The sequence below is a fragment of the Bhargavaea cecembensis genome (assembly GCF_000826125.2).
Classification (GTDB): domain Bacteria; phylum Bacillota; class Bacilli; order Bacillales_A; family Planococcaceae; genus Bhargavaea; species Bhargavaea cecembensis_B.
In genome coordinates, this window is the sequence record NZ_LN651372.1 from 169,386 (window position 1) to 224,030 (window position 54,645).

Consider the following 54,645-nt stretch of genomic DNA (forward strand, 5'->3'; position numbering starts at 1 on the left):
CCCCCGCCGATCAAGCCGCCCGCCGGAACGGGACCCGCAGGAGCCGCCGGCGGAGCGATCGCGGATGCCCGATGACGCGGACCGGCTGCAGGCCGACCCATCCGGCAAGCGGCCCTTCGTAGACCGGCGAGAGCCGGGCGGATTCGGCGAAGTCACGGGCCTGCGCGCGCCATGCCGGCGTGTCCGTAATCCGGACGTCCGCACAGGCGAGCATTTCCACGACGAACTGAGAGCAGAAATATGCCCGCCGGCGGGGAATCTCCCGGTTCAGCAGGACGCCGATCAGCCCGAGGAAATTGTACGTATACCGATCCTGATCCTGCTCGATCTCCTTGATCCGTGCCCGGATCCGGTGCAGCTCCTCCTCCGTCACGCGGAACCGGAAGACGGCGCATTCCGCCTCCTTCAGCAGCCCCTCGCCCGGCCGCTCGCGGACGAAGCCGCCCGAGAGCGGGTTCCACTCCTGTATCCGGCCGAACGAGTACATCTCCCCGAGCTGTTCATCGAACGCGATCGACACGTGATTGAGCCGGCTCCGCGTAAAGCGCCGGATGATTTTTGACAGCACCGTTCCGGTATCCGTCAATACGATAAATACATCTTTCATGAAATCCACCCCGTCTTCCCGCCCGGCGTTCCGGCCGGCGGGCTTCTTCTCTCCATCATGAACCGGAATGCCCCTTTCCAAAACGGCCTCGGGCGGGAATCCGCCTCGGTCCCGGGACCGATTGTAATCCGGGACCCGTTTCTTCAATATACGGCGCCCGGGTGCGGAAGGGTTCAAGCGGATGACCCGGTTTTGAAAGAAATTTCCCGGGGGCCTTCCGGTCACGGCGATTCCGCTGGGGATCATGAACGCCTCAACCGTCTCATTGGAGCGCAACCTCATGTCCCCATCATACGCGCTGATTCTTAATCTTTTCCGCATGGAGAAGTGAAGATTTTCTGAAGACGGGATGAATCTTCCGGGGCGGTGCTTGCGTATGAATATCATCAGGACAGGGAGGGGTTCATTTATGCTCGTAACGACGACGAACACGCTGCAGGGCAAGACGGTTGAGACGTATCACGGAATTGTGGTCGGGGAAGCGATCATGGGGGCGAACATCGTGCGGGATCTCTTCGCGTCGGTGACCGACGTGATCGGCGGCCGCAGCTCGGCATATGAAAGCAAACTGGCGGAGGCCCGCGACATCGCCCTCCGGGAAATGGAAGACCGGGCGAAGCGGCTCGGTGCGAACGCGATCATCGGCGTCGACCTCGATTTTGAGACGATCCGCGAAGGCATGCTCATGTGCATTGCGACGGGCACGGCCGTGACGGCGCGCGACTGATGGCCTGGCAGCAGATTACAGCTTGACAACCTCAAAGCAGAACCCCTTCCGGCCGCTCCGGAAGGGGTTCATTTGATTTACGGCAGGCCTTCCGCTTTCGGGTCCGCCATGATCAGTTCGCACGTGCAGTTGTCGAATTCTTTGGCGAGCGCGGCGTTGGCTTCGCGCATGGCTGACTGTAGCGACGGTACCGAGAGGGTGTCGCGCCCGGTTCTGAAATACACGGCCACCCACATCCTCCGTCCCGTGCGGGTCACGTCATAAAACACGGACTCCAGTTCATGTCTTTCCAGCACGCGGTTGCACGCAGACTTGATGCGGTCCATCGTCTCTTTCTCCGGGGAAATGAGGATCACGTCTTTGATTGCCCGGAAGAGCATTTTCATCGCCTCCGGCAGCATGAACAGCACGATGAGCACGGAGACGATCTGGTCAAAGTACGGGGAAAGCCATTCCAACGGGGTCCCTTTCAAGAACGTTGATCCGAAGAAGGCTGCCCCCATTCCGACGCTGTACGCCACGTCCACTTTCCAGCCATAGACCTCCATGTTGATGATCGGCGATGACAGCGACCGGTTCATCCGGCGCATGATGATCAGGATGACGAGACTGGCCACGGCGACGATTCCCTGGAAAATCGAGATCTGGATGCCGGCCACTTCATTGCCGCCCGACAGCGCAACCTCCACGCTCTTCGCCGACAGGCCGAGTGTCACCGACAGGAGCATGAGACCTTTGGCGATGACCAGAATGGATTCCAACTGCGAAAATCCGAACGGAAGCTTTTCCGAGATCGGCCTGTGAAACAGCGGCATGAGAAACAGCATAAGCCCGACGACCAGCAATTCGGACGCATCATACGCCGCGTCCATCAGCACGGCCTGGGATCCCGAATAAATCGCCATTAAAAATTCGGCCAAGGCAAAAAGGCTGCCCGTCCAGAACGACAGCCACAAAATCCGTTTTTCGATCTTCACTTCTTTTAACACGGTAAACGTCCTCTCCCGCCCCGCTGTCACGGGACTTCCTCCTCCATTTTAATGAATCGGCGGGCGGTCCTCAACTTTGTGACCATCGTCCGGAAGAACTTCCCCATCCGAAGGTCCCGACGAACCGGCGACCGCGCAAAGGAACGCGATCCAGAACGGAGTGATGGAGAGCCAGAACAGGAGAGTGAGTTCAGTCCCCTCGCTGAACCGGTCGCTCGTGTCCACGACCGGGAAGAACAGGCCGAACAGGAAATAAATCAGCAGGAAATACGGGATCCACAGAAGGGACAGGACGAACCGGGACGGCCGCACGCCGAGCCAGCGCCGGATGAGCAGGAATCCGGCCGCGGACAGGACGGCGATCCACACGGAATTCAGGAAGAAGCTCGCGGTCACGAGCGTGTCCGGCTCCCAGTCCATGACGCGGAGGATCCGGTTGGCGTTGAGGTCGGCCAGTACTGGAACGGCGACCATGAGGGCAAAGAGGACGGCGAGGGCATTCAGGCGGAGGAAAATTCTCATGCCTCAGATCTTTTCCTCCGCTGCGCCGCCCGTCAGCCGCTCCACAATCTCCGCCACCGTGCCGCCTTCGCCGCGCCAGCCGTTTTCACCGCTCCAGAGCGACAGGAGGCCGGAGTCCCCCTGTTTTCCGGCTTCCGACCGGATCGGTTTCGTCAAGCCGTTCTGGAGCGGGTACGGGGCGATCGGCGCGCCGGCCATCTCCCGGGTGAACCGGTTGGCCAGTCCGCGGGCGCTTTTCCCGCTGAATGCCTTCGTGATGACGGTGTCCCCGTCAGCGGCGCCGAGGATCGCTTCTTTATGAAGCGAGTTCGCCCCGCTTTCTTCGGAGACGAGCAGCGCGGTGCCGACCTGGACGGCGGAGGCGCCGGCGTCCAGCGCAGCGCGGACTGTTTCCGCGTCCCAGATGCCGCCGGCCGCGATCAGCGGAACCGAGACGTCCGTTTCCGCCAGCAGATCGCCGAGCGACAGGAACCGGTCTTCCCCGTCGAACGCCCCGCGGTGGCCGCCGGCTTCCTTTCCCTGCAGGACGACCGCGTCCATCCCGGCCCGTTCTGCCTGGACCGCCTCTTCAGGCGTCGTCGCCGTGCCGATGAGGAAGCAGCCGGCGCCCTTCAGCCGGAGGACCGAGTGCTCATCCGGCAGGCCGAACGTGAACGACACGACCGGCACGTGCTCCTCGGCGAGCACCGCGACCTGTTCCCCGAACCCGCTTTCGCCGAGCGCCGGCAGTTCTTCCGGCAGTCCGAGCTCTTCCCGGTACGGCCGGAGCGCTCCGAACGCCGCTTTGATCACGTCCGGATCCCGCTCGGGGTTTTCCGGAACGAACAGGTTCACGCCGAACGGCCTTTCCGTCAGCTCCCGGATCTCCCGGACCGCCTTCCGCGTCACATCCGCCGTCATATATCCCGCGCCAAGCGACCCGAGGATCCCCGCCCCGCAGCACGCCGCGACGAACTTCGGCGGCGTCGATCCGGCCATCGGGGCCTGGATGATCGGATGTTGCAGATTGAATGCCTTCCACCAGTTGCTGTTCATTTTATCGCCTCCCGAATAGTGTGCGGCGCGTGAATCGAACGATTATGCATTTGAATCGAACGATTGCGCCTTTGAATCGAACGATTAAGCGTTCGAATCGAACGATTGCGCCGCCGAATCGAACGATTGCCAGACGACGGACGTTCTTTTACTTCCCAATCCCTACATACCCTGTCTTCTCCACGATCTCCTGCCCTTCCTCCGACAGCACCCAGTCGATGAACGGTTCGACATTCGGATTGGCCGTGCCGGCGGTGATTGCATAGAGCTCGCGGGTGAGCGGGTAGTCGCCGGAGCGGATCGTGTCGACCGCGGGCCTCACGCCGTCGACCGCGAGCAGCTTGATCTCATTGTTGCCGATCATCGATTCGGAATAATAACGGAACGTGTAGCCGATCGCCCCGCCGAAGTTCCGGTAGTCGGCGACGTCCTCGATCATGCCGCTCATGAGGTCTGCGGTATTCTCGGTCGGCGCAGCCATGATCGGCGTGTCGCCCATGAAGTCCTCGAGAGCGGTCTGGCTCCCGCTGTCGGGCGGCCGCTGATATGCGCGGATCTTCGTCCGCTTTCCGCCGGCTTCCTTCCAGTTCGTCAGTTCACCGGAATAAATGCCGCGCAGCTGATCCTGCGTCAGACCGTCCACCGGATTGTCCTCGTTCACGAAAAAGACGAATGCCTCCTTCCCGACCGGGGTGAGGACGAGTTCCTTCCCGGCTTCTTCCGCGCGTCGTCTTTGCGCTTCGGACGGGCCGAGTGCGAAGATGAGATCGGCTTCTCCGGCGATCAGCCTCCTGTACGCCTCTCCCGTGCGGTTCGACATCACTTCGCTTTCGTACGGATCGTATTCCCTCTCCGGATATACCGCCTCGGCGAACGACGCGTACACCGGATACAGCGCCGTCGCCCCGTCGATCACCGGCAGGTCTTCGGTGATCTTGAATGAAGCGGGCTGATCGAGACTGACCGTCTTCGTCCCGGAAAACGGCGCGTAATCAAACAGATCCACTTCCTGCGCCGAGACGACGGGCTTTGACTGCATATACCAAAGCGGAACCGAAGCGACGATCCCGGCGAGCAGAATCCCGGCCGGCACCCCGTAGAACACCTTCCGGCTCCTCACGTTGAAAATCGCCATGCCGATGATCGTGATGAACCCGATCAGCAACCCGAGGAACGCCGGCGCCCAGTGGATGAGCCCGCCGAACACGATGTACAGGATCGGCGTAATCGAGAAAATCAAAATAAAAACCGTGATACCGACGAGCGACAGCACCTTCCCCGCCACCTTCATAACCCCACCCCTTTCCCCTATTCTAATGGAGAGACGCCCGTACAGGGAAGACGGTTTCAAAATTGCGGAAATACTTCCGGATGTTTAGCGCGGGGCCGGAGCGGAAACACTAGATATAGACAATTTCTGAAAGGAGTGCGGACAAATGAATGAAAAGAAGCCTCCACACGAACGGATGACCGAGAAGAACAACGGCCTCTCCGACACACAGGAAGTGCTGTACCAGGACGACTTCAACCGGGCCGATAAGGCTGCGGAGGATGAACAGTCGAACAGCCAATCCTCCGAGAAAGACAGCAAGTGACATACCCGCCGCCCCGCAGCCGGACTGCGCGGGCGGTTTTTGGATGAGAGGAAGGATACCCATGAATGTACTCGTCATCGGCGCTAACGGGCAGATCGGCCGTCAAGTCGTCGGTCTGCTGAAGGAAAGCAAAAATCATACTCCCCGGGCGATGGTGCGGAGCGAAGAACAGGCGGGGCGCTTTGAACGAGATGGGGTGGAAACGATTGTTGCCGACCTGGAGGGGAGCGTCGAGCAGCTCACGCGTGCGATGGTCGGCATCGACGCCGTCGTGTTTGCAGCAGGTTCCGGCGGACATACCGGTCCGGACAAGACGCTCCTGATCGACCTGGACGGTGCAGTGAAATCAATGGAAGCCGCCGAAAAAGGCGGGATCGGCCGGTTCATCCTCATCAGCGCCCTCCAGGCCAATCACCGGGAAAATTGGAACGAGACCATCCGGCCGTACTACGTTGCGAAGCATTATGCGGACCGGGCACTCACCGAAAGCAGCCTGGACTACACGATCATCCGGCCGGGCGGACTCATGAACACACCCGGCACCGGCCGGGTGACCGCAGCCGAAAACCTTGAGGGCGGATCGATCTCCCGCGAAGACGTCGCCCGGACGATCGTCGCCGCCCTCGATGAGGACAAAACGATCCGCCGCGCATTCGACCTCGTTGCCGGAGATACTTCCATCGCAGAGGCCTTGGAGAAGATATAAAGCAGAAACGCCGCCGACCGGGAAGACCGGTCGGCGGCGTTTGTTCATTCTTCGATGATTTCCTGCACACGGCCGACCTGGCCGTCCTCGAGCCGCACTTTGATGCCGTGCGGATGGGTCGGAGAATTTGTGAGGAGATCCTTCACGATTCCCTCGGTCAGCTTCCCGGTCCGCTGGTCTTTCTTCAGGACGATGTTCACGCGCTGTCCGGGTTTCACGTCCGCGCGGGTTTTTCCGTTTTTCATTCGGGTTCAGCTCCTTTTTCCGGTGTTGCTTCTATGAGTGTCGACTTTGTGGCTGCGGGTGTCAACTTTCAGCAGGTGAGTGTTAATTCCTCGGTGTCGAGTGTCAACTTTCCGCATGCGGGTGTCAACTTCCCCGGTTCCCCGTCAACCCAAAAAACAAAAGCCGCTCCGCGATTGCAGAACGACTTGTTTGCGAGTGTTCCCTTCCCGCCCCAAAATAAACAGAATTATTATTTAAATGTCAATTTCCCGTCTACCAGGTCCCGCACGAACAGTTCGAGCCGGCGCTTCACTTCGTCTTCGGTGAGCGTGGTGACGCCGAAGGGGATCCAGCGGCGGGCGATGCCGTCGGTACCGCTCCCTGCGAGCCACCCGTAGACCGCGCGGAGGTCCCAGTAGCGGCTGTACGAGAATGCTTCGCCGGCAGATTCGCGGTACGTCTTCAAAAATCGGTCTGCGACTTCTTCGCCGTGGATGAGCGCGAGGGCGATGCGCATCCGGCCGATGTCGGTCTGGGGGATGCCGATGCCGGCGTGTTCCCAGTCGACGATGCCGCTCACATGGCCGTCGTCGAACAGGATATTCGCGGGTTCGCAGTCGCCGTGGATGAACCGGAGCGGGGCGTCTTCGGCTTCGCGCGCGAAGAGGTCCGCGGCGCGCTGCCAGATGTCCCGGTCGATCGCCCATTCCGGCACGACGGGATCCGCCGGGACGGGATCCGTCAGCCGGGCGCCGGCCGGGTCGGCCTTGTGCACCCGGCCCATGACGTCCGCAATCTCGTCCGCCCACAGGTCAAAGCTGAGCGGGTGGAGGAAAACCCCGCCGCCAATACGGCGCATGAGGAGGAGTGAACCGGGCTGTCCGTCCTCCTTCACGTCTGCCGCCGCAAGTTCCGGCGCGGGCAGCCCCCGGTCCGCGGCGAACTGGAGGGCATCCGCCTCGCCGGCCGCTTTTTCCGCATGGACCGACGCCTTCACGACAAACGGCTCCTTTTCTTCATTCGTGAATTCATAGACACGGTGACCATCGCCCGAGGGGATTTCCTTGAAGGACTTCAGCTTCACTTCACCGACCCGGCCGGCGATCCAGTCGACCGTCCCCTTCGGCAGGTCGATGTCCGGGATGAGCGTCTTGCGCCAGAACACGAGGCCGAGCAGCGCGCCCGCCAGGACGAGGAAAAATCCGGGCCAGTTGATGACGGCTGCGCTGAGGACGAGCGTCAGCACGGCGACGCCAAATTTCCTTTTCCAGACGAGCATGATGCCGAGCAGGATCATGAACACGCCGAAGATCGTCGGGAAGAGGAGCGAGTCGAGGCGGATCCAGATGCCGCGCGTCACTTCGACGAGCACCGGATCCCCCCGCCCGGGCAGGCAGAGCGCGCCGTACACCCGGAGCCAGTACATGTAATAGTAATAAACCGTGTAGATCCCGCCCGCGAGCACGAGCAGCCCGGGCAGGAAGTTGCGGATCGGCCGTGCAGCGGACATGGCCATCTCCTCCTCCATCACTTCTTATACTGGACATCCCCGTCCACGACGGTCATCAAAACATTCGTCTCCATGATCTCGTCTTCCGGCAGACGCTCAAGGTCCCGGTCCACGATCGTGAAGTCGGCGAAATGCCCCGGGGCGATCAGGCCGCGGCGGTCTTCCTGGCCGAGCACGCGCGCCGCTTCCGTCGTGTACAGCCGGATGGCGTCGAAGTTCGACAGCTTTTCATCAGGCAGATAGCCGCCTTCCTTCGGGTCGTCCGGAAGCTTGCGCGCAACCGCGGTGTAAATGCCGAGGAACGGATCGGCCGAGTCGACCGGCGAGTCGGAGCCGCCGCCGCAGATGAATCCGCGGTCCATGAGCTTTTTCCAGGCATACGCCCAGCCGAGCCGGTCCGGGCCGAGGCGGTCTTCCGCCCACGGAAAGTCCGAGCCGACGAACACCGGCTGGATGTCGAGGATGACCGGCAGCTTCTCCATCCGTTCCACAAGGTCTTCGCGGAGCACGCATACGTGGATGAGCCGGTCGCGTTTGCCGGCCGGGCACGGATACGTTTCGATCAGGTCGAGCGCGAGCTCCGTCGCCGCGTCGCCAATCAAATGGACCGCGATCGCTTCGTCATGCCGGCGGGCCCGGCGGACGAGTTCCTCCGCTTCTTCGCGTGTGACGACAAACGTGCCGCGGTTGCCCGGATCGTCGGAATAGTCTTCCGACAGCGCCGCCGTCTTGCCGCCGAGCGCGCCGTCGATGAAGAACTTCATCGCGCCGGGTTCGGCCCACGGCTCGTTGTACGTCGCCCCGTCCTCGATCATCTGCTCGAACACGGTCGACCGGCGCAGCAGATGCGCCCGGAACTTCCGCCTGCCTTCGCCGAGAACCTCATGGAACGCATTGAGCGGGTTCTGATAGCGGCCGAAATAGCCGAGGTCATCGGTGTGGCAGCCGGTGAGCCCCATCGACGTCAGATCGTCGACCGCGGTTTCAAGCGCTTTTTGGATCGATTCTGCAGTCGGCGCCGGTACGATCGATTCGACGAGGTCCTGTGCGTCTTCCTTCAGGAAACCGGTCGGCCGGCCTTCCGCGTCCCGCACGATCACCCCGCCTTCCGGGTCCGGCGTGTCTTTGGTGATGCCCGCGAGCCGGAGCGCCGCCGAGTTTGCCAGCAGCATATGCCGGCACGTCCGCTTCAGCATCATCGGCTTGTCCGTCACCGAATCGAGTTCGGCGAGCGTCGGCACGTGAGAGTCCGGGAACAGGTTCTCATCCCAGCCCTCGCCGAGCACCCACTCGCTCTCCGGCACCTTCTCCGCCGCTTCCTTCATCACACGGAGCAGCTCATCCGACGAATGGACCGCCGAGAGATTGTTGCTCAAAAGCTGCTGGCCGTGCCCGATGATGTGCATATGCGTGTCGACGAATCCCGGATACACGAACGCCCCCCCGACATCGACTTCCCGGTCCGCCCGGCTTTTCAGCTCCTCGTATGTGCCGACCGCCCCGATCCGGCCGTCCTCGACGAGCACCGCCTCCACCATGTCACCCTCCGACTTCATCGTCCTGAACGAACCCCCGTGCCAGAGCGTCTTCATGCCCATTCCTCCCAAACTGCGATTTTCTTTTAGTGTATCACTTTTCTGAACAGGCGGGCGTGAAGGTTTTAGGGCGGATTTGAGGAAAGTGCGGGAGGCTTTGACGGATAAAGATAACGCTCGTGCGGATAAACGCAACGCTTGGCCGGATTAAGATAACGCTACCTCCGATAAAAGCAACGCTTCGCCGGATAAAGATAACGCTTCGCCAAAAAAGACGGGATTGTGTCCTCGTTAACGGACGCAACCTCGTCTCTTCTTTCAATCATATGTACTTCTCCTCCGCCTGCGGGCCGGCAGCCTATCCAAGACACCGAACAGAACACCGCCGACAAAACCGCCGACATGGGCAGAGATGCTGATCGCCAGCCCGTTCCGGAAAATGAGCCAATGGACGAAAAGGTTGACCAACAAAATGGCTTCCATTGAAATCTTATAGCGCTTCGAAAGATCGTTCGGATACAAAACAGCCCATGTGCTGTACACGCCCAGCATCCCAAAAACAATCCCGGAGGCACCGATCACACTGGAAAAATCCGAGCTCACGATCACGGCAGTGCTGCTCGTGATGACCGACAACAGAACAAGGCCGGCCATCTTGGTGCTCCCATAAGCGGTCTCTATTTGCTTCGACATCCACGTGATCAGAACGATATTGAACAAATAATGCGCAAAGCTCCGATGGAACAAAGAAAATGTGAAGGGAGTCCAATATTTCCCGTCGAGCAGGTTCTCCCTGGAGATGCCGAATGCCTGATGGAGGGTGTCGAGGCTTGCCGGCAACAGCAGGGCAGGCAAAGAGGCCGCAGTGATCAGGAGAATCAATATGTACCGGGTTGGATACGGTTTAACGCCTTCCATTAAAACTTTCCTTTCCGTTGTCATTGCAGAGAACTTTCCAATTGGGAACAGCCCAGACTTTCTGTTTTTTCAGAGCCAAAGATCACGTACTGGTATTTCCGTTCAGGCTTTCCTTCTTCCTGTGTTGCGCCGTTCGCCCCGAAGCGCACCTTCTCTTGCGGCAGTTCTTTGACTCTGTTGCCGTTTTCGTCCACGTAAAAGGCCTTCGTCCGGTACGGACCCGAGCCATGCTCGCTGGCCCATCCAAGTTCCATCGGGGAGGAAGTGTCGATGATGCCGCTCTCGGGAACGGTGTAGACAATTTCGTTATCCGTGAATTTCAGAGGCGGAGCGCCCTTTACGTCATAGCGGACGACCACACATCCTTCAAATCCGTCCGGCAGCAGATAAGTCTCGTCCGCCCCTTTCTTGCCGGACACGATGCCGATGAAAATGAACCCTGCAAGGAACAAGGAGAGAACCACCATCCCGATCCGGCTCGTCCAGCGCGCCGAGCGTTCGTCCCACAGCAGCAGGAAAAAGAGATAGATCAACTCCGCCGTCCCCGCCACCGCCCAGAACGACATCCAATTCTCCAAAAACGGCAGCCGGGTTATCAGATAAACAAACAGAAAGGTACCCGCAACGCCCCCCGCATATCCGACAGCTTTCGGGACCGGAAACCGCTGGATCAAGCGGTTGGCCAGAAACCCGCCGAATGCACCGGCCAGCACAACGAACACAAACACATAAAGCATGGATAAAAACACCGGATCTGCACCTCCTGGAAGCGTGGAATACGGTTGAAAAACGCCCTTGAGAACATGGGAATCTCAAGAGCGCCGGACTGTTCATCGTATGGACATCGGCGGGTTCTTCGGCCGCATTGCAAACTTTGCCAGCAGGAAGATGATGAGGCTGATCCACGCACCGAGTGCCGTTCCGCGGTTGGACACATACGTCTCCGTAACCATGCCGGTCCCCGTCAAGACATTCATGGCAAAAAAGAAAATGAATGCGCCCATCGACGCAGCGACCAGCCGATTTTTGCGGAGCAGCTTTTGATCGGGCGCTTGCGTGCGCTCGAGCATACTCATGTACCGGATCTGCCGCCGGAGTCCGACAAGCAGACCGATAATCAAACCTGAAAAGGCAAGAATACCAAGGACATCACTCACCTCACCCATCCCTCGCTCCATTTTTCTTCCATTATGATGGATCGCTCAGATAGTTTCCATAGGAGAATTATCCGGCCGATTGGCGATTAGCGCATTTACATAACCCGGTATGTCATCTTCTTTGATCCCCGCAATTTCTTTAAATGTTACGCCGCTTTCCAAAAGGGATCTCACAATCTCCCAACCAACGTAGTATGCTTCTCTTTCATGGTTGATTGTCCCATTTCCAATGGTGAATTTCGTTACGATCTCAGATGAAGATTCATTTAGATATGGAGCTATGCCTGCAAAGATTTCTGCTTTATTTTCATTGCAGGACTGCAACCATCCCTTCTGGTGTTCAATATACAGTTCATCAGGATTTCCGGGAATCAAATATTTACTTGCCTGAGTAGCCAGACCTTCTTGCAGTATAGTGGAAGCGATTGTTCGTTCCCAGCCTCCTGTCAATTGTGCCGTATGAGCATGAACAATATGTGTAAGTTCATGGACCAGATGGATATCGGAGTCACCATTTTCAACGGGAAGACATAGTGCCAACCTTTCATCGTCAAAGGGGGCAACGAAGGGATTATTCTCAAAGCCTCCGACAAAGTAAATAACAACCAAGCTGACTGGTTGATCATAGCCAAGTAATGTCTTTACTTTTGACAGATAGGTTTTCACTTTTTCCTCGTCGGGGGCCCACTTCTCGATCACGGTTAGTTCTTGTTCATATTTATCCCACGCGCCCTCTACTAACTTCTTTGCCATTGCCTGTCCTTCTTCGCCTGGAGGAACAGCGGCAAAATCATAAAGCTCTTTCCACAACGCCCATCTCTTGTCTTCATCGATATCTTCTTTGTTGGCAAGTCTATAAAAGTCCAGAAACTTAGGAACCAAGTTTATTACTTTTACGCTATCCAACAGACCCTCTCCTTTTCTCATCTGCTTTCCATCCTATTCTCTTGAGCATAGGGCTTATAACTTAGGCGAGTCATTTAAAAAAGGGGACAATGAAAGATACCCATTCTTTATCCAATCCGGGCATTAGTTTAACTTCGTATCCATCATCTTCTCCGTGAGCGGCTGCATCACCTGCTCGATCACCACGCCGTCTTCGTCAATGATGTACGTCACCGGGTAGAACAGAATCTCGTACAGTTCCGATGTGTTGCCTTTCTCGTCCATGAGAATCGGGAACGTGAGGCCGAGTTCCTCGACGAACGGAGCGACGGCTTTTCCGTTGCCCCGCTCGGTTTCCGTGGCGTTGACCGCAACGATCTCGAACGCTTCCCCTCCGCCGTTTTCCTCGTAGTACCGCTGCATATGCGGCATTTCTTCCCGGCACGGCGGACACCAGGTTGCCCAGAAGTTCAGGACCACCTTCTTGCCCCGATAATCGCTCAGGCTCGCCGTTTTTCCGTCCAGTGTCGCCAGTTCAAAATCCGGCGCGAGCTCGCCCGGCTTCAGTCCCATCTCCGGCAATTCCTCGACGACCGCATCCGGATTGGCGCCGATTGTTGCGTCCTCATACTCCGATGCGTCAAAACCGTCCCCCTGCGGCAGGTTTGACCGGACCATGATGAACACGAGCCACGCGATCAGGAGGACGGCGAGAATGCTTCCAATCAGTCTAAGTGTCTTCATGAGGCTGCGCCTCCTTCAAGTTGATTCCGGCTGGTGCTCTCCTGCTCCTAGCTTAAACGAATCCACTCAAGCTCCGCCAATAAAGGAATCGCGGATGAGGTAACAGGCGAATCGAACGATTACGCATTTGAATCGAACGATTAGCCGCTCGAATCGAACGATTACGCGTTTGAATCGAACGATTAGCCGCTCGAATCGAACGATTACGTGTTTGAATCGAACGATTCCCCGCTTGAATCGAACGATTAATTTCCGCAAAAGGAGTTCCGCCCTGCTTTCCCGAATAGGAATCTTAACAGGGGAGGGATCGGGAGAATGAGGTTCACACGTTCATCTGAGGACCGGGCGCTTTTCGGGGTATGCGGAGGGCTGGCCGAGCATTTCGGAATCTCTTCTTTCCTGGTGAGACTGGCATTCCTGTTGACGCCGGCCTCTCCGCTGATTTATTTGGCGCTTGGCAGCTTCATGCCGGAGGAAAAGAGAACGCTGTATTAAGGGGATGAGGAGTTGGAGACGACGATCAGAAACATGACGGCCGCGGATATTCCGCATGTGCGGCGGGTGGCGACGGAGAGCTGGCACGCGACTTACGAGGGGCTGATTCCCAGGGAGGTGCAGGACCGCTTCCTTGATCAGGCCTACAGTCCGGGGATGCTCGAAAAGCGTTGCGGGCGCACGCCGTTTTACGTGGCCGAAACCGGCAATGAAATCATCGGATTCGCCAACTTCTCGCCTGTCCGGGAAGACGGCAGCGTGGAGCTCGCCGCCATCTACCTCCTGCCTGAAGCGCAGAACAGGGGCGCCGGATCGAAACTCCTCCGGCAAGGTATCCGAGAACTCCAGCCGAAATCCGTCTTCATTGACGTCGAATCCGGCAACCGGATCGGCAAGACGTTCTACGAAGCAAAGGGCTTCCGCACGGTCGAGGAATTTGACGATGACTTTGACGGGCATGTCTTGAAGACGGAGAGGATGCGGCTTGATCTTGAATAAACAAAAACGAGGAGAACAACCATCCGTTGTTCTCCTCTTAATACATTTAATCGTAAATGAGGACACCAAGCGGCGCGGGTTCGCCGTTGACCCGGAATTCCGTTGCGTCCGGCTCTTCCCCGGTCTCAACTTTGTAGACATGCGTTTCGATTTGGTCCGATTGCGGAGGTACTTCATCCAAGTTGACGATGAGGGTGCTGCCTTTCGTTTCAAATCCCGACCGAACGGACATGTAGCTGCGGAACACCAGATAGGATCCTGATCCGGTTTCAATCATCTGCAGTGAATGTTCGTTCTCCATGAGCTTCTCCACTTTCCGCGGAACCTGGTCCAACTTCTCCACTACAGGGCCGGAAGATTCGCATCCCGCCAGCCACATGATTACAAGCAGGGCTGCCGCCAATCGCTTCATTGGACTCCCCCTCTTTTCATTCAGTATACTTCCGTCAATCGATGATCACTATGCTTATCGGCACCGACTGGCCGTTTATCAAGTACTCGACCGTGTCCTCCCTGCCGTTGCGCTTCACTTTAAACACATGCCACCCGTTTGAACTCCCGGCATTGCCCGTTTCGTTCAGCTTGACGTTCGCCTTGCTGTTTTTCACTTCGATGGCCGCATCCACCGCCCGGTCCGATCGGAACACCAGATAATAGGACTTCGTATCACTTGTCTGGATCGCCTGAAGCCATTCATTACGGTCCAGATTCTCCTCGACCTTCCTCGGCACTTTGTCCAATTCCTCGATCGATGCCTCTTGTGATCCGCACGCCGCCAACACCAGCAACGTTCCAAGCAAGAGCAACGCCAGCTTCTTCACCCTTATCCACCCCTTCCCAACAACTGTAGTCAATCCCTCTCTGCATTTGCCACTGCTTCTTGACCTGCAGGCGACCTCTCGCTTATTATATCGAATATCAGAAATTTGTGGAAAGTAGGCGGTGAAATTGGAAGAACGAACCATTGGCAAATGGACCATCGGGCTGAAGCCCCGCCTGTCCCGTGAGCGGGATATCCTGTGCGACTGCTTGTATTGCCTGAATTTCCGGAAGGCCGTCAAAGACCTAAACGAGCAAGAGCGCCGGCTGTTTGATCAGCTTAGTCTCGATCCGGCACGCCCCGACCTCCTTTCCGACTTTCCCGCCGAGTCCTTTCCCGAACGGTATTACTTGGGACACTATGAGCTGGCAGGCCAATTGCTGGACGGGCCGCCAGCCGCATCCGACCACTGGACCGACGAAAACACGGAGACGATCGGACGCTTCCGCATCGGTTTTTCCAACGGATCGAAACTGCGGCTGGAGTTTGAAACTGTTCTTCCCTGGCTGCTGAGCGAACCGCCGGAAGACTGACTCAGACACACATTGACTCTTCCAACTATCTCCTCTATGATAAAGACAGAATTGAATTGCCCGCACACAGGCGGGAGAGGTTGCATAGCGATCACCCTCTATAAAAAACCTATGGAACCATGACGATTTCCCGCCATGTCCATGCCGGATATGACGGCTTTGTTTTTTTATAGATCGATCACAGACAGCCTCTCTTGCGTGTGCCGGCCGACACGACAAGGAGGCTTTTTTCATGCCTGGACGAAACAAGGAAGAAGGGCTCAACGATCTGACGCTGCTCGGCAACCAAAACGTCAGCTACTCATTCGAATACGCGCCGGAAGTGCTCGAGGCGGTCGACAATCTGCATTCGGGCCGCGATTTTTTCGTGAAGTTCAACTGCCCGGAATTCACGAGCCTGTGCCCGATCACGAACCAGCCGGACTTCGCCACGATGTACATTTCCTACATCCCCGACAAGAAACTCGTCGAAAGCAAGTCGCTGAAGCTGTATCTGTTCAGCTTCCGCAACCACGGAGACTTCCACGAAGACTGCGTGAACATCATTATGAATGACCTCATCGACCTGCTTGAGCCGCGTTACATCGAGGTTTGGGGCAAGTTCACCCCGCGCGGCGGCATCTCGATCGACCCGTGGTGCAACTGGGGAAGGCCCGGAACGAAATATGAGGAGATCGCCGACTACCGGCTCATGAACCACGACATGAACCCGGAGACGATCGACAACCGGTAACCGAATACGAGTGGTTCTACCACTTTAAAAAACTAAGGAAAGCAGCCCGTTTCCTCGTGCTGTTTTTCTTTTTGGAAAGGGAGTCATCACATGCTCAAAGACGAAAAAGCGCTCGTCGTGTTCAGCGGCGGGCAGGACAGCACGACCTGCCTCCTCTGGGCGAAGGAGCAATTCGCGGAAGTCGAGGCCGTCACGTTCGACTACGGCCAGCGCCATGCCCTCGAAATCGACTGCGCCAAGGAAATCGCCGAAGAGCTCGGTGTCAACCATCACATCCTCGACATGTCGCTCCTCGGCCAGCTCGCGCCGAATGCACTCACGCGAGGCGACATCGAAGTGGCGGACGGTGCGGACGGCGAACTGCCGTCCACATTCGTCCCAGGACGCAATCTGCTGTTCCTGTCATTCGCCGGCGTCCTCGCCAGCCAGATCGGCGCGAAACACCTCGTCACCGGCGTGTCCGAAACCGACTTCAGCGGCTACCCGGACTGCCGCGACGCCTTCATCAAATCGTTCGACGTCACGCTGAACCTCGCGCTGGACGCGCCATTCGCCGTCCATACCCCGCTCATGTGGCTCGACAAAGCCGGCGTATGGGCGCTCGCCGACGAGCTCGGCGCGCTCGACTTCGTCCGGACGAAAACCCTCACCTGCTACAACGGCGTCAAGGCCGACGGATGCGGCGAATGCCCCGCCTGCCGGCTGCGCAAACACGGCCTCAAGCAGTACATGAATGAAAAAAGCGAAACGGCCGGCGCCCGCTGATCCGCCAATCCAACCATCAAGGAGTCATCGAACATGAGAATCTTCCTCTACCTGATATCGATCGTCATCGCCAACGTCATCACCGCCGCCCTCCAGCCGTTCCAGTTCGGCGTATTCATCGTGCCGATGGGGACGTTCTTCGTCGGCGCGACGTTCATCTTCCGCGACCTCGTCCAAAACCGGTACGGCCGCAAGAAAACTTACATGGTCATCGTCACGGCACTCGCGCTGTCGGCGGTCGTGTCATTCCTGCTCGGCGACACACTCATGATTGTCGCCGCCTCCGCGCTGTCATTTGCACTTGCGGAAACGGCCGACACCGAAGTCTACTCGCGGGTCAAACTGCCGATGGCCTGGCGCGTCTTCTACAGCGGCACCGCCGGCGGCCTCCTCGACTCCACCGTCTTCGTCATCATCGGCCTCAGCCCGCTCGGCGCCGGATTCCTCCCGTGGGAAGCCGTCCCCTACGCGATACTCGGGCAGATCATCGTCAAGACGACCCTCCAGATGGCCGGCGCCCTCATCCTGAGCCGCACCCGCTTCATCCGGAGAGAAGACCCGTACTTCGCAACAACTGCGAACTGACCGCTTGCCCGCCGGCATCTCGCAAGTGGATGCCGGTTTGCTTAACATTCAGCAACCCTTTCTTAACATTCAGCCACTCTTTCTTAACATTCAGGCGGCCTTTCTTAACATTCAGCCGCTCTTTCTTAACATTCGGCCAGCCTACTAGACAAACAGCACCCGAACGCCCTCCGCTTCTATGAAAAGCTTGGCTTCACCACAAGTCTGGAAGGCATGAAGCGCCCTTTTGAATAATGAACGAAAGAGGAGGGACGCATCTGCGTTCCTCCTCTTTTACTTTACCGCCATTCGACAGAAACATTTACCTTCTCCGAACTTAGTGACACGAATCATTATTTAGAATATACTATTTCACTGTAGGAAAGGAGATGCACATATGCTGACACTCATCAAGAACGGAGACATCCTCTCCCCCGAACCGCTCGGCAGAAGGTCGATTTTATTTGCCGGCAATGAAGTCCTCCACATCGGTGAAATCGACGAGGCGGCACTCGCTTCCGCAGGCGTCGAGATCGACGTCATCGATGCTAACGGCGCCTGGGTCATCCCTGGGCTCCTCGATCCGCACGTCCATTTCACCGGAGGCGGCGGGGAAGGCGGATTCGCCACGCGCACGCCGGAGATCCAGATCAGCGACTTCATCAGCGGCGGGATCACGACCGCTGTCGGGCTGCTCGGCACGGACGGCACAACACGACACATGACCTCCCTCCTCGCGAAGGCCCGGGGGCTTGAAGAGGAAGGAATGACCACTTACATCTATACCGGCAATTACGACGTCGATACGCCGACGATCACCGACAACGCCAAAGACGATATCATCCTGATCGACAAGATCGTCGGCATCGCAGAAATCGCCATCTCCGACTCCCGCTCGGGCCAGCCGACCGTCGAGGAACTGTCGAAGCTCGCCGCACAGGCCCGTGTCGGCGGCCTCCTCAGCGGCAAGGCGGGCGTCGTTCATTTCCATACCGGACCGGGCAAGGGTTATCTGTCGCAGCTGCATGAACTGCTCGACCGGTACGAACTCCCGCCGACGACGCTGTACGCCACCCATATCAGCCGCAGCAAAGAACTGTTTGACGACGCCATCCGCCTCGCCGCCCGCGGCTCGTTCGTCGACATCACGGCGGCGGACGACACCGGCGAATGGATCCGCTATTACAAGGAAAGCGGCGGCGACCTAAACCAGCTCACCCTCTCCTCCGACGGCAACGGCAGCCTGCCGGTGTTCAATGAGGCCGGCGAGATGATCGGCCTCGGCGTAGCCAGCGCCCGCACCTTGTTCGAACAGTTCATCTCCGCGGTGAATGACCACGGCATGACACTCGATGAGACCTTGCCGCTCGTTACATCCAATACGGCCCGCGCACTGAAGCTCGGGCGCAAAGGCCGCATCGCGACCGATGCAGACGCAGACTTCGCCATCCTCGACAAAGACACACTCGAGCTCCGGGACGTGTTCGCAAAAGGACGCCGCATGATGAAAGACGGAGAAATCCAGGTGTTCGGCACATTCGAGAAACGGTAACCCCCTTCACCCAGTCAGTCATCAAGGAGGCTTCCTATGAAATCAATCCGCAAACCGAACTTCTTTGAAGCATTCTCGCCCATCGTCGTCATGCTGCTCCTGCTCGCCATCGGGTACGGCGTGTTCAAGTTCCCGCCGGAGCCGCTCCTTATCCTCGCTTCCCTTTACGCCGGGCTCATCGCCATGCGCCTCGGCCTCAAGTGGGATGACATGATGGACGGCATCCAGGACAAGATCCGCCAGGCGATGCCGTCGATCCTCATCCTGATCTCAATCGGCATCCTGATCGGCACGTGGATGATCTCGGGCACGATCCCGATGCTCATCTTTTACGGACTGAACCTGATCAATCCGGATTTCCTCATCGTGATCGCCTTCATCGTGTCCGCGCTCATCTCGATTGTCACCGGGACGTCGTGGGGATCGGTCGGGACTGTCGGCGTCGCGCTCATGGGCATCGCGACCGGACTGGATGCAAACCTCGCCGCCACGGCCGGCGCCATCGTTTCGGGCGCTTATTTCGGAGACAAGCTGTCGCCTTTGTCCGACACGACGAACCTTGCGCCGATCGCAGCCGGCAGCGAGCTGTATGATCACATCAAGCACATGCTCTGGACGACCATCCCGGCCGCCCTCATCGCGCTCGTCGCCTACTTCATTGCCGGGCTGCAGCTTTCCCCCGGCAACGTGGGTACCCCGGAGACGATGACCCAGATGCTCGCCACGCTCAAGGAAATGTTCAAGTTCAGCACGCTCCTGCTCCTGCCGCCGGCGATCGTGCTGTTCGGCTCGATCCGCAAGCACCCGACCCTTCCGGTCATCATCTTCTCTTCGATCGTCGCTGCCCTGCTCGGCTGGCTTTATCAGGGCTTCAGTTCGACGAACATTTTCACCTCGACCGTATCGGGCTTCACTGTCGATATGGTCGAAAAGAAAGGATTCAATCCGGAAAGCGTCATCTTCGAAGTGACCCGCCTCGTCAACCAGGGCGGCATGCAGTCGATGACCGGCGTCGTCCTCATCGCATTCGCCGCGTTCATCTTCGCCGGCATCATGACGAAATCCGGCTCGCTTGAAGTCATCATCGAAGCACTCATGAAAATCGTCAAGCGCACCGGCGACCTGATCCTGTCGACCGTCCTCTCGTGCATCACGATGGCGCTCGTCACCGGCAACTCGTACCTGTCGATCATCGTCCCGGGCGAGATCTACAAAGATACATACAAGGCGAAAGGCCTCGCCGCGAAGAATCTGTCCCGGACGCTCGAGGACTCCGGCACCGTCGTCGTGCCGCTCGTCCCATGGTCATCCGCAGGCGTCTTCATGGCCGGCACGCTCGGTGTCTCGGTGTTCGAATACGCACCGTGGGCCATCCTCTGCTACACCGGCTTCATCTTCGCAATCATCCTCGGGTATACGGGGATCGGGATCGCAAAGATCGATGACGGAGAAATGTCTCCGCCTCCAAGCGGCGGCAAAGCCGTTGACCGCTCTCCCGTGTCCGCGGTGAACGAGTAACCCAGTAAAAAGAAGAGACGAGAATGCACCCGGTAACCAGGCTGCATTCTCGTCTCTTTTAGCTTGGGCAAAGTTCAGGTCATAGCGAAGCGTTGCTTTTATCGGAGCGAGCGTTATCTTTATCCGGCGAAGCGTTGCTTTTATCGGTGCGAGCGTTATCTTTATCCGGCGAAGCGTTGCTTTTATCGCTGTAGGAAGGTCATCTCATCACCGTCGCGTCCACCGGCAGGAATTCCGCAAGCTGTCCCTCCCGCTTGTCGAGCATAATCTGTTCCGGCCGGACGCCCACTCTGCGCAGAACATCAATGTTCTGCCTGAGGAACTCGTCACTGCCGACCACGTAGAACAGGCCTTCCCCGTCCGCCGCAAGGTTCTTCAGCTCTTCGTAGTATTTGTTCCGGTTCACGACAAATCGGGACGTGAACTTCTGCTCAGGCGCCGCTCCGAACACGTCCGGGAACAGGAACTTTTTCGATGAGTCGATGTTCAGCGAGTGGATTTGATTGACCCCGTCGGCACGCTCGAAAAAGTCCAGCACGAGCGGACGGAAAGTGGCCAGGCCGACGCCCGACGACAACAGGTAGACATTTTTGTCTTCCCGCTTGAGCGGAACGTTTGAATGGGTCTTGAAGATTGCGACTTCATCTCCGACTTTCATCTCTCGCAAAATCCCCTTGAACTCCGAGCACTGCTCCCGGATGCGGGTGGTGATTCCGATTACCCCTTCATGAGGCAAGGTCGAAATGGACATGTGGCGGATCAGGCTGCGGTTCGGCTTGTCCCCGGCGTTGAACCCCTTGAGCGCCATGTGGGTGTGAGACCCCTCTTCCCACTCAAAGCCATCCGGGCAGTCGAGCATGTATGTCTTGACCTCAGGCGTTTCGTCGATTATCCGGTTGATCTTCGTCCAGTATATTTTCATTTGGCAGTCCCCCACTTCAAAATTCCCGTCTCGCTCAACCTTACACTAACTGATAACCATTCTCAATAAATATCCCCAATCATGCTTTCCGGCAGGACCACACACGTATGAATTGACCCAATGTCCAAGGAGTAAATCAAGTAGTAAAATGGATATACGACGAAAGTTCCGCTATCATAAACGTCACCAAGACATTTAAAGAAAGAAAGGGAAACTCATTTTGGCAAAGCTTTGGAAAAGATATAAAGAGGCTTCGTTCATCCTGAAGGTTTCGGTCATGTTCGTGGCCGGCATCATCCTCGGGCTCCTCATCGGCGACCAGGCCATCGTCCTGAAACCCGTCGGCACGCTGCTCATCCACCTGCTCAGCTTCGTCGCGATACCGATCGTGTTCTTGACCGTCATCTTGGCGGTCAATCAGATGAACATCGCCACGCTCGGCAAATTGGGTGCGAAGCTCATCTTCTACTACACGGCGACAACGGCCGCTGCCGTCCTGATCGGCATCAGTCTGGCACTCTGGATCAGTCCGGGCAAGGGGCTGACCCTCCCCCATGCGCCGGTCGACCCGCCGCAGACCCCGCATATTTCCGACATCCTGCTGCAGGTCGTGCCGGAAAACCTGTTCTCGGCATTCGCGTCGGGCGATCTGCTCGCCATCATGTTCACAGCCATCGTGATGGGCGCCGCGCTGTCCGCGATGAACTTCTCCAAGGATTCTCAGCTCGCGGAACAGGGCCAGCTGCTCGGCGGAGTGGTTGCCGCCCTGAACAAATTGTTTTATAAGATCCTGGACGGCGTGCTGCTCGTTGCTCCGATCGGCATCGGGGCAATCAGCGCCGTCACTTTCGGCACCCAGGGACTGGGCACCCTGCTCTCACTGTCCAAGTTCCTCGCCGTGTTTTATCTCGGCATCCTGATCCACTGGACAGTCGTCTATACGTTCTTCCTCCGGTTTGCCGGATTCCACGTCATCCCGTTCCTGAAGGATACGAAGGAAGCCTACGGCACGGCGTTCTTTACATCGAGCAGCCTGGCGTCGCTTCCTGTCGCGATCAAATCCGCCCAGAAAGCGGGCATCTCCGAGCGGGTCGCCAATTTCTCGCTGCCGCTCGGAGCCGTGTTCAACTCGGACGGCGGCGCGCTCCGCATGGGGGCGTCGATTGTGTTTGCGGCCAACATCATGGACCTGAACCTGTCGTTTTCCGACCTGTTCCTCATCGTCCTGATCGGCACGGTCATCTCCGTCGGGACCGCCGGGGTGCCGGCAGCCGGACTGATCACCTTGTCGGTCGTACTCGGCGTGTTCGGCCTCCCGCTTGAGATCGTGGCACTCATCGCCGGCATTGACGCCCTCATCGGGATGGGCGGCACCGCCTCGAACGTCATGGGCGACATCGTCGGCGCCGCGTTCATCGACGGCCGGAAGCACCGCAAGTCACCGGCCTTTCCTGAATGAAAAACGAATCAGCCCCCAAGCGGGAGCTGATTCGTTTTTTTATTGTTCCGGGTACTGTTCCTTCATGAACGCAACGGTATGGCTGACCAGCTTTTTCAACACATCCAAGTCCACGTCATCCAACTTGTTGACGTACACACACGCTTTCCCTTTCGTGTGTTTTCCGAAGTCCTTCAACAACTCGTCGGTCTTCGGATCCCCGGCCAGGTACAGGCTGATCTTCGCTTTCCGGGGTGAAAAGCCGACGAGCGGCGCATCTCCTTCATGACCGGATTTGTACTTGTAATGATACCGGCCGAACCCGATGATGCTCGGCCCCCACATCTTCGCCGGGTATCCCGTCTCCTCCGTGAACAGATCCAGCAGCCGGCAGGCATCCTCTCGTTTCCTCGGGTTCTCCACTTCTTCGATAAACTCCATGACATCGCGGTCCGTCTCTTTCGTCTTCAGCTCGTACATCTTCCCGCCTCCCTCTCCGTTTATGACTCTTCATTCCGGCGCATCCTGTTTCTTAAAGTTCATCCGCCGGCCGGTCGTTTTCCAGCGCCAGGTACCGGTACAGCGTCGTCTTGCTGATGTTCGTCTTCTCGCGGATCTCGGCGAGCGTGTACTGATTCGTCCGGTACATGCGGATCGCCTCGCGGACGTTTTCGTCTTTCTTGCGCGGGCGTCCGGTCTCGATGCCTTTTCCACGCGCCTCATCGATGCCGGCCCTCGTCGCGATGCTCTTCGCCTCGCTCTGGAACTCGGTGAACATGCGCACCATCTGCTCAAGCGTCAAGGCCAGCGGCTCGTCCGAGTCGATCTCCTCCCGGTGGCAGTACACCCGGATCTTCTTCTCCGCCGCCGCCTCCAGCACCTGCCCGAGGTGCACCGGCGAGTGGGCGAGCGCGGCGAGCGACTGCACATACACCACATCGCCGGGCTCCCCACGCTCGAGCAGCGCATCCAGCACCCCGTTGTCGCGGTAGCTCTCTTCCCGCGCCCACTCCCCGATGCGGTAGGGCTTCAGCGTCTCCATCTGCCCCGCCATCTCCGGGTCGGACGGCAGCGGGCGGACATATCCATAATTCATCGGACTCCTCCTTAGCGAATCATCATCCATTTATTCACTGTTCGTCCCGAAAGGGTTCCCTTCTGGAACAACAGATGGTACACTGTCTCAGTCTGAATATAATAAAGAGGTGGATCCCATTGTCTCCAACATTAAAACACGAATGGTTCGGCAACGTCCGAAAAGATATATTGGCCGGGATTGTCGTGGCACTCGCCCTCATCCCCGAAGCCATCGCCTTCTCCATCATCGCCGGGGTGGACCCGATGGTCGGCCTGTATGCATCATTCTGCATCGCCGTCATCATCGCATTCGCCGGCGGCCGGCCGGGCATGATCTCGGCGGCGACCGGCGCGATGGCGCTCCTCATGGGACCGCTCGTCCGCGAACACGGGCTTGATTACCTGTTTGCGGCAACGATCCTCACCGGCGTCATCCAGATCATATTCGGCGTGTTCAAGATCGCGAAAGTGATGAAGTTCATCCCGCGCGCCGTCATGATCGGATTCGTCAACTCGCTCGCCATCCTCATATTTATGGCACAGGTGCCGCATTTCCTCGGCATCAACAACATGACTTACGCATTCGTCGCCATCACGCTCGCCATCGTCTACATTGTACCAAGATTCTTCAAAGCCATCCCGGCCCCGCTCATCGCGATCGTCTTCCTGACCGCGGCCGCGATCTTCGCAGGGCTCGACCTCCGGACCGTCGGCGACCTCGGCACCGTGACGAAATCCCTGCCGAGCTTCTTCGTCCCGGACGTGCCGTTCAATCTCGAGACGCTCGCCATCATCTTCCCGTACTCGATCGCGCTCGCCATCGTCGGTCTGACCGAATCGCTGCTCACTTCGCAGATTGTCGACGACATGACCGACACCGGGAGCAATAAAAACCGCGAAGCGCGCGGCCAGGGGATCGCGAACTTCGTGACCGGCTTCTTCGGCGGCATGGCCGGCTGCGCGATGATCGGCCAGTCGGTCATTAACGTCAAAAGCGGCGGACGCGGACGGCTCTCGACTCTGACGGCCGGCCTGTTCCTCATGTTCCTCATCATCGTGCTCGGCGACCTCGTCGTCCAGATCCCGATGCCGGTGCTCGCCGGGATCATGATCATGGTGTCCATCGGCACATTCGACTGGGGCTCGTTCGCCTATCTCATGAAGGCGCCGAGAGCGGACGCGGCCGTCATGGTCGTCACGATGGCGATCGTCCTCGCGACACACGACCTGTCCAAGGGCGTCATCGCCGGTGTTGTCCTGAGCGCGATCTTCTTCGTCGTCAAAATCTCCAGACTGAAGATCGACAAGACGGCAGATGACGGGTATACAAACTACAACGTGCACGGCCAGCTGTTCTTTGCATCCGTTGAAGACTTTCTCGCCGGCATCGACCTGGGCGACACCGGCAAAACGATCCGCATCGACTTCACCGACTCCCACGTCTGGGACGACTCGGCCGTCGGCGCCATCGACAAGGCGGTCCTCAAACTCAGGGAGAACGGCAACGACATCACGCTCATTGGCCTGAACACGGCCAGCCGCAACATCGTCGACAAACTCACCGTCTCTAGCGAACCCGGCACCCGACCGGCCGGGCAATAAAGGAGGTGCACCCGATGGCCAAACGAATCGCCCTTGCCGCGGACGGCTCGGAGAACGCCCTTCGAGCCGCCCGGGAAGCGGTCAAGCTCGCCAACCTGTCCCCCGGCGCCACGATCGAAGTGATCTACGTCGCCGACCACACGAAAGCGAAAAGCGAGATCCTCCACGCAGGCGACCGCGAAACGCTCGAATACAACCGGCGGCAGCGGATCCGTCCCGTCGAGGACCTGCTTCGGGGAGAGAATATCCCCCATGAAGTGAGGTTCCTCCACGGCGACCCCGCCCCGGCGATCATCGACTACGTGAACAGCCAGCCGTTCGACCTCATCATCCTCGGCAGCCGCGGCCTCAACGCCCTGCAGGAAATGGTCCTCGGCAGCGTCAGCCACAAAGTCGTCAAGCGCGCCGACGCGCCCGTCTTAATCGTGAAATAAGAAAGCAGAGGATGGCACCGGGACAACCGGGCCATCCTTTCTTGTTGCGGAAGTGAATAAAGGGAAAGCGCCCCAAAAGGCGAAACCTACTAGTGAAACGGAGGTGAAGGCAATGGAATTCCGGAAAGCGATGCACGAAGATCTGAAAGAGATCGTCAGGCTCCTGGCCGACGACGAACTCGGCGCCACGCGGGAGAAGTACGAAGACCCGCTGCCGGACGCGTACGAACAGGCATTTTCCGACATCCAGGCACAAACCGGCAATCAAATCCTCGTGGCGGCGGAAGACGGATCGGTCATCGGCTGCCTGCAGCTGACCTTCATCCCGGGCCTTTCCCGGCTCGGCATGAAACGCGCCCAGATCGAAGGCGTCCGGATCGACAAGCGATGCCGGGGCCGCAAGATCGGCGAATCCCTCATCCGGGAAGCCATCCGGCTGTCGCAGGCCGAAAACTGCGGACTCATCCAGCTCACGACGGACAAAACCCGGGAGGACGCCATGCGCTTCTACGAAAAGCTCGGATTCACCGCCACCCATGAAGGCATGAAACTGATCCTGGAATAGGCTCGGATTGAATCCTTGAACCGGGGATTCATCATCACCCGCTGCCGCATAAAATTTGTCCGGCAATCCGGCTGGCAAGAACTTCAACCGTATGTTTTCCGCCTCCTTGCACACGATAATAGCAATCCCAATAAAGGAGGCGAAATCACATGCCAAACAACAACAACTCGAACAAACTTCTCGTCCCGGGCGTCCGCCAGGCACTCGATCAGATGAAGGAAGAGATCGCAAGCGAATTCGGCGTCCAAATGGGTTCTGAAACGACAGCGCGTGCCAACGGATCCGTCGGCGGAGAAATCACCAAGCGCCTGGTCAGACAAGCCCAGCAGCAGATGAAGGGCACCCAGGAATAAAAGAGCTTTGAAATAGGATGGCTGAAGAAGGTGCAGCCATACGGAAAACCGCCGGCGGGGAATTAACTCTCTCCCGGTGGTTTTATTATTTTTATTCTTGGCGTCACGAAATAAGGCCCTCCGGATCGGTGTCCGAATGGCCTTTTAGAATGAGTCTTTGCTTTATAACTGCCATGCTTTAACTAACATTGAAATCAATCTATCTTGTCTCTTCTTTAACACGGCCGGGGTCCAATCTTTCTCTTGAATTACCTGATTAGTAAGAGCAAAGGTGTTAACACCATTTTTAACTTGAAAATATGTCGACTTTTTCTTTTCAAAATCATAGTTCTTAGCCTGTGAATTTTTTACTCGAGTTAACAAAACTAAATTCCCTAATTTATGGACAAACTCTTCAGGTTCATGAAAATGTAAAAGCCAATCGCTGTCATCCTTCGGTCGTTGGGGTAAAACATGTTCAACAGTGATAACTGAGTGATCATAATACGGTTGTCCCTTTGTTAATAATGAATCAAGTTTAAGCAACACATATCTTCTTACCGAGTCTTTCAATTCTACGTATACATCGCCCTTTAGCTTTAATAGAACTTCGGCTTTATCCTCATTAGTCACCTCAAGTGCTGATTGGGCAGAAAATATATCCACCCCCTTGTCCATTTCTTTTAGTATCTGAGAATATCTCGATTGTCTCCAATTAAAGTTTTTCCTAAGCACCATGCTTATTCCAGCGAAAGTCTCTAATCTATAGAGGAATTCCTCTAAATCCTTCTCGCCAACTTTATTTATATAATACATGGCAACTGAATACCAATCTGTATTATCAATTTTATTCAATAAGCTTAGTATTTTTAATACGTTAGGCTGATTGTTATAAAATGCATTGTAGTTATTTAGCTTTAAGAAAGTCTCACTGTAAGGCAACAAAACTTTATCAATGAACTCTTTACCACTGATTCTTGAAAATATTTCTTCGTACTCCTTTTTTGAGTTGCTACTTCCTTTTCTCTTTTGAATTATAAGTCGTATATGTTCAAATAGGCGGCTGAACTTTTCTCTGCCAAGAGAAACCTCTACCTCTTCCCATTTACTCGTATAGTATTCTTGCTCACTATTATCTATATCACCGATAACACGAGCTTTGAAAATGTCACTTGGCAATAAATCAAGTCCTCTATCATTTAGCACAGTAAATATTCGAAACGCAGAGTTGAAATTAGGGGTCGAAACAACTACAACGTAACATAATGTGGCTATAACACCCGGCAAGATATTTAATGTTTTTTCGTCTAAATCGTTAAATCTATTTAGGTAGTATAAAACGTTTTCTTTAATCGCCTTTTGGCTGTCTGTTTTGACAGACAAATTCTCGTCCACTTTAAAAATTGCTCCTGCTGTTTGAACATATTGTTCAAAAAACGCGTTATCTCTGTTTCTTAGTCTTAATCTAAATGTGTCTTGAATCCCTCTAATCTTACTTCCTTTTTGGACTATCAAGCTGTTAATTTCTTTTGCATAATCACTTCCAATGTAATCACGTAAAACTGCTAATAGGATGGTTAAGGTGGTTAATCGTTGTTGACCATCCAATACTTCGGACTGTGGGCCGTCTTGCTTAACTAGAACAATACTACCCAAAAAGTAAGGTTCCTCAATGTTGTTCATATTTATCTCTGAAATATTATATTCCTCGATAAAATTCAACAAATCATCTAGCAACTCACCAGCTTCATCCGACGTCCAAGAATATGGCCTTTGAACACTTGGTACGGTGAAAAGGTAGTCGTCTGAGAAAACCTTGTGAAGAGGCGTTTCTTGTGCGGATAGTGTCGTTTTCATATTTACCACCTTCAAGTTGAGTAGTATCTTGCCTTACTTTCATTTCGATCATGAATATCCATTTAATCGCTCTTTGGTAGGCTAATCCTATTTTTCTTTTCAAAGTGAAATTGCAACCGGTAGTTAACAATGCTTCTTGTCCACTTATGCAAAAAGTTCGCTTTTTCTCCATCCTTCTTTAATTTAACAAAGAAAACCTTATTAGCAAATCTAACGATTTTCAATGTGTCGCTCCTGCTCCATTTCGTCATCGGCATCTTCGCGATCAGATCAGCTGTCCGCTTTTCATCATATTCGATTAGCCGTTGACCGGTCTTGTCGCTCAGGTCTGCCCGAATGCGGTACTCTTTCTCCGTTAGGTACCGGTGGAAGAACGGAGCGACTTCTTCGGGCGTGACGGGGTCTGTCCAGTGCTTAGAACCCCTTGAGAGCATGTAAAGCAGGACGACCATTTTGTAACTCTTGTTCATCCCGGTCTTTTCGACTTCGATGAACCAGTCTTTGTAAGTTTCCCAGACTTCCAACTCTTCGTCATCCAGTTCCCCTGCGTAGGCCAGCATGCCGAAATAGCTGCCGAATTCCTGTTTGACCGCTTTTGAATCGGCGTCTGCCTGCAGATGGTATTCCAGATAGTCCGGACGTCTTCCGAGCTCTCGTTTCAATTCAAAATAAGCGGCGACGAGGGCATCTCTTCTCGGCGCCCGCTTTTTAGCCATCTCTTTCAGCAGGTTGATGACTTTCAGATCCAGGTTGAACTCGCACACCGCCGGGACCGTGGGCTCGGTGAACCTCCCCCGCTTTTCCCCGTAAGTGCCCGGCTCGTCAAAGACGGCGAGTTTCACGTCCGCATTCCGGTAGTTCCCGATGAAGTCGATGATGACGCAGTGGCTTTTCCCGTCCGCCAGGCGAAGTCCGCGGCCGATCTGCTGGGTGTAGACGGTGAGGGATTCGGTCGGACGGATGAAGAGCAGCGTGTCGACCTTCGGAATGTCGACGCCTTCATTGAACAGGTCGACCGTGAAGATCGCTTCCAGTTCCCCTCGTTCAAGACGTGCCGTTGCGCTGCGCCGCTCTTCATTCCCAGTCTGGCCATGCAGGGCCATCGACCGGATGCCCTGCCGCCGGAAGAAGTCATCCATGAACGCGGCCTGCCGGACGGATGAGCAGAAGACGATCGTCCGGCTCTGCCGGTGTTCCATGTAGGCATCGAAGATCTTTCGGGCAAACTCCTCCCGCAGCTGGGCGGCGAGGAGCTCTTCCTCGTCGTAACGCGTCCCCCGCCATGGAATCTGAGAGTAGTCGGTGTCGTCGTAGACGCCGTAATACCGGAACGGCGCCAGCCATCCGCGTTCGATCGCTTCGAGGAAATGGATCGAGATGGCGACATTCCCGCCGCAAATCGCGTAGACGTCTTTATTGTCCATCCGGTCGGGCGTTGCCGTGATGCCGAGCAGGAACTTCGGCTTGAAGTAGTCCAAAACCCGTTCATATGTAGGGGCTGCCGCATGATGGAACTCATCGATGACGATCAGGTCGAATGCATCGGGAGCGAATTGTTCGACATTGTGCCGGCTCCCGAGTGTGTACACCGATGCAAAGACGAAGTCCGCATCGGTCGACTTTTCTGTTGCATTGAAGAGCCCCGCCGATCGTTTCGGGTGGACGCGGCGAAATGAATTCCCGGCCTGCCTGAGGATCTCTTCCCGGTGGGCCACGAACAGGACCCGCTTGAAGTTCCGGGCGAAGAAGGCGGCCAGATAAGTCTTCCCGAGACCGGTCGCCAGCACGGCCATCGCGCGGTCATATTCCTCTTCCATCGTCGCTTCGAGTGCTTGGAGTGCCATCTCCTGTGCAGGACGGGGATTTAGCGGTTCTGCGGTGTAATCAGCGACGGGTTCCGCGATTTCCTGCGGTTCCCCGGGCCCCAGCATCAGTTCGGTCTCTTCGGCCTCGGACCAGGCGGCGCTGATCGGCTTTGCCCGGTTCGCTTCCTTATGCAGCGCAGCATACTCTGCGAGCGTTTCCGGATTCACCGGAATTGTGGATTCGTGATAAAAGAGCCTTTCAAACTGTTCGTTCGCTTCTTCAAAAACCTGTCCGTCCGCAGCCGACGGAGCGACAAGATTCCACTCGACACCGGAAGTTAGCGCAGACTTTGACAGGTTCGACGAGCCGACGATCAGATGATGATCGCCTTGTCCCCGAAAGAGATAGGCCTTCGGGTGGAAACTCGCTCCCCCGCTCCGCCAGAGACGTATTTCCGCCTCCGGCAATTCTTTTAGAAGCAGGCCGAGTGCCTCAGGCTGCGTCACGAAAAGATAGTCTCCCGTCAGCAGCTTCACCGTAGACCCGCGTCCGGCCGCCTCTTTCAGAAAGGGCAATACTTGGCGGACGCCGGAAGCCATCGTGAAGGCGGTCATCCAGCTGATTTCAGTCGCTTCCTTTGACAGCTTCTCCAGATGGCCGATCAGTTCGGACGTGACGAGCTGCAGCTTAGTCATCCACAACTTCGATGAGGTAGATCCGCTCGTCGAATGCTCCCCGCTCTTCCGCTTTCTTTTCCCGGATCATGTCGAGCTGGTGGGGCGTGGCGCCGTGTGCGTTGGCGGTGGCGTAGATGAGTTCGAGCATGTCCGCCAGTTCCTCAACGGCCGCGACGGCGTTGTCTGCGGCGAGGTATTCCTCGAGTTCCTCCCCGAGCTTTTTCCTCAGTTCCTTCATATACTCTTCGTCGTTTAGCGTTCGCACGGACGGTTGTTTGCCGTCCTTTTCGATGATTTCCGGAATCCGGTCTCGGACGAGCTTGTGGTAGACTGGCATTTTGAACACCCTTTCAATTCCAATTCTTTAGGATAAGGATAGCACGACTTCCGAGAAAACTCGATTTAGCAAACCGGGACTTTGAAGCCTTTCGGCGACCGGGCAGAAAATTGTCGGAAATTAAAAACATCTCTCCTTCCTGCCTGTGTTGAAATTTCGTTATGCTGTAGCTATCAGCATTTCAGTCAGGGGGTGTCGGGATGTGGAAAAAGTACGGCTTGCTGCTCGGCGGGATTGGCGTGTCCAACTTCGGGAACTGGGTGTATCTCGTGGCGCTGAATCTGCTGGTGCTCGATATGACCGGGTCGGCGGCTGCGGTGGCGGGGATCTATATCATCGGTCCGGCGGCACGGGTGATCACGAATCTGTTCGCCGGGTCGGTGATCGACCGGTCGGACAAGAAGCGGCTGATGATCGCCTCGGATGTGCTGAGGGGGCTGCTCATCCTCCTCATGCCGTTTGCGGGGTCGATCTGGCTCATCTACGCGCTGGTGTTCTGCACGAATGCAGTCGGGGCGTTCTTTGGACCGAGTTCGACGTTCGTCATCACGAAACTTGTGCCGGACGGGGACCGGAAGCGGTTCAATTCATTCATGGGTATGATGAATTCGGGGGCGTTCGTGCTCGGTCCCGCACTTGCGGGCGTGCTCATCCTGGCATTCGGCACGACGTGGAGCATCTTTTTGAACGCAGTTACTTTCTTCATCTGCGCGGTCTGCATCTCGTTGTTGCCGGCTGTTGCGGTTGAGCGGGATACAGAGGAAACCCGGTTCGGCTGGCGGATGATCCGGGGGGACTTCTCCGCCGTCCGCCGGTTCACGAAGGCGGAGCCGTTCTTCTTCCGCATCTACCTGCTGTTTCAGGTCACGCTCATGGTGGCGTTCGCGCTGGACTCTCAGGAAGTGACGTTCCTGAAGCAGGATCTCGGACTCGACGACCGCCAGTACGGGCTCATCGTCAGCATCACGGGCGCCGGCTCGCTCGTCGGCGCGTCGCTTGCGGCGGCCCTGTCGAAGAAGGTCTCGCTGCAGATGTATATCGCGGTCGGCATGGCGATGACGATGGCGGGATACGCGGCGTTCTACAGTTCATCCGGATTCTGGACCGCCACCGGTTCATTCATCGTGCTCGGCGTCTTCATGGCGTTCTCAAACGCCGGCTACGAGACATTCTACCAGCGGAATGTCCCGACCTCGCTCATGGGCAGGTTCGGCAGCCTGGCGGCGATTTTCCAGAGCGCCCTGCAGATTCTGTTCACGCTCGTCCTCGGCCTGGCAGCCGAGTGGTTCAGCGTCCAGGGAGCGGCGATCGGCTTCGCGGCACTCGCTCTTCTCCTGTCGGGCGTCCTTGCAATTTCTGTGCTGGACAGGCGGAAGGCAGGATACTTTGGGGCGGAGACGGCCTGAAGCCGGGGGACCTGCCAGTGTATCCAATGCGCCTGCTCATTCGTCTCATAGACAGGAGGGATTCAATGAGGAATCGAATGGACTTTTGGGGACTGTTCCTGTTGGGGGCGGCCCTGTTCATTGGCGGCTGTACGACGGCCGACGAGGGGCCGGTTGACATGGAGATGACGGTTGAAGGAATTATTCTTGAGGTGAATGCAGCGGAAGGCCGCATCCTCGTAGCCGAAGACATCTCGCGGGAGAAGTACGAGGAGATCAAGGGGGCAGATTGGCCGAATTTGGCTGATGAGGGAATTTCGCTGTATTTCTTCGGTTATTCCGCGGCGGATCAATTGAAGGCAGGCGACCGCGTGAAGGTTTGGATCGACGGGGGCGTCGATGAGTCGTGGCCGGCGCAGGCCGGGGCGGAGAAGATAGAAGTGCTGGGATGAACCGAAGTGCATCGGCGGTCCAAAGAGAGGTGTTCAGTGTCCGTGGATTGGGATGACAAGAACAGCTTAGAACATGAAAAGTCTATCCTCTCCGTAAAGATCGGTTGCTTTTTTGGAGTCATCATGATGGGACTCCTGGCTGTTTTAGTAATAGGCTGGCATGCTTTGTTCCCTCAAGAGACCCTGTTAAAGGCAAGCGAATCCCCCAACAAGATCAACATGGTTGAAATCGTCAGGAAAAATGACTTCCCCGATCCGACCATCAGAATTAACTATGACCAGAAAAGTATCATGAAAACAAAAATCCCGGACAGCATCTCCGTGGAATGGAGAAATGATTATGAAGCGACTGTCATCCTTGAAATGCAAGGCCGGGAACCTAGCATTGTTGATATAACGTTCGAAGAGTGAGCGGGTGTACCGGTCCGCGAAGCTCTTAATCTTCCGGCGTCAATCAATTTAATTTAACCGGGCAACCGAGCGGCTCGGTTGCCCGGTTGATCGTCTGTTTCGGCCACGATCATTTCCTCAGAATTTTCTCCATCGCCTTCCCCTTGGCCAGCTCGTCGATCAGCTTGTCGAGGTAGCGGATTTCGCGCATCGTCGGTTCTTCGATCTCTTCTACCCGGATGCCGCAGATGACGCCTTTGATCAGGCTGCGCGCCGGGTTGGGCGCGGGGGCTTCGGCAAAAAAGGTTTCGAAGTCGGTTCCGTTCTCGAGCTGTGTCTCCAGTTCTTCCTGGGTGTATCCGGTCAGCCAGCGGAAGATTTCGTCGACCTCTGACTTCGTGCGGCCTTTCCTCTCCGCTTTCGCGATATAGCTCGGGTAGACTTTTGCGACGCTCATCAAGTAGATCTTATGTTTGGCCATGGCGGTTCCTCCTTCGTTTTTCCGGGTTTTCGTCCACTTGGGCGAGATGTGCGGTATCATGATTTTACAGCAGAAATGCGCTAAAGAACAATTGGAGGCGGATGGATTGAACACTGAAGACAATCTGGAGAAATATGCAGATCCGGCCGGGTACGATGAGCGGTACGGCAGATATACGGCGGATGTGGAACTGATCCTGGAATCCCTTTCGGCTGGGCCTGCAACCGTCATCGACCTCGCCTGCGGAACGGGCAGGGCCTCCCTCCCGCTGGCGCGTGCCGGCCATGACGTCATCGGCGTTGATCTTCATGAAGGGATGCTTGGCCTTGCGCGGGAAAAGGCGGCTGCCGAAGGACTGGATATCCTATTCGCCCGGCAGGACTGCCGCTTTCTCGACCTTCCCGCTGCCGCCCCGCTCATCGTCATGACGGGGAACTCGTTCCAGCATTTCCTGACCAACGAAGATCAGGACCGCCTTCTTGAAAGTGTGCGTCGCCATCTTTCCTCAGGCGGCCGTTTCATCTTCGATACGCGGAATCCGGTGGCCCGTGAATTGGCGGGGATTGACCGGTACGAGGAGGAACACCGGGCTGATGGCCGGACGGTCCGCGAGTTGCATGTGGAAACCTATGAGCCGGCCGGCCAAATCCTCCGGTGCGAGACCGAAATACTCGAGGATGATGCTTCCCGCCACGATGCCATCTCCCTTAGGTACACCTATCCGCTCGAACTCGAACGGCTCCTCCGGCAGCACGGATTCATGCTTGAACACCGGTTCGGCGATTGGCGGCGCGGCCGGTTTGACGGGGAAAGCCCGCAGATGGTCTGCATATGCAGAATGGATTCTTAGGCGGGTTTCGTCGCCGGCTTCTCTCCGGGACCGTCATGCTATAATTCAGGAGAGGGTCTGCCGCAGCAAGCGGCAGGCGCCGACAATAATTCTGTTGAGTTTCGGAAGGAAGATGGCATGGGCGTTTTGCATGCGTTTCAACTCAGTCTGTCATTGCCGAAAAAGGAAGCGGTCTTTCAGCTGAACCGGGTGAAGACAAAGGATTTCCTTTTATATATCGTGTTTTTGCTTTTGCCGGTGTCTCTGCCAAACGGGGTCGGGCTCGTCAGGAATTCTGTCTCCGGCGGGAAATTCGCCAAGGAGTTTCTGATCATCCTTTTCGCCTACCCGTCATCCGTGATCCTGCTCGGGATGGCCACGGTCTCCCTGCTCGCGGCAACGGGGCTCGCCATCCGGAAACTGGCCCGGCGGAAACTGGTTTACCAGCTGTTATGGAAGATGAGCGTGTACGCGCTGACCTATCCAGTTCTGCTCATTTCCGTCTTTAACCTGTTCGGGATCACACACTGGCTCCTCAATCTTTTGGCGCTCGTCATTTTCCTCGTAATCTTCACGGGAATGATCTTGGCGTACCCGAAAGTCCGGCAACCTGCAGCGAAGAGATGAACGAAGTAAAGTGAAGAAAGGAGTCACTATGGTACCCATTTCCTTGGAAGACTATGTGAAGAAGCATTGCAAACGGAATCCGGATGAAAATCCTGCGCAGTTCAAAAAAGCACTCAAACAGGCTGTCAAAGCTAAAAAGGACGGGGCGACTTGTGCTAATTGCGGGCAGGAGATCTGGGCACTCGGAAGCGCGGTCGCTTTTCAAGGCTGTTTCTCGTGCATTACCGGCGAGGCCGACTCCTCCGTCGACTACGAAATCGATGAAGTTTGCTGGTCATAATCCTCTGGATCACCCGTTCGCTTGGTACCTGTTCTACTACGGAACCGTTTAATTTCAGATAGAGGTATATTCCCCCTCCCCCTGTCCCACACTTGGCTCACAACCAATCGGGCAGGGGGAGATTTGTATGATGAACGTTGAGCTTCCGGTGATCAGAAAGGCGGCGGTGTATTCCAGGGCGACTTATTGGGGCAGGCGGCCGCTCCATGCATCACAGGAGGAGAATGAGCGGACGCTTGTCGGGCTCATCGGGCGTCACTGTGAGTATGAAATTTTCCGCGAGGGCAGCAGTTTCAAGGAGAACGCGTCCGCGATGGCGATCCTGCGTGCGGTCGATGAGGGAGAGTTCGATGCGATCGTCGTGCCCCATGTGTACTCGCTCGGGCTGGCTCTGAAGTTCGACTGGGAGACGGTGTTCGGACTCGTTGTGCTGCGCGGCATTCCAATCATCACGCCGAAACTCGTGTACTCGACCGAGAGACTTTCAGACCTGAACGAGCTGAAGTTCCAAATGGACGCGATGCGGCTGGAGCATGAAATGAAGTTCGGTTCGGTATGGGACCGTGTGCAGCCGACTTACACGCTCGAAGCGAACCCGGTGCACCGCGGCAGCCTGTACGACAGCCGCACGGCACGCCGCTCGAGGAAGGAAGCGGGCCGGCTAGGGAAGGTCCGGTCGCTGCTTGCCCGGCAGGAGACGAAGGCGGATCCGCTCATTTGAAGTAAATAAAGAAAAGACGCTCCGACTTGATGCCGGAGCGTCTTCATGTGCAGTCTCCTTTTAAAAGCGAATACATATACAGATCATCAAATTCCCCCTGAGTGTATTCATAATGGCGCAGCAGGCCTTCCCGCAGGAAGCCGTTCCTCTCGACCAATTTGATGGAGGGCAAATTGGCCGGCTCGATCAGAGCCTCGATCCGTTCAAGGTTAAGCCGGCTGAATCCATACTGCACGACTGCCCGCAATGCCTCAGCCGCTATCCCCTGACCCCAATAGTCATGGCTCAATTCATATCCGATCTCCGCACGAAAATGTTTCGGTTCGCGATTGAGGAATCCGCAGCTCCCGATCATTTTCCCCGAGTCCTTTAATGTGATAGCCCAGCGGATGCCCGTTCCTTCCGCGTTGATTGACCGATACCAGGCGATTTCATCCAGTGCATCAGCAGTATTCTCAAACGGAGCCAGTCCCATGTGCTTCACCACCCTGATATCAGACAAGTAATGAACCATGTCGGCTGCATCCTCGTTTGTCGCTTCCCGAAGGATCAGCCGTTCCGTAAATATCACCGGGAACTCACTGGTCAAGAGCTCCACCTCCCGATTCTTATTATACCCATCCCGATTCTCTTGACGAGGAGAGAAAAGGATTTATTCATGCTATATTGAAACCACACTAAGGTAAAAACAAGGGAGGCGGTTCATTCGTGACGGCATCAATTGACGATTTTATGAAACTGGACATCCGGATCGGCACGGTCATCAGTGCCAATCCATTTCCCGAGGCGAGGACGCCGGCGATCAAGCTGGAGATCGATTTCGGGGAAGAACTGGGCATCCGGAAATCTTCCGCACAGATCACGAAGAGGTATTCGCCCGAGGATCTTCCGGGACGGCAGGTGGTCGCGGTCGTGAACTTCCCCGCGATGCGCATCGCCGGCTTCAAGTCCGAAGTGCTCGTGCTCGGCGGGGTTCCGGATGAGGGCGACGTCGTTTTGCTGAAGCCCGACCAGGCGGTGCCGAACGGGACAAAGATCTCTTAACGAAAGCAGCCGCTCCGCGTGATTCCGGAACGGCTGCTTTTCTTATTCATCTTGTTGATATTCCAATATATCGCCCGGCTGGCAGTCGAGCGCCTTGCAGATTGCCTCGAGCGTCGAGAAACGCACGGCCTTGGCCTTGCCGGTTTTCAGGACGGACAGGTTCGCCATCGTGACGCCGACTTTTTCGGAGAGCTCGGTGAGGCTCATTTTCCGCTTGGCTAGCATGACATCCAGGTTGATGATGATCGGCATGTTTCCTCTCCTCCTCAGACGGTCAGGTCGTTCTCGGTCTTGATGTCGATGGCGTTTTGCAGCAGCTTCTGCAGGACGGCGGCAAAAATGGCCACGGTGAACGCGGCGAACACCATTCCCCCGCCGACCAGGATGAGTCCCGGGGCATCGTCGATTTCCGCGAGGACGTACACCGGCAACAGGCCCGCCGTATAAAACAGCCCGATCGCCACGGCAAGACGCTTGATCTTCTTGAGCGTGTTCGCCGAATCCTCCGAGAAGGCGTGGTTCCGGTCGATGAAGCCGAGCAGCCGGAATGCCTGGTACAGCGCCGCGAAGAAGAGGATCGCCGTGCCGTACAGGACGACCAGGATGCCGGTGACCGCGTAGGCGATGTTCGTCCGGTAATCCGGAATATGTACCGCGAGCTGCGGCAGCGCAAAGATGCAGACGGCCAGCACCGGGATCCCGAGCAGGATTACCGCGGCCTTCAGAAAGAGCGTTTCCCGTTTCATGAGTGCACCTCGTTTTCATTGTGATGCTTGAAATTTAACATATTGTTTATCGATAATCAATAAATAATTATCGAGGAGCGAGAGACTTTCCGTTCCTGACAAGGCCCGCTTCTTTTCTCGAAAAACGAAAAAGCATCCGGGGCGGCGGATGCTTTCGGGATTGCGGTTCAGAGGAGTCTGAGAGTGTCGGGCAACTACGTTCTCGCCCGTCCTCTCCCTTATTAATCAATCGCGCTCAAGTATAAATCCAGCGAGTTTTCCATCTCTTCTTTCACCAATGTTATAAAGTCCCGGTAGTCTTCTGTTGTATGTGCTTTGTCCAGCGCTTCATAATAAGCCAATCGGTTTTCCGCCTTGATCACGACTGGAGGGAATCCGTCTTTCATGACTTCCAGGTTGAGCAGGAGTCTGGAGGTGCGCCCGTTCCCATCCACGAAGGGATGAATGCCCGTGAAAATCGCATGTAGCATGGCCCCCCGCTCGACAGGGTGAAGGAGGAAACCTTCTTTGTGATACCAGTCCATCATCCGCTCCATTTTCTCCTGGATCAAAAAGTGAGCCGGCGGGATGTGTTTTGCGCCCGAAATGAAGACTTGTTCTCCGCGGTATCTGCCGGCGTAATCGTCATCGATCCCCTTTAAGACCAATCGGTGCAAGTTTTTGACTTGCCATTCGGAAAGAGGCTCTTTCTTTTGGACAATTTCCTCGACGTACATGATCGCATCGCGGTGATTGATGACCTCCAAATGTTCCCTTAACGTTTTCCCGCCCACCGTGATTCCTTCTAGGACGATTTTCGTCTCGTTCAGCGTCAACGTGTTTCCTTCGATGGCATTGGAGTTGTAGGTCCATTCCAAAAAAAGTTTCTCCTGCAGGCTTTTCAATGTGTAGGGCGGCAACGGACGGGCAGCATCCAGACGGGCCATCTTTGCATCGATGGTTTCGAACAAACAGATCACCTCATTTCAGCTTAAGTCGCTTGATTTCTCCAGGGCCATCATCCTCTTCGCAAAGTTCTTGAAGTCATCTAAGTGTTTTTCCAAGGTGGTTTCCAAAACAACCAGGTCCGTATCCTTTGCCGGGCAAATGCCAAAAACGATTCATTCAGGATGCGCCGTCCACCCGGATCCCCCGCTCCCCGAGCAGTTCGATCACGCCGAGCGCGGCCCGTTCCTTCGCCTTCGCTTCGACCATGATGTCGGCGTTGCGGCCGGCGAGGACGTCGAGCAGCCAGTCGACGTCTTCGGGGGAGATGAAGTCGTGGTGCCGGCGGTCGCTCGGTGCGGTCTTGCCGGAGGAGATGTGGACTTTCGGCGTGCCGGTGTTTCTCCATGTTTCGTACACCCGGTTGATGAGTCCTTCGAGCGGGGCGTCCGCCGGGTTGCAGCGGTGATGGTGGATGTCGAAGCAGGCCGGTACGCCGGTCGCTTCGCTGACAAACAGGACGTCTTCCAGGTTGTAGGTCCGGTCGTCGTTTTCAAACCGCAGCCGTTTGAGGATCGGTTCGGGCAGTGCGCGCGTTTCATTCACGAGCCGGCCGAGCGCCGCTTCCGGGTCTCCATATTTGCCGCCGAGGTGGAGGATCATGTCCTGCGCTCCGGTGAGCTCGGACAGTGCCGCATGGTAGTCGAGATCGGCGATTGTCCGGTCGACGACGTCCGGATTCGGCGAGTTGAGCACCGAGTACTGTCCCGGATGCGTCGACAGCCGGAGGCCGTGTTCATCGCGGAGCATCTTGATCTCCGAGCAGGCTTGGATCACGTCCGGATCGTTCCGCCAGTCCCACGGATTGACCGGATGCGTCGCAAGGACGACCATCTCGCTCGTCATGCGGTAAAACTTGATCCCGTGTTCGATGTTCCATTCGATGATCCGCTTCGTGAGCTTCAGGTTCTCGAGCGTGAGCTCCTTGAGGATTTCGGGGCCCTTCTTCTCGACCGTTGCCACGCGGCACGTCCTGAAATGCTCTTTGATCGATGTGTTGATGCAGGCGTATCCGACTTTCAAGCTCCTCACCCCACTGGCTGTTTCCTTTATCATACTATATACCCCCGGCGCCCCCGCATCATCCATCCCCCCTGCTCTTCATTCCTTGCAGTCCAGACTCTTGACAATTAACGTTTACAAACGTAAACTAAAAGCACAAGAGATAAAACTGAGCAAAAGAGGTGTCGATATGTCCGTTAAAACCGATTTCAACGTCACTGATTCAGAATGGGAAGTCATGCGGGTCGTCTGGGCACACGGCCAGGCATCGAGCAAAGAGATCATCGACGTGCTCGGACAAAAGATGGACTGGAAGCCGGCCACGACCAAAACGTTTCTCGGCAGGCTTGTCAACAAAGGCATGCTGAGCACCGAAACGGAAGGCAGGCGCTATCTTTATTCCGCAATGGTCGGCGAAAGCGAGTTCGTCCGCCACGCGCTGGATGAGTTTTTCAGTCATGTATGCAACCGGGAAGTCGGCAGGACGATCGGGGATGTGCTGTCCAAGGCGACGCTGAGCCACCGGGATATTGATGTGCTCCAAGCCATTCTCGACGAGAAAAAAGAAACCGCAGTCGAAGAAGTGCCGTGCAACTGCATCCCCGGGCAGTGCCATTGCAGCCTGCACGGGAATGACGGATGCGGCTGCTGATCAAGACCGTATGAAGAAAGGATGAGTTCCATGAGCGAACCCTCAAAAGAAGCAAGCATCCAGATTTCCGGGATGACTTGCGCAGCATGCGCCACCCGCATTGAAAAAGGGCTGAGCAAGATGGACGGCGTCGAACAGGCGGCCGTCAACCTCGCCCTCGAGAAGTCATCCGTCAAGTATGATCCGTCCAAGATGTCCGAAGCCGAGTTGGAAAAGAAAATCGAATCCCTCGGCTACGGGGTCGTGAAGCAGAAGGCGGAATTCGACATCACCGGCATGACGTGCTCGGCATGTGCCACGCGCATCGAAAAAGGGCTGAACAAAATGGACGGCGTCTCGGCTGCGAACGTCAACCTGGCCCTTGAAAAAGCGACCATCTCGTATAACCCGTCAGAAGTCACCGTCCGCGACCTGATCGCGAAAGTGGAGAAGCTCGGCTACGAGGCCCACCCGAAGCAGGATGAGACGGAGCCCGTCGATTACCGGGAACAGCATATCAAATCGCAGCAGCGCAAATTCATCGCTTCCCTGATCCTGTCCCTGCCGCTGCTTTGGACGATGTTCGCCCACTTCTCCTTCACGTCGTTCATGTACGTGCCGGATCTCCTGATGAATCCGTGGTTCCAGATGGCGCTCGCCACGCCGGTGCAGTTCATTATTGGCCGGCAGTTTTACGTCGGCGCCTACAAGGCGCTCCGCAACGGCAGCGCGAACATGGATGTCCTCGTCGTCATGGGGACGTCGGCCGCCTATTTCTACAGTCTCTACCAGGCGATTGTGACGGCGGGAACCAGTCATGTTCCCCATCTGTACTTTGAAACGAGTGCCGTGCTGATCACCCTGATCCTCCTCGGCAAACTGTTCGAAGCCAAAGCCAAGGGCCGTTCGTCCGATGCGATTAAAAAACTGATGGGCCTTCAGGCGAAGACGGCAACCGTCCTGAGAGACGGCACGGAAAGAGAAGTTCCGCTCGATGAAGTCATCGTCGGCGACACGATCCTCGTGAAGCCGGGCGAAAAGATTCCGGTCGACGGTGAAATGCTCGAAGGGCACACCGCAGTGGACGAATCCATGCTGTCGGGTGAAAGTCTCCCGGTCGACAAACAGGCCGGCGATGCCCTGTTCGGATCCACGATCAACAAAAACGGCTTCATCAAGATGACCGCAACCAAGGTCGGGCGCGACACCGCGCTCGCCCAGATCATCAAAGTCGTGGAAGATGCACAAGGCTCGAAGGCCCCGATCCAGCGTCTGGCCGACAAAATCTCGGGAATCTTCGTCCCGATTGTCGTCGGCATCGCCATCCTGGCGTTCATCGCGTGGTACTTCTGGGTGCAGCCGGGCGACTTCACGCCGGCACTTGAAGTCTTGATCACGGTCCTCGTCATCGCCTGCCCTTGCGCACTCGGCCTGGCCACCCCGACTTCCATCATGGCGGGGTCCGGCCGGTCCGCCGAATTCGGGATCCTGTTCAAAGGCGGCGAACATCTCGAACAGACCCAGGCCGTCGACACGGTCGTCGTCGACAAGACCGGTACCGTCACGCACGGCAAGCCCGTACTGACGGATGTCCGGGTTGCAGACGGACAGGATGAAGAGAAATTCCTCTCGCTGATCGGCGCGGCCGAGAAGCAGTCCGAACACCCGCTGGCGGAAGCCATCGTGAACGGCATCCAGGAAAAAGGAATCGAACTCGGCAACGTCCAGTTCTTTGAAGCGATCCCCGGTCACGGCGTCACGGCCACCATTTCCGGACAGGGCGTCGTCATCGGCACGCGGAAGCTGATGCAGGAATATAACATCGACGTGCAATCCGTCCTTCCGGTCATGGAAGAACTCGAACGGCAAGGCAAGACCGCGATGATCGCCGGCATCAACGGCGAGTACGCCGGAATGGTCGCTGTCGCCGACACGATCAAGGAAACGTCCGTCGAAGCAGTAAAACGTCTGAAAGACATGGGCATCACCGTCATCATGATGACCGGTGACAACGAGCGGACTGCGCAGACGATCGGCAACGAAGTAGGCGTCGATGCCGTCATCGCGGAAGTTCTTCCCGAAGGCAAAGCGAAGGAAGTCGAAAAGCTCCAGCAGCAGGGCAAGAAAGTCGCCATGGTCGGCGACGGCATCAACGACGCCCCTGCCCTGGCCACGGCAAATGTCGGCATGGCGATCGGAACCGGCACGGACGTCGCCATGGAAGCCGCGGACATTACGCTCATCCGCGGCGATCTGAACAGCATCGCCGACGCCATCCTCATGAGCCGGAAAACGATGCGGAACATCAAGCAGAACCTGTTCTGGGCGTTCGCCTACAACAGCCTCGGCATCCCGGTCGCCGCAGCCGGCCTCCTCGCCCCTTGGGTGGCGGGCGCCGCGATGGCTTTCAGTTCTGTGTCCGTCGTGCTGAATGCGCTGCGTCTGCAGCGGGTAAAGCTGTCCAAGTAAAATGCAAAAGCCGCAGGAGCTCACGCCTCCTGCGGCTTTTTTCTATTCCATATTGATGAAAGGCTTGTGATAATCCAGCATGCCCTTCACCCGGGTCACGTTCGTTCGCTCCCCCTCCTGCAGGAAACGGCCGAAGTTGAAGATGACGGGCATTTGATTGCCGCCGATTGCAAACAGGGCCTTCCGCTCGGCGGGCAGGTAGGCGGATGTGTGGATCGTCCCGGCCGACGCACCGTACTTCTCGGCGAAGATTCCTTCCTTGCGGCCGTTCAACAGCCGGTAGGCCGCGGACGCATCCAGTCCGTCTCCCCGGTCAGTCAATTCATCCCGCCTTCTCACCGAGTCTTCCGTCCTGTAGCGGTTTTCTTCGGCAAGGATCTCAAAATGGTTCGTACTGACAGACGCTCTTCTTTCGGTCACTTTCCTCGGGGAGGCTTCCACGATGAACGTGTCGCCGGCCGGGTCCGTCAGCATATAGTTGAACGAAGTCCGGTGAGGGATTTCCTTCAGCAGCGCGATCGCTTCCCGGACATCCGCACAGGTCTCCAGGACCATCCGTCCGATCATGTTGCAGATGAACCCATCCCCCGAACGGACCCGGTTCACAAAGTTGTATCCCATCGCCAGGCCCTTTTCGTTCATCCCATCGGTGCGGCCCGTAATCTGCATGGTCGGCCCCAAGGTCGCATAGCCTCCGTCGGTCGGCTGGTAGATGACGTAGCGCCCTTCATAAAATGCCGGATCGCTGTCATAGTTGCGGATCATGAAGTCCGGCCCCGTCAGAATCGAACAGCCGCTTTTGGCGGTTTCCACATAGTAGCCGCCGAATTCCACCAACGCCTCCTCCATCGTCCAGCCGAGCGAATCGGCCAGTCCCTGCAACTCGTCGAGCATATGCGGGATGAACCTGGAGAACAGATCGACCGCTTCGGATTGATTGATATTGAAATGGCGTTTTCTCGTGGCCGCCCATTGCGCTGCCCGCCTGGATAAGATGGGGGACTCTTTCAGCCGTTCCCCCTGCATATAGCCGAAGTCGTAGTGGCTCCCTTTGAATTGGATGACGTCGCTGTAATAAGCGTTCATGCGCTCAGACTCCTCGTATGGTCAGTCTTCGGCCCGGATACCGGGTCTTTCATCACGTTACCACCCGGCCAGCCTGGACTCCAGTAAATGGATTGTATATAGCTCCTGCCGGCCCTGTTTTGGCGCCGTCCGGGCGGTCGTGTTACAATGGAACCGACTGAATTTTCTGTGGAGGGGATCATCATGCGTTTGACTGTTTACCTGGCCGGCGAGATCCATTCGTCCTGGCGCGATGAAATTCGCGAGAAAGTTGCTGCACTGAAGCTGCCGATCGACTTTGTCGGTCCCCAGGAGGACCATGACCGTTCAGACAACATCGGCGAGGAAATCATCGGCGAACAGCCGGGTCCGGCCTACAAGGACTGGGCCGCGTCGAGCTTCAACAATCTGCGCACCGAGGTGCTCATGCAGAAGGCCGACCTCGTCATCGCCCTGTTCGGCGAGAAATACAAGCAGTGGAACACCGCGATGGACGCCTCGGCAGCCGTTGCGCTCGGCAAGCCGCTCATCCTGATCCACCCGGAAGCGCACACCCACGCGCTGAAAGAGCTGTCGCGCAAGGCGAGCGCCACCGTCGAGACGTGCGACCAGGCGATCAAGGCACTGAAGTATATCTTTGATTGAAAGGCGGGATTCGGTGAATGAGGAACGGAAGGCGTCCCGCTTCTCTCTATTGATATATAGCGGAGTCGGAGCGGCGATCGGGGCGATCATCGGGATCATCGCCTACAACCAAAATTGGCTCGGCTGAACGTGGAAGTGCGGCAGGCGGTCCCGGAAGACGCGGACGGACTCGCGGAAGCCGTGGAGAGCGCGGAAGCCTCGGGGATGATGCTGTTTGCACCTGGCGAGCGCGGGATGACTGCGGACGGAGCGGCGGTGATGATCAACCGGCTGCGGGAGGACCCGGCGTCCACTCTGTTGGTCGCTCATGGCGGCGGGCGAGTTGCCGGCTACCTCATCGCACGGGGAGATGACACATTGAGGACCCGCCACCGGGCGTATGTCGTGGTCGGCGTGCACGAAGACTGTCGCGGAAGGGGCATCGGCCGTGCACTGTTCGATGCGCTCGGCGAATGGGCCGCCGCCCGCGGACTCCGTCGGCTCGAACTCACCGTGCGGACCGACAACGAGGGCGGTGTCGCGCTCTATAAGCGGGCAGGCTTCGAGGTCGAAGGCATCAAGCGGGACTCCCTGCTCGTTGCCGGCCGGTATGTGGATGAGTATTACATGGCGAAGTTGATTTGATGACAGGAAGAAGCCGTCCGGCGTGCGCCGGACGGCTTTAATTCATTCGCAATGAAAAGCGGCGAGCTCGTGTTGGCTGTTGCCCTTCCCCCTGCCCTCATGTACACTATTGAAAAAAATAACAGCGGGCAGGTGAAGATGATGCTGTATAAAAAAGCGGGCAACAAAACGGAATTCTGGGAAGTATGGAAGAATGGCCGGACACTCATGATCCACCACGGGACCGTCGGGTCAGACGGCGTGACGGAAGAGGTGAAACCCGGATCGGTCCAGAGCTCCGGCAGACTGATGAATCAATTGACCGAAGAGCAAATGAGAAACGGATTTGAACTTGTCGACGAAGACGGACTGCATGAATTCGTCGTCCAGTTCAGTTACGAGGACGGCGACATGCAGGCCGCATTGGACAAGCGTCAGATTGCCGAAGACGAGTTGGATGAACGTTTGAACCGGACAGGGATCGGCTACTGCGACGGCGGCGATATCGGCAGCGGCACTGCGAATACTTTCTTCTATGTCATCGACGTGGACAAAGCACTACAAGTCGTCACCGACGAACTCGCCAAGCATGGACTTCTCGAAGAAGCGGCAATCGCCTGTGCCACGCCGGACGGAGATGACTATCTGTCCCTCCATCCGGCGGGTGCCGAATTCCGGCTGATGGATATTGAGGATGAGGAATGAGTGCCGGACATTCCCGGTTAAATAAAATCCTTCTTTTCCAGTGAATAGATGATCTGCTCCGCCCCAAATCTCATGACCCTTCCCGCTTCCTCCATTCCGAGACGAGTGAGAAGCCGTCGGGAGGCGGTGTTGGCGGCCTGTGTTTCGGCAAGCAACCGGTCGAGCCCCTTTTCATCGAATGCATGCCGGATCACTGTCCTCACCGCTTCGGTTCCGAATCCTTCACCCCAGAATTCAGGCAGGATCTGAAAGGAAATTTCTGTTGCTTCGCCGTCGTGGTGAGGGTCGAGCGAAATCATTCCGATGAATGCGTCATGTCTCCGTTGTCGGATCACCCAGGATGGGCCGGGATTCTTGAGCATCTCATCGAAAGCCCGCTCTACTTCCTCCGGAGGTCTGGGCCCGCCGAGATGGGCACGGACTTTTTCACTTCTATAAAGGGACTGGACATCCGGCAGGTCACCGGGAACCGGTGGCCTAAGGACGCATCGTACGGTTTCTAACATCCGGTGTCTCCCCTCCGGCCAGCGCGGCCCTCAGCTTTTCTTCCAAAGAATCGAAGTCGACCGACGATATGTCGATGTCCGGCTCCACCCAGCCGAAACCGTCGTTTTTGAAACGCGGAATGATGTGCATGTGGTAGTGTTCCACGTCTTTGAAAATCCCGTTGTTTTGCATGACGGTGATGCCGTCCGTGCCGAGTTGCCCTTCGATTGCCCGGGCGATGTTCTGGGCCGCCCGGATCGCGGCTGCCAGGCTCTCCGGATCGACGTCGGTGAATTCAGCCGTATGCACTTTTGGAACGACGAGCACATGGCCCGGATTGATCGGATATCTGTCGAGGAAGCAGCAGACGTGTTCATCCTCATAAAGGATGTGTGCCGGTGCTTGGCCGGAGATGATCTTGCAGAAAATACAGGCGGTCAATGGCGATTCCCCCTCTGTCGCTGTTCAGACAATTCTACCACACGGCAAGGTCCGCCGACCGATTCCTGTAAAAGCGCCGCATTTCGGCGTGATGGCCTCGCGAATAAAAGCAACGCTTCTGCGGATATAGATAACGCTCACTCCGATAAAAGCAACGCTTCGCCGGATAAAGATAACGCTTCTGCGGATAAAAGCAACGCTTTATGTCGAAGGAAGATTCACTCGGCAAAAGCGGCGCGGTCGTTGACGATTCGTTTGTCGTCATGCCCTGCGGGAATAGGTGAAGAAAGAGCGGGGGTGGAGGCGTGCGCGATGCGGCGAAGCTGGCGGCGATCGGATTGATTGCGGGGACGGTGCTGATCGTCGTGCTGAAACTGGTGGAGTTGCTGACGGGGAATCCGGCGTATGTGCTGCTGTTCAACTTTGATTACATTCCGGTTGTGAACAGGTGGCGGCCGGTGTGGCTGATCGGGCTGCTGTTCCACTACGGAATCTGCGTCTTTAGCGCGATCATTTTATTTTATTTCCTCCGGCCGTTCGGGCGGGAGCATTGGATCTCGCCGTATGTGGCGGTTTACACGATCGGCTCGGCGCTGTTGTTTTCCCTGACGGCGCTGTCGGACCAGCCGCCCGAGTTTTCGGACGGGGTGGCTTGGGTGTACTGGACGCTCGCGCATGCCGTGTTCGGCTGGGTCGTCGGCTGGCTGATCCGGAAGTGGGTTTGAGGCTTATTTGCAAAAGTTTGACCGGGATCAAGGTTCCCGGCCGGCCGCGGTGGGACAATGGTCTCAAGGAGGCGGTCGACATGAACGGCCACGAAATGAGCGTACAAGCTGAAAAAATGCAGTGTGAATGCGTGGTGCAGGTGGACCGGATGATCAGCGAAGGGCTTGGCGGCGGGTTCATTCTCAGCGAGTATGACGGCGGACGCCTGGACGATCCGGTGTCCCGCGAGCGGGAGGTGGTGCCGGCCGTCTCATGACGGCGGACCGCCTCGCCCGATCTTGCATGTGCAACCCAACAACTTCACATCCGAACATTCCACTCATCGCAGCGCCGGTCTACCGGAGCTGCGGCTTTTTTGCATTGGGCTACCAGGCGCCGTGGTTCTCGTGTAGGATGGAATCAAATGGAGCCAGAGGAGCGCGAAGCGATGGGAAACCGGCGGAACAAATGGATTGGACGACCGGCCGCGGCGGGACTGGCCGCCGGCGTTTTCCTCGGCGCGCTGCTGTATGCGGCCGAGAAGGCGACAGGGCTGAAGGTGTATACGCTCTTGATGAACATCGACTACGTGCCGGTGCTGAAGGAATACCGCTTCCCCGCTCCGGTCGAGTTCTCGTTCCACCTGATCGTCTCGGTCGTCCTTGCCGTCATCCTCTTCCGGATCGTCCTCCGCTTCCGGTGGACGGGCCGGCGGATGGCGGGATGGGTCACCGCGCTCAACGGGATCGTCGGTCTCGGTATCTGGCCGGTAACCGCGCTGTCGGAACGGACGCCTGCGCTTGGCGATGCGGCGGCGCTCGGCGTGTGGCTCGCAGCGCACCTGCTGTATGGCGGGGTGCTGGCCTGGATGTTCGGAAGGATACTGAGGAAAGAAGAAAGTTAAATACCGGAATGCCGTCCACCCGATTCTTTCTTAACATTCACGACTGTTTGCTTAACATTCAGCGGCTCTTTCTTAACATTCAGCCCGTTTTGCTTAACATTCAGCTCCCCTTGCTTAACATTCACCCCCTCACACCCGATTCCGCATCAAAAAGCCGCCCATCACAGGCGGCTTTACTCTTTATCGATTCACTTCGTTAAACGCAACCGCAATGCCCGCGCCGATCTTCGCGTTGTTCTTAACGAGGGCGATGTTTGCTTCCAGGCTCTTGCCTTCGGTGAGTTCCTTCACTTTTGCGAGGAGGAACGGGGTGGTGTCTTTGCCTTTGATGCCGTTTGCGGCGGCTTCGTCGAGCGCGTTTCCGATGATGCCGTTGATGAAGTCGGCGTCGAGCGCATCCGAGTCGGGGATCGGATTGGCGATGACGGCGCCGCCTTCGAGTCCGAGGTCCCATTTCGCCTTCAGCATGCCGGCGATTTCATCCGGGCCGTCTGCGCGGAGGCCGAGCGGGAAGCCGCTTTTCGGCGTGAAGAACGCCGGGAGTTCGTCCGTGCCGTAGCCGACGACCGGGACGCCTTTCGTCTCGAGGTATTCGAGCGTGAGGCCGAGGTCGAGGATCGACTTGGCGCCCGCGCAGACGACGGCGACGTTGGTCTTGCCGAGTTCGTCGAGGTCCGCGGAGATGTCCATCGTCTCCTCGGCGCCGCGGTGGACGCCGCCGATGCCGCCGGTGACGAAGATCCGGATGCCGGCGAGTTCGGCGCAGATCATCGTCGCGGCCACCGTCGTCGCACCGGGCTGCTTCGTCGCTACGACCCACGGCAGGTCGCGGCGGGACACTTTCGCGACGCCTTCCGCATTGCCGAACATTTCAAGTTCCTCGTCGGACAGGCCGATCTTGATCTTGCCGTCGATGATGGCAATCGTGGCCGGCACCGCGCCGTTCTCGCGGATGATCTCCTCCACTTCGCGGGCGGTCCGGACATTCTGGGGATACGGCATGCCGTGGGAGATGATCGTCGATTCGAGCGCGACGACCGGCTTGCCTTCGTCCATCGCTGCTTTCACTTCTGCGGAAAAGTCGAGATATTGGTTGATCATTGGAGTTCCTCCGTTTCGGATTCGAGTTGGTCTTTCGTGAGCTCAGGGCGCACGGTGTGCGGGGAGCCGAGCGTTCTGGCGGCGTTGACAAGGCCGAGCCGGATGATTTCATCGAACGGGCGGCCTTCAAGATGCCCGTGCAGAACGCCGGAGACGAACGCATCCCCCGCGCCCGTCACGTCTTCCACCCGGACGCGCGGGACAGCCGGGCAGCGGTGCACCCCTCCGCCCTGCGACCCGGCCATGACGCCGTCCGGGCCGGCCGTCACGGCGGCCGAGCCGGCGCCTTTCTTCAATAAAAGCTGTACGGCCTGTTCCCAGGTTGCGTCGTCCCTGATCGTGATCCCGGTGTAGGCTTCGGCTTCGTCCCGGTTGCAGATGAACCAGGAGACGCCGTCCAGGTTATCGGGCATGCGGTCCATCTTTGGCGAGGAGACGGGGACGACGGCGAGCGGGGTTCCGTTCCTGCGGGCGATTTCCCGGACGTGCTGCACGGTTTCTGCCGGGCAGTTCAGGTCAATGACGATGAGTGCGGCACCTGCGAGCGCGGCGGCGTGCGAGTCGATAAAGGCGGGGGACAGTTCGTCATAGACGTCCATGTCGGCGAGTGCGACGGCCATCTCCCCGTCCGGGTTCAGGACGGCGGAATAGGATCCGGTCGTCCGGCCGGGGAGCCGGGCGACGTGGGTCAGGTCGATGTGATTGGCCGACGCCTCTTCGATGCGCTGCCAGTCGGCATCATTGCCGGCGACCGTGAGCAGGCTCACCGGGTGGCCGAGGCGGCCGAGGTTCTCCGCAACGTTTCGCGCGACGCCGCCGACCGAGACGGAGACNGCTTCGTCGCTACGACCCACGGCAGGTCGCGGCGGGACACTTTCGCGACGCCTTCCGCATTGCCGAACATTTCAAGTTCCTCGTCGGACAGGCCGATCTTGATCTTGCCGTCGATGATGGCAATCGTGGCCGGCACCGCGCCGTTCTCGCGGATGATCTCCTCCACTTCGCGGGCGGTCCGGACATTCTGGGGATACGGCATGCCGTGGGAGATGATCGTCGATTCGAGCGCGACGACCGGCTTGCCTTCGTCCATCGCTGCTTTCACTTCTGCGGAAAAGTCGAGATATTGGTTGATCATTGGAGTTCCTCCGTTTCGGATTCGAGTTGGTCTTTCGTGAGCTCAGGGCGCACGGTGTGCGGGGAGCCGAGCGTTCTGGCGGCGTTGACAAGGCCGAGCCGGATGATTTCATCGAACGGGCGGCCTTCAAGATGCCCGTGCAGAACGCCGGAGACGAACGCATCCCCCGCGCCCGTCACGTCTTCCACCCGGACGCGCGGGACAGCCGGGCAGCGGTGCACCCCTCCGCCCTGCGACCCGGCCATGACGCCGTCCGGGCCGGCCGTCACGGCGGCCGAGCCGGCGCCTTTCTTCAATAAAAGCTGTACGGCCTGTTCCCAGGTTGCGTCGTCCCTGATCGTGATCCCGGTGTAGGCTTCGGCTTCGTCCCGGTTGCAGATGAACCAGGAGACGCCGTCCAGGTTATCGGGCATGCGGTCCATCTTTGGCGAGGAGACGGGGACGACGGCGAGCGGGGTTCCGTTCCTGCGGGCGATTTCCCGGACGTGCTGCACGGTTTCTGCCGGGCAGTTCAGGTCAATGACGATGAGTGCGGCACCTGCGAGCGCGGCGGCGTGCGAGTCGATAAAGGCGGGGGACAGTTCGTCATAGACGTCCATGTCGGCGAGTGCGACGGCCATCTCCCCGTCCGGGTTCAGGACGGCGGAATAGGATCCGGTCGTCCGGCCGGGGAGCCGGGCGACGTGGGTCAGGTCGATGTGATTGGCCGACGCCTCTTCGATGCGCTGCCAGTCGGCATCATTGCCGGCGACCGTGAGCAGGCTCACCGGGTGGCCGAGGCGGCCGAGGTTCTCCGCAACGTTTCGCGCGACGCCGCCGACCGAGACGGAGACGGTCGACGGGTTCGAGGTGCCGGCCTGGACGGGTGCCTTCAAGTGGAACTTCCGGTCGACGTTCGCCCCGCCGATCACCGCGACGCGGTTTTCCTCGGCGAGCACATAGGCACGGCCTTTGATGACGCCCCGGCGCGTGAGCCCGGATATGAGGTTCGCGAGCGCCGGCCGCGACATGCCGAGTTGCTCCGCCATCTCCTGCTGGGTGAGGTAAGGGTTCTGCCGGAGCAGCCCGACGATCGCCGATTCCTTGTCCGTCATGGCAGGACCTCCTTCAGGGTCATTACTTTTGTTTGTATTTTAAACTCTTGTTTAAACGATGTCAACCCGGCCTTCTTTCGTTCCGGAGGCTCTTGCTTTAGATTGGAAGCCTCCTCCTTTAGATTCAAAGGTTCCTCCTTTAGTTTCGAAGGCTCCCGCTTTAGATTCAAAGCCTCCAGCTTTAGTTTCGCCCCTCCCCACCATGAATAAAACCCGCCCGGGTCGCCCCCGGCGGGTTCCATATTCATTCATATAAATCGGCAACGAGGTCGATCAGCTCGAGCGGATCGTCCGCGGTGACGGCGTACAGGACGGCGCCCCGCTGCCAGGTGAGCTTGTGGGTGTCCGACGACATGTCGAACGAGCCGGCGGCGAGTTCTTCGGGCGGCGGGAGCATGCGGTCTTCGAGCTTGGCGACGATTTTCTTGGCGAGTGCGGTCATTTCGTCACCGGCACCCGGGTTGTCGATGTTCTGGTTGCGCATCGAGAATGACCATTTGCCTTCATGCCACGTCAGAAAAACACTGCCGGCTCCGGCATCCTTAAAGCCGCTGATGCCGTAGCCGAGGTTGACGTTCCCCTTCCCTTCCGGCTCCTGTTCGTAGCCGACGTTGGATTTGGCGGAACCGGGAGATTCATAGATCCGCGCTTCCGCAACGGCGTCTTGCGGGAGCCCGTCCAGTTCCTTGGCGTTCAGTTCTAAAGGTTGATCCGTGAGATAGTAAGTCACCTGATATCGGTCGGCTTCGGCGTCGACCGCGGCGCCGAGGTACTTCCCGTTCGGTGCGGGCACGCCGGGCAGGGCGGGTTCCATGTCAGCGGCGGCTTCCACTTGTTTCCGGATTTCCGACAGGAGATGCGCCCGGTGGCCTGCGGGATCCTCCCCGCCATCCGGCTGTCCGGCTTCCTCGGACTCCCCGCCGTCGGCACCGCCGGTTTCTGCTGATTCGCCGTCATCCGGTTCGCCGTCACCGGATTCACCGGCCTCCTGCCCTTCACTGCCGCCGGTCTCCATGTTTTCTCCGGTTGTCCCGCTGCCGGCTGCCCCTTCGCCCTGCCCGTCTGTGTTCTCTTCCTGCACCGCCGGATCCGGGCGGTCCGGGCTGCAGGCGCCGAGCATCAGCAGGCAGGCGGCCGGAACGAGGATCGCCGTTCGCGTCTTCTTCATCCGGCTCCCTCCTTTGAAATGTGTCTCCCTCCTATTTACCCTCCCTGCAGCCGGGGTATCCGCCCCTCTGACATAAATAACCCCCGCTCCGGATGCTCCTGGGCGGGGGTTGAATGTCAATTAAGATGGTTGTTCCGTGCCCATTTCGGCGCGGACGACATCGGCGATGCGTTCGGCGTAGCGGGACGCTTCGTCTTCGGTCCGGGCTTCGACCATGACGCGGACGAGCGGCTCGGTGCCGGACGGCCGGACGAGGACTCGGCCATTGCCGGCCATGTCTTTCTCGACTTCGCTGATTGTGGCGGCCACTTTGGCATTGTCCGCAACGGCGTTTTTGTCGGTGACGCGGATATTGATGAGTTCCTGAGGGAACATCCGGACATCCGCGGCAAGGTCGGACAGGGAGCGGCCGGTCTCTTTCATGACGTTCACGAGCTGGATCGCCGTGAGGAGTCCGTCGCCGGTCGTGTTGTAATCGAGCATGATGATATGGCCGGACTGCTCGCCGCCGAGGTTGAATTGATGTTTCTTCATTTCCTCGACGACGTAGCGGTCGCCGACGGCCGTCTTGACGCTTGTCACTCCGATCTCATCAAGCGCTTTGTAGAAGCCGATGTTGCTCATGATCGTGGAGACGACCGTGCTCTTGCTGAGGCGGTCTTCCTCTTTCAGGTGGCGCGCCAGGATGAAGAGGATCTGGTCGCCGTTCACGATGCGGCCGGTTTCGTCGACCGCGATGAGGCGGTCGCCGTCGCCGTCGAAGGCGAGGCCGATGTCGGCTTCCTTCTCTTTCACGAAGCCGGCGAGCGCTTCCGGGTGGGTCGAGCCGACGCCGTCGTTGATGTTCAGGCCGTTCGGCGAGGAGCCCATCG

The 54,645-nt window shown here is 57.4% G+C and carries 66 protein-coding genes, 1 pseudogene and 1 riboswitch (1 of these 68 cut by a window edge); of the genes and pseudogenes, 31 read left to right on the plus strand and 36 right to left on the minus strand.

The window, feature by feature from the left end:
* Nucleotides 1–10 precede the first annotated feature (10 nt).
* Entirely contained in the window at nt 11–607 is a 597-nt protein-coding gene (locus BN1189_RS03530; protein ID WP_069201945.1) for a hypothetical protein, read from the minus strand.
* A 409-nt stretch (nt 608–1,016) separates the two neighbouring features.
* Here BN1189_RS03530 and BN1189_RS03535 point away from each other — a divergent pair, with 409 nt between their 5' ends.
* Nucleotides 1,017–1,334, plus strand: a complete 318-nt coding sequence (locus BN1189_RS03535) for a YbjQ family protein (RefSeq protein WP_040225528.1) — start codon at nt 1,017–1,019, stop codon at nt 1,332–1,334.
* A 77-nt stretch (nt 1,335–1,411) separates the two neighbouring features.
* Here BN1189_RS03535 and BN1189_RS03540 read toward each other — a convergent pair whose 3' ends face one another.
* The 4 genes from BN1189_RS03540 to BN1189_RS03555 form a co-directional block, all read right to left on the minus strand.
* Nucleotides 1,412–2,323, minus strand: coding sequence for a cation transporter (locus BN1189_RS03540; RefSeq protein ID WP_040225667.1), 912 nt, complete (start codon nt 2,321–2,323; stop codon nt 1,412–1,414).
* 48 nt (nt 2,324–2,371) lie between these two features.
* Nucleotides 2,372–2,845 (minus strand): hypothetical protein, encoded by a 474-nt coding sequence (locus BN1189_RS03545; protein WP_040225530.1) that lies wholly within the window; start codon nt 2,843–2,845, stop codon nt 2,372–2,374.
* Nucleotides 2,846–2,848: 3 nt separating this feature from the next.
* Nucleotides 2,849–3,880 (minus strand): NAD(P)H-dependent flavin oxidoreductase, encoded by a 1,032-nt coding sequence (locus tag BN1189_RS03550; protein WP_040225532.1) that lies wholly within the window; start codon nt 3,878–3,880, stop codon nt 2,849–2,851.
* A 148-nt stretch (nt 3,881–4,028) separates the two neighbouring features.
* Nucleotides 4,029–5,171, minus strand: coding sequence for a PstS family phosphate ABC transporter substrate-binding protein (locus BN1189_RS03555; RefSeq protein ID WP_040225533.1), 1,143 nt, complete (start codon nt 5,169–5,171; stop codon nt 4,029–4,031).
* A gap of 145 nt (nt 5,172–5,316) precedes the next feature.
* Here BN1189_RS03555 and BN1189_RS03560 point away from each other — a divergent pair, with 145 nt between their 5' ends.
* Nucleotides 5,317–5,475, plus strand: coding sequence for a YfhE family protein (locus BN1189_RS03560; RefSeq protein WP_069201942.1), 159 nt, complete (start codon nt 5,317–5,319; stop codon nt 5,473–5,475).
* Between the two features lie 61 nt (nt 5,476–5,536).
* Nucleotides 5,537–6,181 (plus strand): SDR family oxidoreductase, encoded by a 645-nt coding sequence (locus BN1189_RS03565; RefSeq protein WP_040225536.1) that lies wholly within the window; start codon nt 5,537–5,539, stop codon nt 6,179–6,181.
* A gap of 44 nt (nt 6,182–6,225) precedes the next feature.
* Here the strand turns inward: BN1189_RS03565 and BN1189_RS03570 are convergent, their stop codons facing one another.
* From BN1189_RS03570 to BN1189_RS03605, 8 genes are all read right to left on the minus strand, one after another.
* Nucleotides 6,226–6,426, minus strand: coding sequence for a YwbE family protein (locus BN1189_RS03570; protein ID WP_040225538.1), 201 nt, complete (start codon nt 6,424–6,426; stop codon nt 6,226–6,228).
* A 230-nt stretch (nt 6,427–6,656) separates the two neighbouring features.
* Complete coding sequence (locus tag BN1189_RS03575) at nt 6,657–7,916, minus strand: aminoglycoside phosphotransferase family protein (RefSeq protein WP_052455613.1); 1,260 nt, start codon at nt 7,914–7,916, stop codon at nt 6,657–6,659.
* 17 nt (nt 7,917–7,933) lie between these two features.
* Complete coding sequence (locus BN1189_RS03580; RefSeq protein WP_040225541.1) at nt 7,934–9,508, minus strand: amidohydrolase; 1,575 nt, start codon at nt 9,506–9,508, stop codon at nt 7,934–7,936.
* 261 nt (nt 9,509–9,769) lie between these two features.
* Nucleotides 9,770–10,369 (minus strand): rhomboid family intramembrane serine protease, encoded by a 600-nt coding sequence (locus tag BN1189_RS03585; RefSeq protein WP_179860900.1) that lies wholly within the window; start codon nt 10,367–10,369, stop codon nt 9,770–9,772.
* Between the two features lie 20 nt (nt 10,370–10,389).
* On the minus strand, nt 10,390–11,118 hold the full coding sequence (locus BN1189_RS03590) for a DUF6843 domain-containing protein (RefSeq protein ID WP_143242239.1): 729 nt from the start codon (nt 11,116–11,118) through the stop codon (nt 10,390–10,392).
* A gap of 81 nt (nt 11,119–11,199) precedes the next feature.
* Nucleotides 11,200–11,535, minus strand: a complete 336-nt coding sequence (locus tag BN1189_RS03595; protein WP_040225546.1) for a hypothetical protein — start codon at nt 11,533–11,535, stop codon at nt 11,200–11,202.
* Nucleotides 11,536–11,571: 36 nt separating this feature from the next.
* Nucleotides 11,572–12,453 (minus strand): hypothetical protein, encoded by an 882-nt coding sequence (locus BN1189_RS03600; protein WP_040225548.1) that lies wholly within the window; start codon nt 12,451–12,453, stop codon nt 11,572–11,574.
* 102 nt (nt 12,454–12,555) lie between these two features.
* Complete coding sequence (locus BN1189_RS03605) at nt 12,556–13,155, minus strand: TlpA disulfide reductase family protein (RefSeq protein WP_052455615.1); 600 nt, start codon at nt 13,153–13,155, stop codon at nt 12,556–12,558.
* Nucleotides 13,156–13,470: 315 nt separating this feature from the next.
* Here BN1189_RS03605 and BN1189_RS03610 point away from each other — a divergent pair, with 315 nt between their 5' ends.
* Together BN1189_RS03610 and BN1189_RS03615 are read left to right on the plus strand one after the other, a co-directional pair.
* Nucleotides 13,471–13,650, plus strand: coding sequence for a PspC domain-containing protein (locus BN1189_RS03610; protein ID WP_040225550.1), 180 nt, complete (start codon nt 13,471–13,473; stop codon nt 13,648–13,650).
* 33 nt (nt 13,651–13,683) lie between these two features.
* Nucleotides 13,684–14,148 carry a GNAT family N-acetyltransferase gene (locus BN1189_RS03615; protein ID WP_040225676.1) on the plus strand — a complete coding sequence of 155 codons (465 nt, stop codon included), beginning with the start codon at nt 13,684–13,686 and terminating at the stop codon, nt 14,146–14,148.
* 46 nt (nt 14,149–14,194) lie between these two features.
* On the opposite strand, the gene BN1189_RS03620 is transcribed toward BN1189_RS03615, so the two are convergent.
* On the minus strand, nt 14,195–14,560 hold the full coding sequence (locus tag BN1189_RS03620; protein ID WP_040225553.1) for a hypothetical protein: 366 nt from the start codon (nt 14,558–14,560) through the stop codon (nt 14,195–14,197).
* Between the two features lie 34 nt (nt 14,561–14,594).
* A complete protein-coding gene (locus BN1189_RS03625; protein WP_040225556.1) occupies nt 14,595–14,969 on the minus strand; it encodes a hypothetical protein in 375 nt (124 codons plus the stop codon).
* Nucleotides 14,970–15,096: 127 nt separating this feature from the next.
* On the opposite strand from BN1189_RS03625, the gene BN1189_RS03630 reads away from it, so the two are divergent.
* The 6 genes from BN1189_RS03630 to nhaC all read left to right on the plus strand — a co-directional run bounded on the left by BN1189_RS03630 (nt 15,097) and on the right by nhaC (nt 20,633).
* On the plus strand, nt 15,097–15,501 hold the full coding sequence (locus BN1189_RS03630; protein WP_040225559.1) for a hypothetical protein: 405 nt from the start codon (nt 15,097–15,099) through the stop codon (nt 15,499–15,501).
* 232 nt (nt 15,502–15,733) lie between these two features.
* Entirely contained in the window at nt 15,734–16,234 is a 501-nt protein-coding gene (queF, locus tag BN1189_RS03635; protein WP_040225561.1) for a preQ(1) synthase, read from the plus strand.
* A 4-nt stretch (nt 16,235–16,238) separates the two neighbouring features.
* A riboswitch (PreQ1 riboswitch) is annotated at nt 16,239–16,276 on the plus strand.
* A 48-nt stretch (nt 16,277–16,324) separates the two neighbouring features.
* Nucleotides 16,325–16,999, plus strand: a complete 675-nt coding sequence (gene queC / locus BN1189_RS03640) for a 7-cyano-7-deazaguanine synthase QueC (protein WP_040225563.1) — start codon at nt 16,325–16,327, stop codon at nt 16,997–16,999.
* A gap of 33 nt (nt 17,000–17,032) precedes the next feature.
* Nucleotides 17,033–17,584 (plus strand): VUT family protein, encoded by a 552-nt coding sequence (locus tag BN1189_RS03645; RefSeq protein WP_040225566.1) that lies wholly within the window; start codon nt 17,033–17,035, stop codon nt 17,582–17,584.
* Between the two features lie 376 nt (nt 17,585–17,960).
* The gene (iadA, locus tag BN1189_RS03650) at nt 17,961–19,115 is read left to right on the plus strand and encodes a beta-aspartyl-peptidase (protein ID WP_040225569.1); all 1,155 of its coding nucleotides are present in this window, start codon (nt 17,961–17,963) and stop codon (nt 19,113–19,115) included.
* Nucleotides 19,116–19,151: 36 nt separating this feature from the next.
* Nucleotides 19,152–20,633: a Na+/H+ antiporter NhaC gene (gene nhaC / locus BN1189_RS03655; RefSeq protein WP_082194125.1), complete on the plus strand. Its 1,482-nt coding sequence runs from the start codon at nt 19,152–19,154 to the stop codon at nt 20,631–20,633.
* A gap of 199 nt (nt 20,634–20,832) precedes the next feature.
* On the opposite strand, the gene BN1189_RS03660 is transcribed toward nhaC, so the two are convergent.
* A complete protein-coding gene (locus BN1189_RS03660; protein ID WP_040225572.1) occupies nt 20,833–21,555 on the minus strand; it encodes a bifunctional nitric oxide dioxygenase/dihydropteridine reductase 2 in 723 nt (240 codons plus the stop codon).
* 220 nt (nt 21,556–21,775) lie between these two features.
* Here BN1189_RS03660 and BN1189_RS03665 point away from each other — a divergent pair, with 220 nt between their 5' ends.
* The gene (locus BN1189_RS03665; RefSeq protein WP_082194126.1) at nt 21,776–23,014 is read left to right on the plus strand and encodes a dicarboxylate/amino acid:cation symporter; all 1,239 of its coding nucleotides are present in this window, start codon (nt 21,776–21,778) and stop codon (nt 23,012–23,014) included.
* A gap of 39 nt (nt 23,015–23,053) precedes the next feature.
* Here BN1189_RS03665 and BN1189_RS03670 read toward each other — a convergent pair whose 3' ends face one another.
* Together BN1189_RS03670 and BN1189_RS03675 are read right to left on the minus strand one after the other, a co-directional pair.
* Entirely contained in the window at nt 23,054–23,473 is a 420-nt protein-coding gene (locus BN1189_RS03670) for a DUF1801 domain-containing protein (protein ID WP_040225575.1), read from the minus strand.
* Nucleotides 23,474–23,525: 52 nt separating this feature from the next.
* Nucleotides 23,526–24,089: a recombinase family protein gene (locus tag BN1189_RS03675; protein WP_040225577.1), complete on the minus strand. Its 564-nt coding sequence runs from the start codon at nt 24,087–24,089 to the stop codon at nt 23,526–23,528.
* A gap of 74 nt (nt 24,090–24,163) precedes the next feature.
* On the opposite strand from BN1189_RS03675, the gene BN1189_RS03680 reads away from it, so the two are divergent.
* From BN1189_RS03680 to BN1189_RS03695, 4 genes are all read left to right on the plus strand, one after another.
* Nucleotides 24,164–25,672, plus strand: coding sequence for a SulP family inorganic anion transporter (locus tag BN1189_RS03680; protein WP_052455616.1), 1,509 nt, complete (start codon nt 24,164–24,166; stop codon nt 25,670–25,672).
* 14 nt (nt 25,673–25,686) lie between these two features.
* The gene (locus tag BN1189_RS03685) at nt 25,687–26,106 is read left to right on the plus strand and encodes a universal stress protein (protein ID WP_040225581.1); all 420 of its coding nucleotides are present in this window, start codon (nt 25,687–25,689) and stop codon (nt 26,104–26,106) included.
* A 112-nt stretch (nt 26,107–26,218) separates the two neighbouring features.
* Nucleotides 26,219–26,671 (plus strand): GNAT family N-acetyltransferase, encoded by a 453-nt coding sequence (locus tag BN1189_RS03690; protein ID WP_040225583.1) that lies wholly within the window; start codon nt 26,219–26,221, stop codon nt 26,669–26,671.
* Between the two features lie 149 nt (nt 26,672–26,820).
* A complete protein-coding gene (locus BN1189_RS03695; protein WP_040225586.1) occupies nt 26,821–27,024 on the plus strand; it encodes an alpha/beta-type small acid-soluble spore protein in 204 nt (67 codons plus the stop codon).
* 162 nt (nt 27,025–27,186) lie between these two features.
* Here the strand turns inward: BN1189_RS03695 and BN1189_RS03700 are convergent, their stop codons facing one another.
* The 3 genes from BN1189_RS03700 to BN1189_RS03710 all read right to left on the minus strand — a co-directional run bounded on the left by BN1189_RS03700 (nt 27,187) and on the right by BN1189_RS03710 (nt 31,680).
* Nucleotides 27,187–28,860 (minus strand): DUF262 domain-containing protein, encoded by a 1,674-nt coding sequence (locus BN1189_RS03700; protein WP_040225589.1) that lies wholly within the window; start codon nt 28,858–28,860, stop codon nt 27,187–27,189.
* 62 nt (nt 28,861–28,922) lie between these two features.
* Complete coding sequence (locus tag BN1189_RS03705) at nt 28,923–31,361, minus strand: DEAD/DEAH box helicase family protein (protein ID WP_040225591.1); 2,439 nt, start codon at nt 31,359–31,361, stop codon at nt 28,923–28,925.
* The gene (locus BN1189_RS03710) at nt 31,354–31,680 is read right to left on the minus strand and encodes a nucleoside triphosphate pyrophosphohydrolase (protein ID WP_040225594.1); all 327 of its coding nucleotides are present in this window, start codon (nt 31,678–31,680) and stop codon (nt 31,354–31,356) included. The genes BN1189_RS03705 and BN1189_RS03710 overlap by 8 nt, the downstream gene beginning before the upstream one ends.
* 200 nt (nt 31,681–31,880) lie before the next feature.
* Between BN1189_RS03710 and BN1189_RS03715 the strand changes: the two genes are divergently transcribed.
* The 3 genes from BN1189_RS03715 to BN1189_RS03725 all read left to right on the plus strand — a co-directional run bounded on the left by BN1189_RS03715 (nt 31,881) and on the right by BN1189_RS03725 (nt 33,928).
* On the plus strand, nt 31,881–33,086 hold the full coding sequence (locus BN1189_RS03715) for an MFS transporter (protein WP_040225597.1): 1,206 nt from the start codon (nt 31,881–31,883) through the stop codon (nt 33,084–33,086).
* A 65-nt stretch (nt 33,087–33,151) separates the two neighbouring features.
* Complete coding sequence (locus BN1189_RS03720) at nt 33,152–33,517, plus strand: DUF3221 domain-containing protein (protein ID WP_052455617.1); 366 nt, start codon at nt 33,152–33,154, stop codon at nt 33,515–33,517.
* A gap of 36 nt (nt 33,518–33,553) precedes the next feature.
* On the plus strand, nt 33,554–33,928 hold the full coding sequence (locus BN1189_RS03725) for a hypothetical protein (RefSeq protein WP_257125365.1): 375 nt from the start codon (nt 33,554–33,556) through the stop codon (nt 33,926–33,928).
* A 109-nt stretch (nt 33,929–34,037) separates the two neighbouring features.
* Here BN1189_RS03725 and BN1189_RS03730 read toward each other — a convergent pair whose 3' ends face one another.
* A complete protein-coding gene (locus BN1189_RS03730; protein WP_040225600.1) occupies nt 34,038–34,388 on the minus strand; it encodes a DUF2200 domain-containing protein in 351 nt (116 codons plus the stop codon).
* A gap of 106 nt (nt 34,389–34,494) precedes the next feature.
* Here BN1189_RS03730 and BN1189_RS03735 point away from each other — a divergent pair, with 106 nt between their 5' ends.
* From BN1189_RS03735 to BN1189_RS03750, 3 genes are all read left to right on the plus strand, one after another.
* Nucleotides 34,495–35,238, plus strand: a complete 744-nt coding sequence (locus tag BN1189_RS03735) for a class I SAM-dependent methyltransferase (protein WP_052455618.1) — start codon at nt 34,495–34,497, stop codon at nt 35,236–35,238.
* A gap of 117 nt (nt 35,239–35,355) precedes the next feature.
* Nucleotides 35,356–35,844: a DUF1189 family protein gene (locus BN1189_RS03740; RefSeq protein ID WP_040225602.1), complete on the plus strand. Its 489-nt coding sequence runs from the start codon at nt 35,356–35,358 to the stop codon at nt 35,842–35,844.
* A gap of 407 nt (nt 35,845–36,251) precedes the next feature.
* Entirely contained in the window at nt 36,252–36,845 is a 594-nt protein-coding gene (locus tag BN1189_RS03750) for a hypothetical protein (protein WP_040225606.1), read from the plus strand.
* 43 nt (nt 36,846–36,888) lie between these two features.
* Here the strand turns inward: BN1189_RS03750 and BN1189_RS03755 are convergent, their stop codons facing one another.
* Nucleotides 36,889–37,434 (minus strand): GNAT family N-acetyltransferase, encoded by a 546-nt coding sequence (locus BN1189_RS03755; RefSeq protein ID WP_040225608.1) that lies wholly within the window; start codon nt 37,432–37,434, stop codon nt 36,889–36,891.
* A gap of 119 nt (nt 37,435–37,553) precedes the next feature.
* Between BN1189_RS03755 and csaA the strand changes: the two genes are divergently transcribed.
* Nucleotides 37,554–37,889, plus strand: coding sequence for a chaperone CsaA (csaA, locus tag BN1189_RS03760; RefSeq protein WP_257125366.1), 336 nt, complete (start codon nt 37,554–37,556; stop codon nt 37,887–37,889).
* Between the two features lie 42 nt (nt 37,890–37,931).
* Here csaA and BN1189_RS03765 read toward each other — a convergent pair whose 3' ends face one another.
* The 4 genes from BN1189_RS03765 to uvsE all read right to left on the minus strand — a co-directional run bounded on the left by BN1189_RS03765 (nt 37,932) and on the right by uvsE (nt 40,642).
* Complete coding sequence (locus BN1189_RS03765) at nt 37,932–38,141, minus strand: helix-turn-helix domain-containing protein (RefSeq protein ID WP_040225610.1); 210 nt, start codon at nt 38,139–38,141, stop codon at nt 37,932–37,934.
* Between the two features lie 14 nt (nt 38,142–38,155).
* The gene (locus BN1189_RS03770) at nt 38,156–38,635 is read right to left on the minus strand and encodes a DUF2975 domain-containing protein (protein ID WP_040225612.1); all 480 of its coding nucleotides are present in this window, start codon (nt 38,633–38,635) and stop codon (nt 38,156–38,158) included.
* A gap of 221 nt (nt 38,636–38,856) precedes the next feature.
* Complete coding sequence (locus BN1189_RS03775; protein ID WP_040225614.1) at nt 38,857–39,585, minus strand: Fic family protein; 729 nt, start codon at nt 39,583–39,585, stop codon at nt 38,857–38,859.
* Nucleotides 39,586–39,739: 154 nt separating this feature from the next.
* Complete coding sequence (gene uvsE / locus BN1189_RS03780; RefSeq protein WP_040225617.1) at nt 39,740–40,642, minus strand: UV DNA damage repair endonuclease UvsE; 903 nt, start codon at nt 40,640–40,642, stop codon at nt 39,740–39,742.
* A 169-nt stretch (nt 40,643–40,811) separates the two neighbouring features.
* Between uvsE and BN1189_RS03785 the strand changes: the two genes are divergently transcribed.
* Both BN1189_RS03785 and BN1189_RS03790 read left to right on the plus strand, forming a co-directional pair.
* Nucleotides 40,812–41,273 (plus strand): CopY/TcrY family copper transport repressor, encoded by a 462-nt coding sequence (locus BN1189_RS03785; RefSeq protein ID WP_040225620.1) that lies wholly within the window; start codon nt 40,812–40,814, stop codon nt 41,271–41,273.
* A gap of 30 nt (nt 41,274–41,303) precedes the next feature.
* Entirely contained in the window at nt 41,304–43,721 is a 2,418-nt protein-coding gene (locus BN1189_RS03790) for a heavy metal translocating P-type ATPase (RefSeq protein WP_040225623.1), read from the plus strand.
* Between the two features lie 42 nt (nt 43,722–43,763).
* Here the strand turns inward: BN1189_RS03790 and BN1189_RS03795 are convergent, their stop codons facing one another.
* Entirely contained in the window at nt 43,764–44,807 is a 1,044-nt protein-coding gene (locus tag BN1189_RS03795; RefSeq protein WP_040225626.1) for a C45 family autoproteolytic acyltransferase/hydolase, read from the minus strand.
* 183 nt (nt 44,808–44,990) lie between these two features.
* On the opposite strand from BN1189_RS03795, the gene BN1189_RS03800 reads away from it, so the two are divergent.
* From BN1189_RS03800 to BN1189_RS03810, 3 genes are all read left to right on the plus strand, one after another.
* The gene (locus BN1189_RS03800; RefSeq protein WP_040225690.1) at nt 44,991–45,431 is read left to right on the plus strand and encodes a YtoQ family protein; all 441 of its coding nucleotides are present in this window, start codon (nt 44,991–44,993) and stop codon (nt 45,429–45,431) included.
* 129 nt (nt 45,432–45,560) lie between these two features.
* Complete coding sequence (locus BN1189_RS03805) at nt 45,561–46,055, plus strand: GNAT family N-acetyltransferase (RefSeq protein WP_040225628.1); 495 nt, start codon at nt 45,561–45,563, stop codon at nt 46,053–46,055.
* 138 nt (nt 46,056–46,193) lie between these two features.
* Complete coding sequence (locus tag BN1189_RS03810; RefSeq protein ID WP_069201946.1) at nt 46,194–46,739, plus strand: hypothetical protein; 546 nt, start codon at nt 46,194–46,196, stop codon at nt 46,737–46,739.
* Between the two features lie 17 nt (nt 46,740–46,756).
* Here the strand turns inward: BN1189_RS03810 and BN1189_RS03815 are convergent, their stop codons facing one another.
* Both BN1189_RS03815 and BN1189_RS03820 read right to left on the minus strand, forming a co-directional pair.
* The gene (locus BN1189_RS03815; protein ID WP_040225632.1) at nt 46,757–47,245 is read right to left on the minus strand and encodes a GNAT family N-acetyltransferase; all 489 of its coding nucleotides are present in this window, start codon (nt 47,243–47,245) and stop codon (nt 46,757–46,759) included.
* Complete coding sequence (locus BN1189_RS03820; protein ID WP_052455620.1) at nt 47,217–47,666, minus strand: HIT family protein; 450 nt, start codon at nt 47,664–47,666, stop codon at nt 47,217–47,219. The genes BN1189_RS03815 and BN1189_RS03820 overlap by 29 nt, the downstream gene beginning before the upstream one ends.
* A 305-nt stretch (nt 47,667–47,971) precedes the next feature.
* On the opposite strand from BN1189_RS03820, the gene BN1189_RS03825 reads away from it, so the two are divergent.
* The 3 genes from BN1189_RS03825 (at nt 47,972) to BN1189_RS03830 (ending at nt 49,275) form a co-directional block, all read left to right on the plus strand.
* On the plus strand, nt 47,972–48,391 hold the full coding sequence (locus BN1189_RS03825; protein WP_040225635.1) for a hypothetical protein: 420 nt from the start codon (nt 47,972–47,974) through the stop codon (nt 48,389–48,391).
* An 80-nt stretch (nt 48,392–48,471) separates the two neighbouring features.
* Nucleotides 48,472–48,648, plus strand: a complete 177-nt coding sequence (locus tag BN1189_RS15960; protein ID WP_179860901.1) for a hypothetical protein — start codon at nt 48,472–48,474, stop codon at nt 48,646–48,648.
* Between the two features lie 147 nt (nt 48,649–48,795).
* A complete protein-coding gene (locus BN1189_RS03830) occupies nt 48,796–49,275 on the plus strand; it encodes a hypothetical protein (protein ID WP_052455621.1) in 480 nt (159 codons plus the stop codon).
* A gap of 180 nt (nt 49,276–49,455) precedes the next feature.
* Here the strand turns inward: BN1189_RS03830 and BN1189_RS03835 are convergent, their stop codons facing one another.
* From BN1189_RS03835 to glmM, 6 genes and pseudogenes are all read right to left on the minus strand, one after another.
* On the minus strand, nt 49,456–50,376 hold the full coding sequence (locus BN1189_RS03835; RefSeq protein ID WP_179860902.1) for a pseudouridine-5'-phosphate glycosidase: 921 nt from the start codon (nt 50,374–50,376) through the stop codon (nt 49,456–49,458).
* The gene (locus BN1189_RS03840) at nt 50,373–51,230 is read right to left on the minus strand and encodes a carbohydrate kinase family protein (protein ID WP_082194130.1); all 858 of its coding nucleotides are present in this window, start codon (nt 51,228–51,230) and stop codon (nt 50,373–50,375) included. The genes BN1189_RS03835 and BN1189_RS03840 overlap by 4 nt, the downstream gene beginning before the upstream one ends.
* Nucleotides 51,185–51,511 (minus strand): annotated as a pseudogene (locus tag BN1189_RS03845) (pseudouridine-5'-phosphate glycosidase); the annotation flags it as partial. The pseudogene BN1189_RS03845 and the gene BN1189_RS03840, both read right to left, overlap by 46 nt.
* Nucleotides 51,508–52,605, minus strand: coding sequence for a carbohydrate kinase (locus BN1189_RS03850; protein WP_040225638.1), 1,098 nt, complete (start codon nt 52,603–52,605; stop codon nt 51,508–51,510). The gene BN1189_RS03850 and the pseudogene BN1189_RS03845, both read right to left, overlap by 4 nt.
* Before the next feature lie 244 nt (nt 52,606–52,849).
* Nucleotides 52,850–53,773: a hypothetical protein gene (locus tag BN1189_RS15965; RefSeq protein WP_040225644.1), complete on the minus strand. Its 924-nt coding sequence runs from the start codon at nt 53,771–53,773 to the stop codon at nt 52,850–52,852.
* 120 nt (nt 53,774–53,893) lie between these two features.
* Nucleotides 53,894–54,645 carry the 3' portion of a phosphoglucosamine mutase gene (gene glmM, locus BN1189_RS03865; RefSeq protein WP_040225647.1) on the minus strand. Its footprint extends 607 nt past the window's final position, so the window shows 752 of its 1,359 coding nt (coding positions 608–1,359); its start codon lies off the right edge, out of view — the gene reads right to left on this strand; it ends in the stop codon at nt 53,894–53,896.

Coding starts and splice junctions, on each gene's coding strand:
- BN1189_RS03790 (WP_040225623.1), top strand. CDS start 41,304: ATGAGCGAACCCTCAAAAGAAGCAAGCATCCAGATTTCCGGGATGACT.
- BN1189_RS03680 (WP_052455616.1), top strand. CDS start 24,164: ATGGTACACTGTCTCAGTCTGAATATAATAAAGAGGTGGATCCCATTG.
- BN1189_RS03835 (WP_179860902.1), bottom strand. CDS start 50,376: ATGATCAACCAATATCTCGACTTTTCCGCAGAAGTGAAAGCAGCGATG.
- BN1189_RS03800 (WP_040225690.1), top strand. CDS start 44,991: ATGCGTTTGACTGTTTACCTGGCCGGCGAGATCCATTCGTCCTGGCGC.
- BN1189_RS03670 (WP_040225575.1), bottom strand. CDS start 23,473: ATGTACGAGCTGAAGACGAAAGAGACGGACCGCGATGTCATGGAGTTT.
- BN1189_RS03605 (WP_052455615.1), bottom strand. CDS start 13,155: ATGAAGACACTTAGACTGATTGGAAGCATTCTCGCCGTCCTCCTGATC.
- BN1189_RS03730 (WP_040225600.1), bottom strand. CDS start 34,388: ATGGCCAAACATAAGATCTACTTGATGAGCGTCGCAAAAGTCTACCCG.
- BN1189_RS03645 (WP_040225566.1), top strand. CDS start 17,033: ATGAGAATCTTCCTCTACCTGATATCGATCGTCATCGCCAACGTCATC.
- BN1189_RS03550 (WP_040225532.1), bottom strand. CDS start 3,880: ATGAACAGCAACTGGTGGAAGGCATTCAATCTGCAACATCCGATCATC.
- BN1189_RS03810 (WP_069201946.1), top strand. CDS start 46,194: ATGATGCTGTATAAAAAAGCGGGCAACAAAACGGAATTCTGGGAAGTA.
- BN1189_RS03710 (WP_040225594.1), bottom strand. CDS start 31,680: ATGCCAGTCTACCACAAGCTCGTCCGAGACCGGATTCCGGAAATCATC.
- BN1189_RS03570 (WP_040225538.1), bottom strand. CDS start 6,426: ATGAAAAACGGAAAAACCCGCGCGGACGTGAAACCCGGACAGCGCGTG.
- BN1189_RS03690 (WP_040225583.1), top strand. CDS start 26,219: ATGGAATTCCGGAAAGCGATGCACGAAGATCTGAAAGAGATCGTCAGG.
- BN1189_RS03545 (WP_040225530.1), bottom strand. CDS start 2,845: ATGAGAATTTTCCTCCGCCTGAATGCCCTCGCCGTCCTCTTTGCCCTC.
- BN1189_RS03750 (WP_040225606.1), top strand. CDS start 36,252: ATGATGAACGTTGAGCTTCCGGTGATCAGAAAGGCGGCGGTGTATTCC.
- BN1189_RS03610 (WP_040225550.1), top strand. CDS start 13,471: ATGAGGTTCACACGTTCATCTGAGGACCGGGCGCTTTTCGGGGTATGC.
- BN1189_RS03700 (WP_040225589.1), bottom strand. CDS start 28,860: ATGAAAACGACACTATCCGCACAAGAAACGCCTCTTCACAAGGTTTTC.
- BN1189_RS03585 (WP_179860900.1), bottom strand. CDS start 10,369: ATGGAAGGCGTTAAACCGTATCCAACCCGGTACATATTGATTCTCCTG.
- BN1189_RS03675 (WP_040225577.1), bottom strand. CDS start 24,089: ATGAATTATGGATATGTCCGCCCGCTGCCGTCCGACCCGGAGATGGCG.
- BN1189_RS03795 (WP_040225626.1), bottom strand. CDS start 44,807: ATGAACGCTTATTACAGCGACGTCATCCAATTCAAAGGGAGCCACTAC.
- BN1189_RS03660 (WP_040225572.1), bottom strand. CDS start 21,555: ATGAAAATATACTGGACGAAGATCAACCGGATAATCGACGAAACGCCT.
- BN1189_RS03575 (WP_052455613.1), bottom strand. CDS start 7,916: ATGTCCGCTGCACGGCCGATCCGCAACTTCCTGCCCGGGCTGCTCGTG.
- BN1189_RS03615 (WP_040225676.1), top strand. CDS start 13,684: ATGACGGCCGCGGATATTCCGCATGTGCGGCGGGTGGCGACGGAGAGC.
- BN1189_RS03560 (WP_069201942.1), top strand. CDS start 5,317: ATGAATGAAAAGAAGCCTCCACACGAACGGATGACCGAGAAGAACAAC.
- BN1189_RS03595 (WP_040225546.1), bottom strand. CDS start 11,535: ATGGGTGAGGTGAGTGATGTCCTTGGTATTCTTGCCTTTTCAGGTTTG.
- BN1189_RS03600 (WP_040225548.1), bottom strand. CDS start 12,453: ATGAGAAAAGGAGAGGGTCTGTTGGATAGCGTAAAAGTAATAAACTTG.
- BN1189_RS03555 (WP_040225533.1), bottom strand. CDS start 5,171: ATGAAGGTGGCGGGGAAGGTGCTGTCGCTCGTCGGTATCACGGTTTTT.
- BN1189_RS15960 (WP_179860901.1), top strand. CDS start 48,472: ATGAACGGCCACGAAATGAGCGTACAAGCTGAAAAAATGCAGTGTGAA.
- BN1189_RS03785 (WP_040225620.1), top strand. CDS start 40,812: ATGTCCGTTAAAACCGATTTCAACGTCACTGATTCAGAATGGGAAGTC.
- queF (WP_040225561.1), top strand. CDS start 15,734: ATGCCTGGACGAAACAAGGAAGAAGGGCTCAACGATCTGACGCTGCTC.
- BN1189_RS03535 (WP_040225528.1), top strand. CDS start 1,017: ATGCTCGTAACGACGACGAACACGCTGCAGGGCAAGACGGTTGAGACG.
- BN1189_RS03850 (WP_040225638.1), bottom strand. CDS start 52,605: ATGACGGACAAGGAATCGGCGATCGTCGGGCTGCTCCGGCAGAACCCT.
- BN1189_RS03695 (WP_040225586.1), top strand. CDS start 26,821: ATGCCAAACAACAACAACTCGAACAAACTTCTCGTCCCGGGCGTCCGC.
- BN1189_RS03580 (WP_040225541.1), bottom strand. CDS start 9,508: ATGAAGACGCTCTGGCACGGGGGTTCGTTCAGGACGATGAAGTCGGAG.
- BN1189_RS03765 (WP_040225610.1), bottom strand. CDS start 38,141: ATGCCGATCATCATCAACCTGGATGTCATGCTAGCCAAGCGGAAAATG.
- nhaC (WP_082194125.1), top strand. CDS start 19,152: ATGAAATCAATCCGCAAACCGAACTTCTTTGAAGCATTCTCGCCCATC.
- BN1189_RS03565 (WP_040225536.1), top strand. CDS start 5,537: ATGAATGTACTCGTCATCGGCGCTAACGGGCAGATCGGCCGTCAAGTC.
- BN1189_RS03685 (WP_040225581.1), top strand. CDS start 25,687: ATGGCCAAACGAATCGCCCTTGCCGCGGACGGCTCGGAGAACGCCCTT.
- BN1189_RS03720 (WP_052455617.1), top strand. CDS start 33,152: ATGAGGAATCGAATGGACTTTTGGGGACTGTTCCTGTTGGGGGCGGCC.
- queC (WP_040225563.1), top strand. CDS start 16,325: ATGCTCAAAGACGAAAAAGCGCTCGTCGTGTTCAGCGGCGGGCAGGAC.
- BN1189_RS15965 (WP_040225644.1), bottom strand. CDS start 53,773: ATGAAGAAGACGCGAACGGCGATCCTCGTTCCGGCCGCCTGCCTGCTG.
- iadA (WP_040225569.1), top strand. CDS start 17,961: ATGCTGACACTCATCAAGAACGGAGACATCCTCTCCCCCGAACCGCTC.
- BN1189_RS03815 (WP_040225632.1), bottom strand. CDS start 47,245: ATGTTAGAAACCGTACGATGCGTCCTTAGGCCACCGGTTCCCGGTGAC.
- BN1189_RS03715 (WP_040225597.1), top strand. CDS start 31,881: ATGTGGAAAAAGTACGGCTTGCTGCTCGGCGGGATTGGCGTGTCCAAC.
- BN1189_RS03830 (WP_052455621.1), top strand. CDS start 48,796: ATGGAGCCAGAGGAGCGCGAAGCGATGGGAAACCGGCGGAACAAATGG.
- BN1189_RS03620 (WP_040225553.1), bottom strand. CDS start 14,560: ATGAAGCGATTGGCGGCAGCCCTGCTTGTAATCATGTGGCTGGCGGGA.
- BN1189_RS03530 (WP_069201945.1), bottom strand. CDS start 607: ATGAAAGATGTATTTATCGTATTGACGGATACCGGAACGGTGCTGTCA.
- BN1189_RS03770 (WP_040225612.1), bottom strand. CDS start 38,635: ATGAAACGGGAAACGCTCTTTCTGAAGGCCGCGGTAATCCTGCTCGGG.
- BN1189_RS03740 (WP_040225602.1), top strand. CDS start 35,356: ATGGGCGTTTTGCATGCGTTTCAACTCAGTCTGTCATTGCCGAAAAAG.
- BN1189_RS03705 (WP_040225591.1), bottom strand. CDS start 31,361: ATGACTAAGCTGCAGCTCGTCACGTCCGAACTGATCGGCCATCTGGAG.